The sequence below is a fragment of the Adlercreutzia sp. ZJ304 genome (assembly GCF_011039075.1).
Taxonomy (GTDB): Bacteria; Actinomycetota; Coriobacteriia; order Coriobacteriales; family Eggerthellaceae; genus Adlercreutzia_A.
This window is the reverse complement of record NZ_JAAKEG010000004.1, coordinates 115,343-173,013: the sequence shown is the minus strand read 5'-3', so window position 1 is coordinate 173,013 and position 57,671 is coordinate 115,343. Positions and strand designations below refer to the sequence as shown.

At 43.0% G+C, this 57,671-nt stretch carries 58 protein-coding genes (2 of these 58 running past the window's edge); 40 read left to right on the top strand and 18 right to left on the bottom strand.

From position 1 onward, the window contains the following. Both G7Y46_RS03035 and holA read left to right on the top strand, forming a co-directional pair. Positions 1-1,190, top strand: partial view of a DNA internalization-related competence protein ComEC/Rec2 gene (locus G7Y46_RS03035; protein WP_165252363.1) — the 3' portion only. 1,021 nt of this gene lie to the left of the window's left edge; 1,190 of the gene's 2,211 nt are visible here — the last part of the coding sequence; the start codon falls outside the window, past its left edge; it ends in the stop codon at positions 1,188-1,190. Positions 1,191-1,244: 54 nt separating this feature from the next. Further along, positions 1,245-2,216, top strand: coding sequence for a DNA polymerase III subunit delta (gene holA, locus G7Y46_RS03030; protein WP_165252361.1), 972 nt, complete (start codon positions 1,245-1,247; stop codon positions 2,214-2,216). A gap of 1 nt (position 2,217) precedes the next feature. Here the strand turns inward: holA and rpsT are convergent, their stop codons facing one another. Continuing rightward, a complete protein-coding gene (gene rpsT / locus G7Y46_RS03025) occupies positions 2,218-2,757 on the bottom strand; it encodes a 30S ribosomal protein S20 (protein ID WP_165060247.1) in 540 nt (179 codons plus the stop codon). 322 nt (positions 2,758-3,079) lie between these two features. On the opposite strand from rpsT, the gene lepA reads away from it, so the two are divergent. The 33 genes from lepA to hflX all read left to right on the top strand — a co-directional run bounded on the left by lepA (position 3,080) and on the right by hflX (position 39,242). Beyond that, positions 3,080-4,885 (top strand): translation elongation factor 4, encoded by a 1,806-nt coding sequence (lepA, locus tag G7Y46_RS03020; protein ID WP_165252359.1) that lies wholly within the window; start codon positions 3,080-3,082, stop codon positions 4,883-4,885. A gap of 46 nt (positions 4,886-4,931) precedes the next feature. Then, positions 4,932-5,123 carry a hypothetical protein gene (locus G7Y46_RS03015; protein ID WP_165060242.1) on the top strand — a complete coding sequence of 64 codons (192 nt, stop codon included), beginning with the start codon at positions 4,932-4,934 and terminating at the stop codon, positions 5,121-5,123. Positions 5,124-5,127: 4 nt separating this feature from the next. Further along, positions 5,128-6,108, top strand: coding sequence for a tRNA dihydrouridine synthase DusB (dusB, locus tag G7Y46_RS03010; protein WP_165252357.1), 981 nt, complete (start codon positions 5,128-5,130; stop codon positions 6,106-6,108). 2 nt (positions 6,109-6,110) lie between these two features. Next, the gene (hemW, locus tag G7Y46_RS03005) at positions 6,111-7,226 is read left to right on the top strand and encodes a radical SAM family heme chaperone HemW (RefSeq protein WP_165252355.1); all 1,116 of its coding nucleotides are present in this window, start codon (positions 6,111-6,113) and stop codon (positions 7,224-7,226) included. Positions 7,227-7,300: 74 nt separating this feature from the next. Next, positions 7,301-8,038, top strand: coding sequence for a DeoR family transcriptional regulator (locus G7Y46_RS03000; RefSeq protein ID WP_165060234.1), 738 nt, complete (start codon positions 7,301-7,303; stop codon positions 8,036-8,038). An 8-nt stretch (positions 8,039-8,046) separates the two neighbouring features. Then, on the top strand, positions 8,047-9,186 hold the full coding sequence (gene dnaJ / locus G7Y46_RS02995) for a molecular chaperone DnaJ (protein WP_165252353.1): 1,140 nt from the start codon (positions 8,047-8,049) through the stop codon (positions 9,184-9,186). 1 nt (position 9,187) lies between these two features. Then, positions 9,188-9,976, top strand: coding sequence for an RsmE family RNA methyltransferase (locus G7Y46_RS02990; protein WP_165252351.1), 789 nt, complete (start codon positions 9,188-9,190; stop codon positions 9,974-9,976). Then, positions 9,973-11,196: a MiaB/RimO family radical SAM methylthiotransferase gene (locus G7Y46_RS02985; RefSeq protein WP_165252349.1), complete on the top strand. Its 1,224-nt coding sequence runs from the start codon at positions 9,973-9,975 to the stop codon at positions 11,194-11,196. The genes G7Y46_RS02990 and G7Y46_RS02985 overlap by 4 nt, the downstream gene beginning before the upstream one ends. Before the next feature lie 45 nt (positions 11,197-11,241). After that, positions 11,242-12,195: a PhoH family protein gene (locus G7Y46_RS02980; RefSeq protein ID WP_165252347.1), complete on the top strand. Its 954-nt coding sequence runs from the start codon at positions 11,242-11,244 to the stop codon at positions 12,193-12,195. Positions 12,196-12,197: 2 nt separating this feature from the next. Then, entirely contained in the window at positions 12,198-12,668 is a 471-nt protein-coding gene (gene ybeY, locus G7Y46_RS02975; RefSeq protein WP_165252345.1) for an rRNA maturation RNase YbeY, read from the top strand. Beyond that, positions 12,665-13,111 carry a diacylglycerol kinase family protein gene (locus G7Y46_RS02970; RefSeq protein WP_165252336.1) on the top strand — a complete coding sequence of 149 codons (447 nt, stop codon included), beginning with the start codon at positions 12,665-12,667 and terminating at the stop codon, positions 13,109-13,111. The genes ybeY and G7Y46_RS02970 overlap by 4 nt, the downstream gene beginning before the upstream one ends. A gap of 54 nt (positions 13,112-13,165) precedes the next feature. Continuing rightward, the gene (era, locus tag G7Y46_RS02965; RefSeq protein WP_165252455.1) at positions 13,166-14,074 is read left to right on the top strand and encodes a GTPase Era; all 909 of its coding nucleotides are present in this window, start codon (positions 13,166-13,168) and stop codon (positions 14,072-14,074) included. An 82-nt stretch (positions 14,075-14,156) separates the two neighbouring features. Next, positions 14,157-15,539 (top strand): PASTA domain-containing protein, encoded by a 1,383-nt coding sequence (locus tag G7Y46_RS02960; protein WP_165252333.1) that lies wholly within the window; start codon positions 14,157-14,159, stop codon positions 15,537-15,539. 1 nt (position 15,540) lies between these two features. After that, positions 15,541-16,323, top strand: a complete 783-nt coding sequence (recO, locus tag G7Y46_RS02955; RefSeq protein WP_165252331.1) for a DNA repair protein RecO — start codon at positions 15,541-15,543, stop codon at positions 16,321-16,323. 138 nt (positions 16,324-16,461) lie between these two features. Next, positions 16,462-16,749: a 30S ribosomal protein S15 gene (rpsO, locus tag G7Y46_RS02950; RefSeq protein WP_165060216.1), complete on the top strand. Its 288-nt coding sequence runs from the start codon at positions 16,462-16,464 to the stop codon at positions 16,747-16,749. A gap of 118 nt (positions 16,750-16,867) precedes the next feature. Continuing rightward, a complete protein-coding gene (locus G7Y46_RS02945; RefSeq protein ID WP_165252329.1) occupies positions 16,868-19,054 on the top strand; it encodes a polyribonucleotide nucleotidyltransferase in 2,187 nt (728 codons plus the stop codon). Then, the gene (gene dapB / locus G7Y46_RS02940) at positions 19,047-19,823 is read left to right on the top strand and encodes a 4-hydroxy-tetrahydrodipicolinate reductase (RefSeq protein ID WP_165252327.1); all 777 of its coding nucleotides are present in this window, start codon (positions 19,047-19,049) and stop codon (positions 19,821-19,823) included. Before G7Y46_RS02945 ends, dapB begins: the two co-directional genes overlap by 8 nt. Before the next feature lie 54 nt (positions 19,824-19,877). Further along, the gene (gene dapA, locus G7Y46_RS02935) at positions 19,878-20,777 is read left to right on the top strand and encodes a 4-hydroxy-tetrahydrodipicolinate synthase (protein WP_165252325.1); all 900 of its coding nucleotides are present in this window, start codon (positions 19,878-19,880) and stop codon (positions 20,775-20,777) included. Positions 20,778-20,824: 47 nt separating this feature from the next. Continuing rightward, entirely contained in the window at positions 20,825-22,771 is a 1,947-nt protein-coding gene (locus G7Y46_RS02930) for a ribonuclease J (RefSeq protein ID WP_165060205.1), read from the top strand. Positions 22,772-22,847: 76 nt separating this feature from the next. Beyond that, positions 22,848-25,379 carry a DNA translocase FtsK 4TM domain-containing protein gene (locus G7Y46_RS02925; protein WP_241157026.1) on the top strand — a complete coding sequence of 844 codons (2,532 nt, stop codon included), beginning with the start codon at positions 22,848-22,850 and terminating at the stop codon, positions 25,377-25,379. Positions 25,380-25,411: 32 nt separating this feature from the next. Next, complete coding sequence (locus G7Y46_RS02920; RefSeq protein WP_241157032.1) at positions 25,412-26,545, top strand: helix-turn-helix transcriptional regulator; 1,134 nt, start codon at positions 25,412-25,414, stop codon at positions 26,543-26,545. Positions 26,546-26,615: 70 nt separating this feature from the next. Next, complete coding sequence (locus G7Y46_RS02915) at positions 26,616-27,113, top strand: YajQ family cyclic di-GMP-binding protein (protein ID WP_165252321.1); 498 nt, start codon at positions 26,616-26,618, stop codon at positions 27,111-27,113. Between the two features lie 10 nt (positions 27,114-27,123). Next, positions 27,124-28,449 carry a 30S ribosomal protein S12 methylthiotransferase RimO gene (gene rimO, locus G7Y46_RS02910; RefSeq protein ID WP_165252319.1) on the top strand — a complete coding sequence of 442 codons (1,326 nt, stop codon included), beginning with the start codon at positions 27,124-27,126 and terminating at the stop codon, positions 28,447-28,449. Next, complete coding sequence (pgsA, locus tag G7Y46_RS02905) at positions 28,442-29,608, top strand: CDP-diacylglycerol--glycerol-3-phosphate 3-phosphatidyltransferase (RefSeq protein ID WP_165252317.1); 1,167 nt, start codon at positions 28,442-28,444, stop codon at positions 29,606-29,608. The genes rimO and pgsA overlap by 8 nt, the downstream gene beginning before the upstream one ends. A gap of 289 nt (positions 29,609-29,897) precedes the next feature. Further along, positions 29,898-30,920 carry a recombinase RecA gene (gene recA, locus G7Y46_RS02900; protein WP_165060192.1) on the top strand — a complete coding sequence of 341 codons (1,023 nt, stop codon included), beginning with the start codon at positions 29,898-29,900 and terminating at the stop codon, positions 30,918-30,920. A 16-nt stretch (positions 30,921-30,936) separates the two neighbouring features. Next, positions 30,937-31,431 carry a RecX family transcriptional regulator gene (locus tag G7Y46_RS02895; RefSeq protein WP_165252315.1) on the top strand — a complete coding sequence of 165 codons (495 nt, stop codon included), beginning with the start codon at positions 30,937-30,939 and terminating at the stop codon, positions 31,429-31,431. A gap of 151 nt (positions 31,432-31,582) precedes the next feature. Next, positions 31,583-33,166, top strand: a complete 1,584-nt coding sequence (rny, locus tag G7Y46_RS02890) for a ribonuclease Y (RefSeq protein WP_241157025.1) — start codon at positions 31,583-31,585, stop codon at positions 33,164-33,166. Beyond that, the gene (locus tag G7Y46_RS02885; protein WP_241157024.1) at positions 33,150-34,250 is read left to right on the top strand and encodes an ATP-binding protein; all 1,101 of its coding nucleotides are present in this window, start codon (positions 33,150-33,152) and stop codon (positions 34,248-34,250) included. The genes rny and G7Y46_RS02885 overlap by 17 nt, the downstream gene beginning before the upstream one ends. 143 nt (positions 34,251-34,393) lie before the next feature. Then, positions 34,394-34,693 carry a stage V sporulation protein S gene (locus G7Y46_RS02880; RefSeq protein ID WP_206214055.1) on the top strand — a complete coding sequence of 100 codons (300 nt, stop codon included), beginning with the start codon at positions 34,394-34,396 and terminating at the stop codon, positions 34,691-34,693. Between the two features lie 9 nt (positions 34,694-34,702). Next, the gene (miaB, locus tag G7Y46_RS02875; protein WP_165252313.1) at positions 34,703-36,055 is read left to right on the top strand and encodes a tRNA (N6-isopentenyl adenosine(37)-C2)-methylthiotransferase MiaB; all 1,353 of its coding nucleotides are present in this window, start codon (positions 34,703-34,705) and stop codon (positions 36,053-36,055) included. Between the two features lie 9 nt (positions 36,056-36,064). Then, entirely contained in the window at positions 36,065-37,000 is a 936-nt protein-coding gene (miaA, locus tag G7Y46_RS02870) for a tRNA (adenosine(37)-N6)-dimethylallyltransferase MiaA (RefSeq protein WP_241157023.1), read from the top strand. A 21-nt stretch (positions 37,001-37,021) separates the two neighbouring features. Continuing rightward, a complete protein-coding gene (gene dapF / locus G7Y46_RS02865; protein WP_165252309.1) occupies positions 37,022-37,957 on the top strand; it encodes a diaminopimelate epimerase in 936 nt (311 codons plus the stop codon). Beyond that, on the top strand, positions 37,947-39,242 hold the full coding sequence (gene hflX, locus G7Y46_RS02860; protein ID WP_165252307.1) for a GTPase HflX: 1,296 nt from the start codon (positions 37,947-37,949) through the stop codon (positions 39,240-39,242). Before dapF ends, hflX begins: the two co-directional genes overlap by 11 nt. Here the strand turns inward: hflX and lexA are convergent. Further along, on the bottom strand, positions 39,239-39,868 hold the full coding sequence (gene lexA, locus G7Y46_RS02855; protein WP_165060177.1) for a transcriptional repressor LexA: 630 nt from the start codon (positions 39,866-39,868) through the stop codon (positions 39,239-39,241). The two genes, hflX and lexA, sit on opposite strands and share 4 nt — an antisense overlap. A 126-nt stretch (positions 39,869-39,994) precedes the next feature. Between lexA and nrdR the strand changes: the two genes are divergently transcribed. The 3 genes from nrdR to G7Y46_RS02840 are packed head-to-tail and all read left to right on the top strand — an operon-like array spanning position 39,995 to position 41,322. Continuing rightward, positions 39,995-40,441: a transcriptional regulator NrdR gene (nrdR, locus tag G7Y46_RS02850; protein ID WP_165252305.1), complete on the top strand. Its 447-nt coding sequence runs from the start codon at positions 39,995-39,997 to the stop codon at positions 40,439-40,441. Then, entirely contained in the window at positions 40,442-40,885 is a 444-nt protein-coding gene (dut, locus tag G7Y46_RS02845) for a dUTP diphosphatase (protein ID WP_165252303.1), read from the top strand. It begins immediately after the preceding gene. 17 nt (positions 40,886-40,902) lie between these two features. Beyond that, on the top strand, positions 40,903-41,322 hold the full coding sequence (locus G7Y46_RS02840) for a hypothetical protein (RefSeq protein WP_165252301.1): 420 nt from the start codon (positions 40,903-40,905) through the stop codon (positions 41,320-41,322). A gap of 78 nt (positions 41,323-41,400) precedes the next feature. Here the strand turns inward: G7Y46_RS02840 and G7Y46_RS02835 are convergent, their stop codons facing one another. Next, positions 41,401-41,790, bottom strand: coding sequence for a hypothetical protein (locus tag G7Y46_RS02835; protein ID WP_165252299.1), 390 nt, complete (start codon positions 41,788-41,790; stop codon positions 41,401-41,403). Between the two features lie 119 nt (positions 41,791-41,909). Between G7Y46_RS02835 and G7Y46_RS02830 the strand changes: the two genes are divergently transcribed. After that, positions 41,910-42,473, top strand: a complete 564-nt coding sequence (locus tag G7Y46_RS02830; RefSeq protein ID WP_165252297.1) for a hypothetical protein — start codon at positions 41,910-41,912, stop codon at positions 42,471-42,473. A gap of 4 nt (positions 42,474-42,477) precedes the next feature. Beyond that, positions 42,478-43,410, top strand: a complete 933-nt coding sequence (locus tag G7Y46_RS02825) for a prenyltransferase (protein ID WP_165252295.1) — start codon at positions 42,478-42,480, stop codon at positions 43,408-43,410. Between the two features lie 3 nt (positions 43,411-43,413). On the opposite strand, the gene gluQRS is transcribed toward G7Y46_RS02825, so the two are convergent. The 15 genes from gluQRS to nuoB all read right to left on the bottom strand — a co-directional run. Beyond that, positions 43,414-44,379, bottom strand: coding sequence for a tRNA glutamyl-Q(34) synthetase GluQRS (gene gluQRS / locus G7Y46_RS02820; protein ID WP_165252294.1), 966 nt, complete (start codon positions 44,377-44,379; stop codon positions 43,414-43,416). Continuing rightward, the gene (locus G7Y46_RS02815) at positions 44,379-45,776 is read right to left on the bottom strand and encodes a phenylacetate--CoA ligase (protein WP_165252292.1); all 1,398 of its coding nucleotides are present in this window, start codon (positions 45,774-45,776) and stop codon (positions 44,379-44,381) included. The genes gluQRS and G7Y46_RS02815 overlap by 1 nt, the downstream gene beginning before the upstream one ends. Before the next feature lie 3 nt (positions 45,777-45,779). Further along, positions 45,780-46,223, bottom strand: coding sequence for an ACT domain-containing protein (locus G7Y46_RS02810; protein ID WP_165252290.1), 444 nt, complete (start codon positions 46,221-46,223; stop codon positions 45,780-45,782). Beyond that, positions 46,223-46,804, bottom strand: coding sequence for an indolepyruvate oxidoreductase subunit beta (locus tag G7Y46_RS02805; RefSeq protein WP_165060149.1), 582 nt, complete (start codon positions 46,802-46,804; stop codon positions 46,223-46,225). The genes G7Y46_RS02810 and G7Y46_RS02805 overlap by 1 nt, the downstream gene beginning before the upstream one ends. Before the next feature lie 8 nt (positions 46,805-46,812). Continuing rightward, positions 46,813-48,546 carry a thiamine pyrophosphate-dependent enzyme gene (locus G7Y46_RS02800; RefSeq protein ID WP_165252288.1) on the bottom strand — a complete coding sequence of 578 codons (1,734 nt, stop codon included), beginning with the start codon at positions 48,544-48,546 and terminating at the stop codon, positions 46,813-46,815. Positions 48,547-48,567: 21 nt separating this feature from the next. Next, positions 48,568-49,002, bottom strand: a complete 435-nt coding sequence (locus tag G7Y46_RS02795; RefSeq protein ID WP_165060143.1) for an FHA domain-containing protein — start codon at positions 49,000-49,002, stop codon at positions 48,568-48,570. Between the two features lie 48 nt (positions 49,003-49,050). Continuing rightward, positions 49,051-50,445: a D-alanyl-D-alanine carboxypeptidase gene (locus G7Y46_RS02790; protein ID WP_165060140.1), complete on the bottom strand. Its 1,395-nt coding sequence runs from the start codon at positions 50,443-50,445 to the stop codon at positions 49,051-49,053. After that, entirely contained in the window at positions 50,435-50,857 is a 423-nt protein-coding gene (locus G7Y46_RS02785; RefSeq protein ID WP_165060137.1) for an amino acid-binding protein, read from the bottom strand. The genes G7Y46_RS02790 and G7Y46_RS02785 overlap by 11 nt, the downstream gene beginning before the upstream one ends. Further along, a complete protein-coding gene (locus G7Y46_RS02780) occupies positions 50,858-52,171 on the bottom strand; it encodes a phenylacetate--CoA ligase (protein ID WP_165060135.1) in 1,314 nt (437 codons plus the stop codon). 17 nt (positions 52,172-52,188) lie between these two features. Further along, entirely contained in the window at positions 52,189-54,459 is a 2,271-nt protein-coding gene (locus tag G7Y46_RS02775) for a VanW family protein (protein ID WP_165252286.1), read from the bottom strand. Between the two features lie 5 nt (positions 54,460-54,464). Then, the gene (locus G7Y46_RS02770; RefSeq protein WP_241155932.1) at positions 54,465-55,130 is read right to left on the bottom strand and encodes a CDP-alcohol phosphatidyltransferase family protein; all 666 of its coding nucleotides are present in this window, start codon (positions 55,128-55,130) and stop codon (positions 54,465-54,467) included. Between the two features lie 115 nt (positions 55,131-55,245). After that, positions 55,246-55,614: a 4Fe-4S binding protein gene (locus G7Y46_RS02765; RefSeq protein WP_165060131.1), complete on the bottom strand. Its 369-nt coding sequence runs from the start codon at positions 55,612-55,614 to the stop codon at positions 55,246-55,248. Positions 55,615-55,620: 6 nt separating this feature from the next. Beyond that, positions 55,621-56,709: a nickel-dependent hydrogenase large subunit gene (locus G7Y46_RS02760; RefSeq protein WP_165060129.1), complete on the bottom strand. Its 1,089-nt coding sequence runs from the start codon at positions 56,707-56,709 to the stop codon at positions 55,621-55,623. Further along, positions 56,709-57,254 (bottom strand): NADH-quinone oxidoreductase subunit C, encoded by a 546-nt coding sequence (locus G7Y46_RS02755; protein WP_165060127.1) that lies wholly within the window; start codon positions 57,252-57,254, stop codon positions 56,709-56,711. Before G7Y46_RS02755 ends, G7Y46_RS02760 begins: the two co-directional genes overlap by 1 nt. Before the next feature lie 5 nt (positions 57,255-57,259). Further along, positions 57,260-57,671, bottom strand: partial view of an NADH-quinone oxidoreductase subunit NuoB gene (gene nuoB / locus G7Y46_RS02750; RefSeq protein ID WP_165060124.1) — the 3' portion only. It continues 32 nt past the right edge of the window; the window shows 412 of its 444 coding nt (coding positions 33-444); its start codon lies beyond the right edge, outside the window; the stop codon is at positions 57,260-57,262.

The following is a 57,671-nucleotide window of genomic DNA, read 5'->3' as shown; positions in this document are numbered from 1 at the left end:
TGACACTAGCTTCAAATGTAGCAACTTTGCCGTATTCCATGGCTTTATTTTCGCAACTTCCACTAGTTGCGCCTTTGGCAAACATTGTAGCAACTCCGCTGTTTACTATATCCTGCGTTGGTGCCTTACTGGGCGCAGTAATTTCATGTATGTTTCCAGCGGCGGCTGTAGCTATAGTTCAGCTGGCAGCAATTTCTGTAATGCCATTAAGCGTGGCAGTAGAATTTTTAGCAGACATTCCTTTTGGATGTATTGCCATTAGCGTTTCGCCGTGGGTAATGCTTTTGCTGAGTGTTGCAATGTGTCTTACTCTTTGGTTTCTCTGGCCTAGCTTGCACCTAAATGTTGCTATGGCATTTTTTATTTGTTCGTATGCTGCTGTAGCAATCTTTATATTTCTGTCTCCATTAACAAAAGCCGACGAAATAGTAATGCTTGACGTTGCGCAGGGCGATTCATTCCTTGTGCGTAGCAAAGGTTCATCTATTCTTATAGATACAGGAAATCAAGACAGTTTGCTAAAAGAGGGTTTGGCAAATTTAGGAGTATATAAACTTGATGCGGTAGTTATAACCCATCCAGATGACGATCATTGTTCTTCTTTAGAATCGCTATCTACGTATATGCAAATTGATAGAGTATATTCATCTAAATTTTTGCTCAATTGCGAATGTGAAAATTGCTCCGAATTACGTAATTCAGCTGAACGCGCTAGTGATAGTGAACTGCAAGGACTTAGCGTTGGCGACACTCTTAAAGTTGGCATTTTTTCGCTTCGCGTTATATGGCCCAACGAGTACAAAGACGAAGGAGGAAACTCCGATAGTATTTGTCTGTTATGCGAAGCAGATTGCAATAGCGATGGTATATGCGACTACAAAACTTTGTTCACAGGAGACGCCGAAGCCGAACAGTTAGATGAATTACTTAATTCGGGCAGCGTAGGCGATATTGATGTTTTAAAAGTTGGACACCACGGTTCAAAAATTTCTTTGACTAAAGCTATATCAAATAAATTGCAGCCGGAAATAGCGTTAATAAGTTGTGGTGCCAATAATAGATATGGGCACCCATCCGATGAAGCATTGGAATGCCTAGATACATCGAAATGCATTATGCGCACGGATATAAATGGACAAACTTCCTTAACTTTCAAGGAGGAAGGCATAGAAATTAAATCTAGCTCTTAATAAGTTGCTGACATCTTATATACGGGATGCGCCTCGCTGGTTTAGAATGATGCTATGGCTAACAAACAAGAAAAAGAATTGCTCCCAGCATATCTAGTAGTGGGCGACGATGCGCTTAAGCGCGAAGCCGTTATGAAACGCATGCGTATGCGTCTTGAAAAACTAGGCGATTTGTCGTTTAACTCGGATACGTTCGACGGTGCTCAATGTAGCGGAATCGACATAGTAAGCGCTTGTAACACTGTTCCTTTCGCCAGCCAAAAGCGACTTGTACAGGTTAATGCAGCTGATAAGCTTAGAAAGGCTGGAGTGGATGCTGTATGCGATTATCTTAAAAACGCTAACACTACAACTGTGCTAATGCTTTTAGCGGAAAAACTTGCGAAAAATACTAAGTTATACAAAACTGTTTCGTCTCTTGGTGCAGACGCTGTTATAGATTGCGCTCAGCCTAAAAGTTACAAAATGCAGGCACACGTTCGCGCTATGGCACCTACACATGGCATTACTATGACAGATGATGCTGCCGCCAAACTGATAGAACTTGTTGGTACCGATACTGTACGACTAGATAACGAAATCAAAAAACTAGCCAGTGCTCATCGAGGATCGGATGCGGTCAACGTAAATGAAGTTATTGCCCTCGTAGCCGACACATCTGTGGTGAAGCCTTGGGAATTTGTTGACGCTTTTGCAGCGCGCAACATGGTTAAGTGTCTCAACTACCTCCCTAAAGTAGGGGATAGTAGCCCTATAGCACTTCTGTCTATGTGTACTTCCAAAATACGTGAACTTATGTGCGCACAGTCTTTGCTTGTATCTGGTGGCTCTACTGCACAAATTGCATCAGAATTAGGTGTACCAGAATGGAAAGTGAAAAACCACGCTCAATGGGCTAGGCGTTTTTCCGAATCCGATCTTCGCCGCGCTCTTATCTCGTCGATGCATACTGAACAAAAAATGAAGAGCGGCACCCCTGCAGATGCCGCTCTTAGAGATTGGGTAGTAAATACCTTGGCGAAGTAAACTATTCAGCAGCCTCTTCTGCTGGCGCTTCTTCACTTGCCTCAGCTTCAGCTGCAGCGGCTGCAGCGGCTTCTGCCTCAGCCGCTTCTTTAGCAGCTTTTTCCTTGCGCTTAAGAGCAGCAGCTTCTTCCTTCTTATGCTTTTCTGCACGCTTAGCTTTCTCTTTAGAAGCAGCTTCCATTTCCTTCTTGCGGGCTTCCTTGGCGGCCTTTTTCTTGTTGCCAGTCTTTTCTTGTTTCTTAGGCTCAGCCTTCTTGTATGCCTTACGATCGTCTTCAGTGACAATTGTGTTGGCTAGCTTCATTACGCCGCTTTTGCGATTGGCTGCCTGATTCTTCTTTATGGCACCTTTTGTAACAGCCTTGTCCATCAAACGGCAGCAAGCAAGCGCTTCAGCGTATGCCTCGGCACCATTGCCAGCCTCTACAGCATCTTTAACGCGACGGGTAGCTGTTTTCAGCTCGCTTTTAATAGCGCGATTGCGCATGCGACGCTTTTCGTTAGTAATAATGCGCTTTTTCTGAGACTTAATATTAGCCATTTTCCTCTTCCTTACATATTGATATTACGCCAGTGTGGTGGGTGTAAATTCGAAGATATGACAAAAGGATTAAAGCAGACAACGCAACGCAATAAACCGCATTCACGGATATGCGCATGACCCTCGGGATTTCTAGGTCACATCTACGTCGCCAGCCGGCAATCCTTTAGCAGCCACGTCTGCGGATTCGCTTCCGTATAAAACGAAGCGAGCACCTTACTGGACACAATGCGATAGAATAACCCATTGCAGCGCGTAAGTCACGACTTAATCGGGAATTTCCGCTGTAATTAATTATTAAACTACGTACACGGAAGATGAAATGTCGCAAGATCTTCAACATATAAGAAACTTTTCAATAATTGCCCATATAGATCATGGCAAATCGACCATATCCGATCGCATTCTTGAACAAACCGGTACTGTTGCTGCGCGCGATATGCAAGAGCAGTTACTTGACACGATGGATATAGAACGCGAGCGCGGAATAACAATAAAAAGCCAAGCTGTACGCGTTATGTATACCGCAGACGATGGCGAAGAATATCAACTTAATTTGATTGACACTCCGGGTCATGTTGATTTTACTTACGAGGTATCACGGAGTTTAGCAGCATGTGAAGGAGCAATTCTTGTGGTAGATGCCACACAAGGAGTAGAGGCTCAAACTGTTGCTAATGCCATGCTTGCCATGAATGCCAACTTAGAAATAATTCCGCTTATTAATAAGATAGATCTACCGGCAGCAGAGCCTGAACGTGTTCGTGCTGATATTGAAGATAGTTTGGCAATACCCGCAGATGATGCAGTACTTGCTTCTGGCAAAACCGGGCAAGGCATACACGACTTGCTGGAGTCTATTGTCTACAACATTCCTTCTCCTACAGGCAACCCTAATGCTTCATTGCGCGCACTTATATTCGATAGCTTTTTTGATGCATACCGAGGTGTTGTTGCTCTTATTCGCGTTATAGACGGGCACGTTTCAAAAGGCGATCAAATATATATGATGGCTACTGGTAAAGAAGCTCTTGTAGAGGAAGTGGGTGCAAGACGACCCGCAGAACAGCCCACTGATTCACTTAGTGCGGGTGAAGTTGGCTATCTAGTTACAGGCTTGAAGGATGTTAGTCAAGTAAAAGTTGGCGACACGATAACATCGGTTGAAAGTGGGGTAGACGAACCTTTACCGGGATATCGCGAAGCGAAACCTATGGTTTTCACAGGGCTTTATCCTATAGAAGGCGATCAATACGAGCCGCTTAAAGAAGCGCTTGAAAAGTTAAGCTTGAACGATCCGGCGCTTGTCTGGGAACCCGAAACATCACATGCGCTTGGATTTGGCTTCCGTGTTGGCTTTTTAGGTTTGCTTCATATGGAGGTCATAAAAGAGCGTCTAGAACGTGAATTTAACTTAGACCTTTTGGCTACTGCGCCAAGCGTGGAATATCACGTTTTCCTAAAAGGTGGCGATATGATATCGCTTAATTCGCCACAAGAAATGCCAGACCCCGGCGCTATAGAGCGCATAGAGGAACCCTATCTAAAGGCTAAAGTGCTAATTCCGCCAGATTATGTAGGCGCAGTAATGGATTTAACCGTTGCGCGGCGCGGCACTTTTGTCACTATGAACTATTTGTCTCAAACAACTGTTGAAATGCTTTGGGAAATACCATTGTCGGAATTAATAATGGATTTCTTTGACAAGTTAAAATCTAGCACAAAAGGTTACGCCAGCTTAGATTACGAGTTTATGGGCTACAAACCGTCAAATTTAGTGAAGCTAGATATTCTATTGGCAGGTAAACCAGTTGATGCCCTGTCGTTTATTGTCCATCGCGATAAGGCTTACGATCGCGGACGTGTGTTGTGCGAAAAACTAAAAGAGATTATTCCGCGTCAAATGTTTGAAGTGCCAATTCAAGCCGCTATTGGTGGCAGAGTATTGGCGCGTCAAACCGTTAAGGCGAAGCGCAAAGATGTACTTGCAAAATGTTACGGCGGCGATATTACCCGCAAGCGCAAGTTGCTCGAAAAGCAAAAAGCCGGTAAAAAGCGCATGAAAGCCATCGGTAGTGTAGAGGTTCCGCAAGAAGCGTTTATGGCTATATTGAAAGTTGACGAATAGAAAACATCGCCTTTTATTAGAACATGAAGTTATATATTATTGAAACATGAAAAAGAGACAAGAATACGATTGGCTAAATGATCCTTTTGATGAAGAGGCTCAAAAAGCTGAGCTCCAGAAAGCACACTCATCTCAAAGTCGCAGTTGCATTTTGGTTATATTGGTATTGCTTGTTTTGATAATTGTTTTAGCTCTATTTGGATGCAGCGTATTTGCTGAACTTAATTCATTTGAGTAGTTCTGTGGAAGGTGTATTCGGCAAACGTGTTCTTTTAGCGCCAATGGCTGGTGTTTCTGATATTGCGTTTCGCAGTTTATGCTTGCATGCCGGAGCCGATCTTGCGTTTACTGAAATGGTTTCAGCAAAAGGACTTTCATATGCTAATGAAAAGACTCGTCATTTGCTAGATAGGGCGGAAGGCGAGATGCAAGTTGGCGTGCAAATATTTGGGCACGAACCCAGCATAATGTCTGCGCAAGCAGCTTGGATAGAAGATGTAATGGGTGATGCACTGGCTTGCATAGATATTAATATGGGCTGCCCTGCTCGCAAAATCGTGTCAAAAGGTGACGGCTCTGCGCTTATGAAGACACCAAAACTTGCTGCTGAAATAGTAAAGTCAGTTGCAAGTGTGGTGAAACATCCGGTCACTGTGAAATTTCGCCGCGGATACAGCGAAGAGACAGGCGAGACAGCACCCGCTTTCGCCAAGCATATGGAAGAGGCTGGCGCAGCTGCAGTATGTGTTCATGGCAGGTTTTCAACCCAGATGTATCGCGGTGTTTCTGATATGTCAACCATTGCTAGAGTTAAGTCTTCTGTATCTATTCCGGTTATAGGTAACGGCGATATCAAATGCGCCTCAGATGCTATACGCATGATCGATAAGACAGGCTGCGACGCGATTATGGTGGCGCGTGGCGCGCAGGGTAATCCGTGGATATTCACTCAGATTAAAGCAGCTTTAGATGGTGCTGCGCAACCGAGTATTCCTACGATGGAGCAGCGTATATCAATGGCGCGCCAACATGCACAGCTTTTAAGTCAGCGCGAAGGGCGCAATATTGTACGCATGCGCAAACATGCCATGTGGTATATAACCGGAATGCCTTTCGCTAGCGCCGCAAGAGGGCGTATTAATCAATGTGAATCGTTAGAAGATTTCGAAGAGTTGTTTGATTCTTTATTGCATAGGACACATATCGTTGCGGAAGAGGAATAAGCATGCCACACGATCCTTACAAAGCTCTCTATATCCATATTCCCTTTTGTAAAAGTAGGTGCATCTATTGCGATTTCGCAACAAAAGCCCAAGATAGTTCTTCCCCTGAAATAACAGAGTACTTTGAAGATCTTATATCAAAGATTCGCGAATTTTCCAAAGCAGGTGAACTGTCTTCAATTGAAACTGTTTACATAGGAGGTGGCACACCCACGCATGCAGGAAATGCAAACTTAACAAGTTTGTTGTATGCGCTTGGAATTAGCATGCATCTAACGCCTAGCGTAGAGTGCACCGTAGAGGCAAATCCAGAATCATTGGATGAACGAATGGTGGATGATCTGTGGGCGCTTGGCGTAAATAGGCTTTCGTTGGGTGTACAGAGTTTCGATGATAATTTATTGTCGTTAATTGGACGCGCGCATAATTCTGAGGAAGCAGTACGCGCAATACGTACAGCGCAGCGCAAATTCGAGAACATAAGCGTAGACTTGATGTGCGGACTTCCCGGGCAAACCCTTGATAGTTTTATATCAGATGTGCGCCAAGCGATAGAACTTGGAGTAAAGCACATAAGCATCTATCCACTTAGCGTAGAAGAGCATACTCCACTAAATAATATGATTTGTGCCAACATGTTTCCCGAGCCTGATGAAGACTTACAAGCCGATATGATGGAAGAAGCCAGTCGCATTTTACGTCAAAGTGGATTTTTGCATTACGAAGTTGCCAATTACGCAATACCCGGATACGAAAGCAGACATAATTGTTCATATTGGCAAGGAATTCCTTATTTAGGTATTGGATTTTCCGCCACCACTATGACCCAAAATGCTAGTCGGCGTATGCGAGTACAAGATAATCATGTAGTAGACGATCTGAATGCCTCTCAAATGGTGGCAGAAGATCTTATGCTTGCAATGAGAATGGCTAAAGGTGTATCAGATGATAAATTGAATGAAGCTGCATTGATTCTTCCGCAAGCTATGCAAGCTTTTCAAGACTTAGCTGCAGATGGATTTTTGGAGCATGCCGACAATAGATGGCAACCAACAAAGCGCGGTTGGCTGTGCGGCAATCATCTTTATGGAGCACTTTTAGATTTATCTAATCAATAATTAGCACTCTAGACCTTCGGCTGCTAAAATAAGACACACTGTATACAATAGTTTGAATTTTGGAAGCGAGGAAGATGCTCTCCGATAGGCGACAGCAGGTTTTACGGGCGCTCATAGAAGAATATATAGCTCATGCTATGCCCGTAGGGTCGCGAACCATAGTTGAACATTATGGTTTAGGTGTCAGTTCTGCTACGGTCAGAAACGATCTATCTGCCCTAGAAGACGAAGGCTACATCCAGCAGCCACACACATCTGCAGGACGCATTCCCACTGATGCGGGATATCGCGCTTACGTTGAAGAGCTAATAGCATCGGGTGCGCTTAAAGACGATCATCCACATCGCTCACTTGTAGAGCAATTGCGCAAAAGTGCCGACGTTTTGGATGAACTTATGGAGCGTACTTCTGCCGAACTTGCTCGTTTAACTGATTGTCTATCTTTGGTTTTACCGCCCGATGAAGGAGAAACTCATCTTCGCCAGATTTCACGAATGGGTCTTTCCGCATTGATGCGAAAACCGGAGTTTCAAGATTCGTCTACCTTATTACCCCTGATGGAAATATTAGAAGATGAATCGGTATTGCTTAGCGTATTCAATGACGAAGGGCAGCGCAGCGGCAATATAATGGTGCGCATCGGAAGCGAAAACGCATCTGCTGGGCTCTCTGGCGTTTCGGTTATTACCGGAGTATATGGTAGAGGATCTGCTCAGGGAATTGTAGCCGTTATAGGACCTACACGTATGGATTACACAGGCGTTATTCGTGCAGTAAGAGCAGCACGAGACGCAATGGGAGAGAATGGATAAAACACAATATGCCAACTGCTACGAAAGATCTATATGAAATCTTAGGCGTTTCTCGTGATGCAAATGAAACCGAAATAAAGAAGGCTTACAGGCGACGCGCTCGCGAATTGCATCCCGATGTTAATAAATCTCCAAATGCAGAAGATGAATTCAAAGAATTAAACGAGGCATACGATGTGCTCTCTGATGCATCTAAAAGAGCGCAATATGATCGTTTTGGTACCATTCCCGGGGCTGCCGGGGGAGGTAGTGGATACGTTGATTTTGAAGATATTTTCGGTGGCGGATTCGGTGGAATGGGCGACATATTCTCGTCTTTCTTTAGCGGCTTTGGCGCAAACGCTGCGCGTCAGGTGCGCAAAGATGGTCGAGATATGGGTATCGGATTAAAGATTACTCTGGAAGAAGCAGCCAAAGGTGTAAAAAAAGAGATCGTATACGATAGATTAGCACCATGCGCCGATTGCAATAGCACAGGTCTTGGTCCAGATGGCAAAAGCGTACAATGCCCTGAATGCAAAGGCACCGGACGCGTAGTTACAGTACAACGAACATTTTTGGGAGATATGCAATCGTCTCAGACTTGTTCGAAGTGTAATGGCACAGGCGAGAGCATAGAAGGCGCATGTGAAGAATGTGGCGGACAAGGTCGTATTCCAGATAGACAACGCGTTTCTGTAGAAATACCTGCAGGAATCCACGATGGTCAGCAACTCCGTGTTCCTAATTACGGCGAAGCGGGATTGCAGGGTGCGCCCTCTGGCGATTTGATTGTAACTATTCGCATGCAGCCGCATGAATACTACGAGCGTGATGGCGATAATTTGCATGCCCAAATTGATATTTCTATGGTGCAAGCAGCGCTAGGATCGACAGTTTTAATAGATGGCATTCTTGAAGACGAAGAAGTATCTATCAAAGTTCCGCACGGTACTCAAAATGGAGATGTTTTGCGCATTAAAGGTTTCGGTATGCCAAAGATTAAAAGTGATTCTCGCGGCGATCTTTATGCGCACGTATCTATCAACATACCTAAGAAGCTGTCTAAAAAAGAGCGCGAATTATTAGAAAAACTGGCTGAAGAAATGGGCGAAGAATACAATGAAGTAAAGTCGCCGCTACAAAAACTACGTGAGGCTTTCATTTAGTATGTCACTTCATCATTTTTTCTTAGACGATCAGGCGTTGGTAGATGAAACAGCCCCTGAGTTCGTATTGCGCCTTGCAGTTGACGACTTAAAACATGCGCGCGCATTACGCATAAAATGTCACGAGCATATAGCTGTTATAGATGCTACGCAAGATTATTTCGAATGCGAAGTTGTAAATTTCAATGGGTCTGAAATGATTGTGCGTATATGTCAACATGTACAGACCAATCTTCCAGCATGGAATATTTCTCTTGTGCAGGGCATCGCAAAAGCTGACAAAATGGATGATATAGTTCGCCATACAACTGAACTTGGAGTAGCGCGTATTATTCCAATGCAGTGTTCGCGCACGGTCGTAAAACTTGCAGGCGACAAAGCGAAGAAGAAAACCCAACGATGGCTTACAATTGCTAAAAGTGCTGCTATGCAATCGGGTCGGTCTAGCATTCCTCATATATCTGACCCTATGGCTTTAAGTGCTGTTATAGATACGCTATCTGAAATGGATATTGTGCTTGTATGCTGGGAGGAAGCCGCGCAAGCAATAGGCATTGGGCAGGCTTTAAGCAATAAACCAAACGCTGCTAATATAGCTTTAGTTATTGGTCCAGAAGGCGGACTTGAAAAAAGCGAAGTAGATGCAATTCTTGCATGTAATAGCGAAGCGCATCTCGTAAGTTTAGGCTCAACAATACTGCGTACCGAAACTGCTGGAATTGTTGCCAGCGCTATTGCAATATACGAACTTGGCGGTTTGGGCAATTCAAGTATTCGGAGTAGGCGATGAGGTTTTCCGTTATAAACCTTGGTTGCAAAGTAAACAGAGTTGAATCTGATTCTTATGAGAATTTCCTTACTTCATCCGGCGCACAAAAAGTTTCGCCTGAATATGCCGATTTAATAATAATTAACACATGTACAGTAACAGCCGAGGCAGAGAAGAAGACACGTAAGGTGGTTCGCAGCGCTTTGCGCGGCAATCCCTCTGCTGAATTACTGGTCACTGGATGCGCATCGGCTATTTCGGCAAATGAATTTTTAGAAATGGATACTAGAGTTGAGGTTGTTCCAAAGGAAAAAGTCTTACATCATTTGCACGGCTTAATAGATAGCGCAACCTCACATATATGTTTAGCAGGTTCTACGCATGCTCGCGTTGGAGTAAAAGTTCAAGACGGTTGCAATAATGCTTGTACTTACTGCATAGTCCATGTTGCTCGTGGTGTAGCTAAAAGCCGTCCTAGCGAACAAATTATTTCAGACTGTGTATCGCTTGCGCAGTCGGGCGTCAAAGAAATTGTACTTTCCGGTATTAATCTGGGAACATACGATTTAGATGGTCTTAACTTATCCGAGTTGCTTCGTATACTGCTAGAGGAAACTTCAAACATAACAGATAGCGCGGGCAGAAGTCCTCGTTTTCGCGTGTCTAGTATAGAGCCTCGCGATGTGGATGAATCTCTCATAGAGCTACTGGCAACATCTAAAGGTCGCGTCTGTAGGCATTTGCATCTTCCGCTACAATCGGGCAGCAACAAAGTTTTACACGAAATGGCACGTCCCTATGATGCAAAATTTTTCAGTGAACTTATATGTCAAATAAGAAGTGCTGTTCCCACTATTAGCATTTCAACCGATGTAATTGCAGGTTTTCCCGGAGAAACTGACGAAGATTTTCAGCAAACCATTGCCCTTTCAAAGGCATCGAAGTTTTCAAAAATGCATGTGTTTCCATATTCCATGAGAGCTGGCACACCTGCCGCGCTTAGAAAGGATCAAATTGAATCGGCTGTTAAAGCTGCTAGAGCAACTGAATTAAGAGAGCTTTCTGCAAAATTGCGAGAAGAGGACTATCTTAGTAGGTGCAATACGTCTGAGCGTGCAGTTGTTGAAATTTGTGGGCGCGCATGTACTGAAAGCTATTACGAAGTGGAGGTTTCAAAAACTTATTCACCCGGCAATTTTGTTGAAGTTTTATTAAAACCAGAATTGCGCACAGTTGATTAAGAGCATACAAGTGTATCGCTTTTTGTAGATGATACAATTACAAACATGGCAGAAATTATCCATACAGAATTACAAATACCAGCAGATGTCGATGTGGCATCTATTTCTGGGCATGCAGATGCTTTGCTGCGGCTAATACAAGACTCTATAGATGCGCGCATTACTTTACGTGGCAATGTTATATCAATTGAAGGTGTGTCATCTGAGGTAGATTCCGCTACTGCAATTTTTGATGACATGATAAAGAATGCGCAGAGCTCCATATTGTTAGACGAACAGCATGTTCGCCATCTAATTGAATTGGTGCGCTCTGATGCGTTAAGTCCGTCTGCGCTGCGCAAAGATGTTCTGCTTGCGCACAGAGGACATGCTATACGACCTAAAACTGCTGGTCAAAAGCGCTATGTAGACGCAATAAGAAATAATACGATAACTTTTGGCATTGGTCCGGCTGGCACAGGTAAGACTTATCTTGCAATGGCTATGGCAATAAGCGCACTAAAGCACAAGGAAGTTGGTCGCATAATCCTTTCGCGACCAATAGTTGAAGCGGGCGAAAATTTAGGTTTCTTACCGGGCACACTTACGGAAAAAGTAGACCCTTACATTCGTCCCTTATACGACGCTCTTTTCGATATGACAGATCCCGAACATACAAATTCTTTGCTAGAGCAAGGTGTTATCGAAATAGCACCACTTGCATTTATGCGCGGGCGCACTCTTAACGATAGTTTCATAATTTTGGATGAGGCGCAAAATACCACACCCGAACAAATGAAAATGTTTCTAACGCGACTTGGGTTTGGTTCTAAGATGGTAATAACAGGTGACGAAACCCAGACAGATTTGCCTACGGGCTCATCTGGGCTTCTTCAAGCTAAACGTGTATTAGCCGATGTTGACGATATAGAATTTTGCACTTTTTCAGGTAAAGATGTTGTACGTAATTCTTTAGTTGCAGCAATAGTGGCTGCATACGATAAAGCCTCAGAGGAGTAACGATGGATATACTGGTCGCTTTCGACTATCGCAAAGAAGACCTAGAAGACATGCCTATACAACAATTAGCGCAATATATTATCGCCGAAGAGCAAAAGCCCTTTACTACTGAGGTTTCAATAACATTTGTCGATAACGAAACTATGGCAAAGCTAAATTCGCAATACAGAGGCAAAAGCGGACCTACTGATGTTCTTTCATTTGAGTGCGATTCTGTAGAAGACGATCTATCGGCTACGCTATTGCCGCAAAACCCAGTTTACGAATTGGGAGATGTGGTAATTGCTGTTGATGTTGCCGAGGCGCAATCATCTGAATTTGGACAGACATTCCAGCAAGAGATCGAATTGCTTTTGGTGCACGGGTTACTGCATCTTTGCGGCTACGATCATATTGTTGATGATGAAGCCGAAATAATGGAAGCTCGCGAAGATGAACTTCTTAAACGATGGAGAAACGAGATTTGTAAATGACCGAAAAGCAGTATCGGTCGCTCTGCGACAAAGATGGAAAATTCGTTCGGCACGCAGGGGATAAATCTACATTTCCATTTATATGCGCTCTTAGATGCGCTCGTAAGGGCATAATGTATGCCTTCGCTACGCAAAAAAACTTAAAAGTGCATACATGTTTTGCTATCGCAGCTGTATTGTTGGGTTTCCTTCTTTCGGTTTCAGAAGCAGGATGGCTCGCTATCGTTTTATGTATAGCAATTGTTATGTCGCTAGAAGTGTTAAATACCGCTATCGAATCGGTAGTTGATATGGTGTCGCCCGAGTGGAATGCTCTTGCAATGCGCGCTAAAGATTGCGCAGCCGGAGCTGTATATATAGCGGCTATCGGATCGTTAATTGTTGCAGCTATCGTCTACATTCCCCGCATTATTTACATCGTAGGTGCTTTTATATCTGGATAGGTAATACACATGGATTTAGATGCTTATTTTGCCGAACACCCCGAAATGGGCGGCATGCAAGGAAATGTAGAACAAGACTTTAGGTCTGGTTTTGTTGCCTTTATCGGCAGACCAAATGCCGGTAAATCTACATTATTAAATGCAATTATGGGTAAAAAGATTGCTATTACATCCAATACCGCGCAGACAACAAGACATCGATTTCGTGCCGTACTTACAACCGACAGTTATCAGATGGTAATTGTTGACACTCCCGGAATACACAAACCGCACGATGCGCTGGGCGAGGAGTTGAACATATCTGCTGAAAACGCTCTTTTGGATGTAGATGTGGCATGTATGTTAATCGATTCCAGCAAGTCTATTGGTCGTGGAGATGAGTGGGTAGCAAATCTTTTGAATAAAGTGCACGCTACTAAAATTTGCGTCTTAACAAAAACCGATCTTATTTCACAAGAGAAACTGGAAACACAGTTAGCTTCAGCTGAAAAATTGACAGATTGGGATGGCATCGTTGCACTATCTGCCAAAACAAAATCAGGCGTTGACTCGTTTATTGAACTTGCTAGTAGCTATTTAGTGCAAGGACCTAAATGGTTTCCAGACGATATGGAAACTGACCTTTCTGAAGAAGTTATGGTCGCTGAATTTATACGTGAGAAAATATTGCGCGAATTCCATGATGAAGTGCCTCATTCAATAGGAGTGGCTGTAGAGCAGATGGAATATGTGCGCAAGAAAAATTTAATGCGTATTTTCGCCACAATTTATGTAGAACGCGAAAGCCAAAAAGGAATAATTATTGGACATAAAGGCGCAGCTATACGCGAAATTGGAATACAGGCTAGAGCCGACCTAGAACAGCTTTTATCGTGCCGCGTGTTTTTAGATTTATCTGTAAAATGCAAACGTAACTGGAGACGCGATGCTAACCAAATCAGGCGTTTTGGTTATGGTGAATAGTCTTGCTCGAAATAGGCTTCATCTAATATAGAATATTGCTAGGATATAGGCGCTAATATACATAAAACGGAGCAAAGCCCAAATGATCTGCCCTAATTGTCAAACTCCCAATAGGTCCGCTGCGAAATACTGCGACGAATGCGGATACGAACTGCCTTCAGTTAAACCAACAGCAACTGTACGTGAACCTTTTGCTGCAAATTATGAAGACGATAACTTTGAAAATGCTGACACGATTGATTTGAATAGCGAAAGCCTTACGATAGACGAAGGCTTCATTCCTACTGTAAGTTTTGATGATAACGAAAACGATATCTTCTCTTCAGATGCTATTACGCTTCTTACACTAGACGATTTTGAGGATGATTTTGAGGAATCAAACTCCAATGCACCAACAAAACCAATTGAGTCTAACGATGCACCTTCATCTCCAAACTTATTAAATGAGGTTGCTTCGCGCGATTATCGAATTGACGAAAACCCACCAGTTGCTGCAAAGCGCAAACACCACTTCAGCGGAAAAAAATTCGGAATCATTTTGGCTATATTAGCTTTACTTATTGCGGCAGCTGTCGCTGTAACGTATTTTGCGCAGTTCTGGGGAGGGCGCGTTGTGCCTGATGTTTCCGGTATGTCACAGGTGGATGCAACATATGCAATACAAGAGTCGGGTTTTGGCGTGCAAATAGAAGAAGTTATATCTGATGAGGTTGAGGGAATTGTCTTATCTAGCGACCCTGTAGCCGGTACGCGCGCTCCCGAAAAAACAACAGTTACGCTTAGGATTTCTATTGCCCGCTTTATTCCCGATGTTGTGGGAAAACCGCTAGAGGAAGCCGAATCGCTTATGCGCGAAGCCGGTTTTACAAATTATGAAATTACGTACAAGAAATCTAATGAAAAAACCGATACTGTTTTAAGCGTTAATCCTGATGCATCTACACGGGCTAAGGCGGATGCACGCATAACTATAGAAGTGGCAGAACCTTTCCGCGTGCCAGATGTAAGCGGCAAAACGAAAGACGAGGCGCAAGCTGCACTAGAAGCGGAGGGCTATAGTGTCAGCACTCAACAGTACAACACTGAAGATGCGCCCGAAGGGCAAGTTGTAAAAACCGACCCTGAAGCAGGATCGCCTCTCAATTCCGGATCGAAAGTAGTTGTATATATTGCCCATAATCGATCGAGCGAGCTAATCCAGCTAACTAAGGATTTCTTCAATAATACGCCTGCTATTACTATGAATGGTTCCCTTTATGAAATGAGTAAGGTCAACAACGTTACATTTGAAGGCGGTAATACTTGTAAGTTTTCTATAACGGTGCGTCCCATACAAACCGTTACATGGTTTGGCACGCAAACTGAAACGCGCTACGGTAATTATGAAGTAGTTGATGGCTCTATTGTATGGACCGATTCTAATCAAATATCTTCAATAGAACCGCCGATAAAGCAAGGATCATAATTTGGCACAACCTACTTACAATGTAGAGGCAATTATTCTTAAGAAAACCAAGCTAGGCGAATCGGACATCATTGTTACCATGTTGTCTAGAGATGGGTCGCAACTGCGCGCCGTAGCAAAAGGTGCTCGCAAGCCGGGTGGAGCTTTTGCTGGAAAACTGGAACTATATAACAGTGTTGATTTGCTATGTTCTCGTGGGCGCAGCTTAGATATTATCAAGGAAGCCAGACTAAACGTTTCACATATTAATTTTAGCAACGATATAGAAAAATCTGCCTGTGCGTCGTGTGTCGCTGAATTAGCTGAACATTTAACACAACCAGAATTAAAACATCCCCGTCTCTATGATTTGCTAATGGCTACTTTCGATATTATGAGCAAATGCGACAATGCGCAATTACTTTATATATGCGCAGCATCACTTTTGAAATTGTTTTCATTTGCCGGACTTATGCCACAGTTAGATAGCTGTGCAATATGCGATATCAGTCTTGAGAAAAATGGCGGCAAAGAAGTTTACTTTTCATTATCTGATGGTGGTGGGCTGTGCGCCACATGCGCAAATCTTCAAAACGCTTATCCTGTTAACGGCGAAGTTATTGCATTGGCAGCTTCACTTCTAAAGGCGCGATATAAAAACATCGCAGACACTCCTGCCGACAAGGCATTTGCGATTAGCGTGTTAGAGTTATGCCGCGATTGGAATAAATTTCATGTGGGAACTAGATTAAAATCGCTTGATTTTCTTTTGGATATAGAGAATACGGCGCTTAATCTTGAATAGTAGGCTGCTTTGAAGTATCATTTTAAGGCTGCACTTTGCAGCGAATTCATCGCTTGGCTTTCATGTTGTCCACAGCTTGTTCGCCCAGAGATGAAAGTATAAGAAAAGCCTAACAGGCATATATGAAAGGTGGATAGAATGTCCAACAAGTACAGTATCACTAAAGAAAAAACTGCCGAGCTTATTAAGGAATTTGGCAAGGGCAATGCCGATTCAGGCAGCGCAGAAGTACAAGTTGCTATTCTTACAGAACGCATCAGAAACCTTACCGAGCACTTGAAAGTACATAAGAAAGATAACCACACACGCCGCGGTCTTATGCAGCTAATTGGTAAGAGACGCGGTCTTTTGAAGTACATCAAAAATCGCGATATCGATGAATATCGTACCCTGATTAAGAAACTGGGCATTCGCGACAATATCTAAATGCTTTTCGGGACCCGCAGAAGCGGGTCCCGTCGCAATGGCATAAAGCCACAAAGCGGCATGGGGCCGCAGAAGGTGATGGCAATAAGGCCATCTACGCAGAGAAGGAAAGAAAAGAATGACAAAAATCGTAGAAGAATTCGAGCTCTACGGAAAGAACTATCGTCTGGAAACAGGCGAACTTGCTAAGCAGGCCACGGGCGCTGTTTTATGCACATGTGGAGAAACAAGCGTACTTGTTACTGCTGTTGTATCGAAACAGCAAAAAGATTACGACTTTTTCCCGTTAACAGTCGATTTTATGGAGAAAATGTATGCGGTTGGACGCATACCGGGCGGATATCTAAAGCGTGAAGCCAAGCCTTCCGATAAAGGAACTTTGACCGCACGAATGATAGACAGACCTATTCGTCCGGGTTTTCCCGATGGTTACAAAAATGAGGTACACATAGTTGCGACAACTTTTGTTGTCGATAATGACAATCCGCCTGACACGATATGTGTAGCTGGTGCTAGTGCGGCTTTAATGGTTGGAGGCGCACCGTTTGATGGTCCTGCAGCATGCGTGCGTATAGGGCGCAATAAACACACAGGCGAATTTATTGTGAATCCAACTTATTCCGAAATGGAAGTATCCGATTTAGAACTTACTGTTGCTGGCACCGCTGACTATATATCAATGGTTGAAGCAGGCGCTGAAGAAATATCGGAAGCAGACATGCTTGACGCTATGGCTTTCGCGCAAGAAGCCATAGCTAAATTCTGCGAGAAACAAGCTGCATTTGTAGCTAAAGTTAACCCGGTACCTATGGAATATACAATCCATGAGGCAGATCCCGCAATTGCTGAAAGAATACAGCCTTATTTTGGCGATATGGAATCTTGCTTGAAAGATGCCGACAAGCAATCTCGTATTGAAAAAGTTGAGCTTTTGAAAGCATCCATCACAGAAGAGTGCTTCACAGAAGAAGAACTGATTGAGTGGGGAAGCGATATCGCCGCAGAGCTAAAATCGCTTGAGAAAAAAGCTATGCGCAAGATGATTATTGAGACGGGCGAGCGTGCCGATGGTCGCCATCCTGATGAAATTCGTCCCTTACATATAGTGCCCGGCTATCTGCCTAGAGTACATGGTTCAGGTTTGTTCCAGCGTGGTCAAACACAGGTTATGAGTATATGCACTTTAGGTATGCTAAACGAATGGCAGCGCTTAGACACCATAGATCCTGTAGAGGGTAAGCGCTATATGCATCAGTACAATTTCCCGCCTTATTCCACAGGCGAAGTGGGCAGAATGGGAGCACCTAAGCGCCGCGAGATAGGTCATGGTGCTTTAGCTGAGCGCGCACTTTTACCAGTTATTCCCGATGAAGAAGAATTCCCCTACGCTATTCGCGTGGTTAGTGAAGTTTTGGAATCTAACGGCTCGTCTTCTATGGCATCTACTTGCGGTTCAACTTTGGCACTTATGGACGCAGGTGTACCCATTAAAGCACCTGTGTCAGGTGTAGCTATGGGTCTTATCAAAGAAGGCGACCAAACCGTTATTTTGACGGATATTCAAGGAATTGAAGACTTCCTAGGCGACATGGATTTCAAGGTTTGCGGTACCGAAAAAGGTATTACTGCACTTCAGATGGACAATAAGGCTAAAGGTCTTACCATTGATATTCTTTCGCGCGCACTTCAACAAGCCCACGATGGTCGCCATTTCATCCTCAACGCCATGACAGAGGCTATATCTAAGCCGCGAGAAGAAGTTCGCGACACTGTTCCGCGCATTGAAACCATAACTATCCCAGTGGATAAGATTCGCGATGTTATCGGTAGCGGTGGTAAGGTTGTTCGCAGTATCCAAGAAGAAACTGGTGCATCAATAGATATACAAGAAGATGGCACAATTCATATAGGTGCGATTGATAGAGCTGCCGGTGATACCGCGAAATCTATGATTATCGACATAGTTAAAGAACCCGAAGTTGGCGAAATTTACGATGGTGAAGTTGTAGGGATAAAGGATTTTGGGGCATTTGTAAGATTAACTGCCAGCAAAGATGGACTTTTGCATATATCGCGCGTTGCTAATGGTCGCATTGCTAAGGTTGAAGACGTTCTTCAAATGGGCGACAAAGTGAAGGTGCAAGTGCTTGAGGTAGATTCGAAAACTGGCAAAATTTCGCTTGACCGCCTAGATAAGCCGGATGCTCCAGCATCAGCTAACAACAACAAGCACAACAATAACGATAAACCGCGTCCCGGGCAGGGCAGTCGCACTCCGCGCCGCTCTCATAAGTCCAATGATTAAGGTAGCAGTAGCGGGATGCTTCGGCCGCATGGGAGGTGCGGTGGTTAACGCAGTAAATGCCGCAGACGATATGCAAATTGTTTGCGGCATCGACTTAAAAGCTGACCGCAATACAGATGCTTTTCCTGTATATCACGAAGTAGAAGAGGCGCTGTCGTCTATCGATGTTGATGTAATGGTTGATTTTACACAGCCAACAACTGTTGCCGACAATGTAGCTTGCGCACTTTCGCACGGAGTCGATTGCGTTGTAGGTACTACTGGTCTTTCTAATGCCAAGTTAGAAGAACTTGCCGCCAAAGCCATCGATGGTGCATGCTTGTTCTTTGCGCCCAACTTTACAACTGGGGCAGTTCTTATGATGCAGTTTGCAAAAGCGGCAGCGCCGTATTTTCCAGAGGCCGAAATTGTGGAATTTCACCACTGTAACAAAAAAGATGCACCATCTGGTACTGCCATGTTAACTGCTCGCCTTATATCAGAGGGCAGAGGCGGCATCTCTAGCACAGCCCCGGGAAGCGAAACCGAACTAGACGAGGCAAAAGGTGCCAGAGGCGCACTTGTAAATGGCGTTCCCGTACATTCTGTGCGATCAAACGGCTTTGTGGCTAGTCAAGAGGTCATTTTTGGCTCTCTTGGACAAGTATTATCAATAAAGCATGACTCTTGGGATCGCGAATCATATATGCCCGGCGTTTTGCTAGGAATACGTTCGGTGGGGGCATTAGAAGGACTTGTTGTCGGACTTGAGAACATTATGGAGCTATAGGCTAATCTATAATTTAGGGAATAGCACAAAATGGCTGCGCATAGGAGCATAAATATGTCTCAACTACAACCGCGTTTTGGACGCATGATACCCGCTATGGTAACTCCTTTTGATGAAAGCGGAGAATTAGATTTAGCACGCACAGAGCAGCTTGTGGATAGGCTTATAACAGGCGGCAGCGATGCATTGGTTATAAACGGCACAACAGGTGAAAGCCCTACGGTCTTCTATCCGCAAAAGATGGATTTATTCCGAGTGGCTCTATCGGCAGCTAAAGGTCGTGTGCCTATTATTGCTAATGTGGGCGACAACTGCACTGCCGACACAATCTCTTTTGCAAGCGATGTGGAAAAATTAGGTGTAGACGCTTTTATGTGCGTTGTTCCTTACTACAACAAACCGCCCCAAGAAGGCTTGTATGCGCACTTTAAATCTATTGCCGATGCGCTAGATTTGCCAATAATTCTCTACAATATTCCGGGTCGTTGCGTTATTAATATGACCGCTGAAACTACGCTTTCACTTGCGCATAATTGCGACAATATTGTTGCAATTAAAGAAGCTTCTGGCGATATGGCTCAAATAAAAACAATAATAGATAACATGCCTGCAGATTTTGATGTGTATTCTGGCGACGACTCGGCTACGCTCGACATAATGAAACTTGGCGGTTCGGGCGTTATATCAACTATAGGTAACGTTGCACCTGATCGTATGCGCGAAATATGCTATTTATGCGCTAATGGTGATTGGGATGCTGCGTCTGCGGCAAATAATGCCCTTATGCCTTTGATGGAGGGTCTGTTTGCAACATCCAACCCAATTCTTGTAAAAGAAGCATTAAAACTTGCTGGATTCCCTGTCGGTGGTGTACGTCTTCCGCTTGTAGATGCAACACCTAAACAGTCGAAGCAGCTGCAAGATATTATGCGTGAAGTTGGGGTGCTTGATTAATAATCTAGCGCCCCATTGCGGGTTATATGAACTTAACAAGGAGTAAGATGTCTAGCAATAACGGGTTAAACCCCGATAAGAAAAATAATCAACATACGTATACGTCGCGACAAAATGCAAACAAAAAACGACATGAACCCAATAAAGCAAATGGTCAAAATTCCTCACAACAGCACACGGTAGACCAGAATACAAAGAAAAATACTAGTTCATACAAGCACGTTAGCATAGAACATAAACGTCCACATTTATCGCGTGATGGACAACACGACAGCAACAAAAAGCACCGCTATACCAAAAATAAGCGGCAGTTCAGAAGCAACAAAAATAACACTGATGCACAGTTAAGAATAATACCGCTGGGTGGTCTGGATGCCATAGGTAAAAATATGACAGTGTTTCAATGTAGAAACGACATGATATTAGACGATGCTGGTCTAATGTTTCCAGACGACGATCATCCGGGCATTGATTTGATTCTGCCAGATTATACGTATGTACTTGAAAATGCTGATAAATTGCGCGGAATAATAATTACGCACGGACACGAAGACCATACAGGCTCGCTACCTTATCTTATGAAGGATCTTGACCGCACAATTCCTATTTATGGCACCAAATTAACCCTTGGTCTTATTGAAGGAAAATTTGCTGAACATAAGATAAAAAATGCAAAACTGGTAGAAATAAAACCGGGTCAACAGATAAAACTCGGCTGCATGATGGTTGATTTTTTTGCGGTAAACCATTCAATTCCCGGGGCTGTTGGAGCCTTCATCCAAAGTCCTGCTGGAAATGTCTTGCATATGGGCGACTTTAAGCTAGACCAAACTCCTATAGATGGAATTACTACCGATTTCGCCGCTCTTGCTCGCTTTAGCGAACGCGGCGTAGATCTTATGATGTCAGATTCTACAAATGCGATGAACCCAACTTTCACCCCTTCAGAAGCAGAAGTCGGTAAGGTGCTTTCGCGAATAATTACCCGGGCAAAAGGTCGCGTTATTATAGCTTCTTTCGCAAGCCATATTCACAGAATGCAACAAATTTGCGACGCTGCTGTGGCATCGGGGCGCAAGGTGGTTGTCACCGGGCGTTCCATGATTCAAAACACAGATATTGCGCGAAAACTAGGGTATTTAACAATTAGCGATGATGACCTTATAGATGCCTACGAGATAAACGATATTCCTCCAGAACAAGTTGTTATTATGTGCACCGGCAGTCAAGGAGAGCCTCTTTCTGCACTTGCGCGCATAGCTAATGGTGAACACAAAACGATAGACATTGAAGCTGGGGACACGGTAATAATATCTGCAACACCTGTTCCGGGTAATGAAAAGGCTGTCACACGTGTAGTGAATTCACTAGCAAAAATAGGTGCCGATGTGTATGACAAATCGCGTGCTAGGGTGCATGTTTCTGGACATGCTGGCGCTGAGGAGTTAAAACTTGTTCTTAGCATTGTGAAACCAACAGCGTTTTTGCCTGTACATGGCGAAGCTGCACATTTGCGGGCACACGCAAAATTGGCAAGCGACACAGGAGTTCCCGAAGAAAACATCTTTATTCTTGAGAACGGTGACTCTTTGACGCTTTCTCATAATGGAGTTGAAAAGGGAGAAAGTGTTCAGTCGGGCATTGTGTATGTTGACGGTTTATCTGTTGGAGACACTTCGCAAGACGTCTTAAACGAAAGAAGCGAATTAGGCAATCAGGGTTTCGCCAGCTTAGCATGCGCTATCTCTATGAAAAACCGGACAATTTTAGGTCGCCCGGTTTTAGAAATGCATGGCATAACGGGGGGAGATGATTCGTATCTAACAGACGAAGTGCGAGACACTGTAGAAGGCACTATAAAACGATCTCTTGGCAAAAAAGATTCTTGCTTGAAAGATGTTCGCAAAGCTGCGCGCGATTGCGTTATGTCGCTTCTTTGGGAACGCACAAAACAAAGACCTATGGTAATTGTTAATTTGCTAGAGGTAGAATAGATTTGCTTTAGACTTGTAACCAAAATAACCAACGATCCGCATATACAGTAGAAACGTAATACGAAAGGGATTAGTGTTGGCGCGCAATACTCGATCTAAAAAGCAAGCTCAAAAAACCAGCAACGCTCCGCAGACGCGGCTTCCGCTTGAAGAGAGGAAACCTAAGGCTGGGCTTTTAGACGATTATGCAAAGCGCGATATAGCAGGAGTTATATTTATCGTTATCGCTATAGTGTTTATGCTCATAGCGGCAATGCCAGAAAATGAAGCTGTTGTATCGGGTGCACTTTCTGCTGGTGTTCATTTAGCTTTAGGCGCTGGTTCGTATGTACTTCCGTTTGTTTTAGCAATTGTAGGTATTACATTTTTATATCGCAGCGGCCGAGAGCGCCTATCTTTGCGCGCAGCTGTAGGACTTGCTATTCTTTATATTGCACTTCTTGGTTTTATGGCGCTATTTACCCCCATAACCACACTAGGCTCAGATAATCCCGATTTGCTGTTTTCGCCACATTTGCTTGTGAATTATGGTGGTTATATTGGTGCTGGAATAGCTTGGGCAGGAATTACTTTATTTGGACGAGTTATTACTGGAGTAATACTTATCGGAATAATGGTAATTGGACTTGTAATAGTAGGATTTTCTATATCAAGGCTTATTGAGAAGGTTAGAAGAAAAGCGCGCGAAATATCCTATAAGCACGCAGAAAACTCTTCATCAAATTCTCAGATTGCGCCTGCACGCATACGGCGGCGAGGTGGCGATATTCAACAATCTGCAGAAATAGACGATGAAGTTCTAGAAGTTGATAACTATTCCGCAGGTCTTGCTAATAGCGAAGAGATTTCCGATATTGAAAAGGGATTTGCTAACTCTGCCTTAACGCGGCAGCTTCCTACTGCTGGTAAAAAACGCAAACTAAAATCGCAAAAGGTAGCTGAAATAGATTCTTCGCGCATAAGCGACCCAAACATAACGATGGCTTTGTCCGATCTGGAAAATGCGCAGCCAACTAAAACCGCACCTATGACTAGAAAACTAGGTCGCGCCAAAGAAGATAATGCGCAAATAGCAACAAAAAATACTGCGGGTTCTACTAATTCTGAACCGAATACGCCAATATCGAAAGATGGTTTTATTTTGCCTTCTATGTCCTTGTTGGCTCGATCACCTAAAGGACGCAAAAGCGCTACAAACGCAAAAGAGCTTGGACATACTGCATCATTGCTGCAAAAAACCTTAGAAGATTTTGGTGTACCAGCAAAAGTTGTTGGTTGGGTGGCTGGTCCTACAGTTACTCTTTTCAAAGTTGATTTACCATCGGGTGTACGTGTAAGCAGAATTACTGTTCTTGATACCGACATTGCACTAGCGCTTGCAACGCCTTCAGTTCGTATATTTGCTCCTATTCCGGGTACAAATTATGTTGGCATAGAAGTTCCAAACGAAAAACGCGAAACGGTTTTTCTTGCCGATGTCCTAGACAGCGCCAAGAGCGGTCCTTTACAGATAGCCATAGGAAAAGATGTTGAGGGCAATCCCATAATTTCAGATTTGGCAAAAATGCCACACTTATTGATAGGCGGTACCACAGGCTCTGGCAAATCGGTATCTGTAAATGCCATGATAATGTCAATACTTATGCGTGCCACCCCATCTGAAGTTCGCTTCATAATGATTGATCCTAAACGTGTTGAATTTACTCCCTACAACGGCATTCCGCACCTATATACGCCTGTAGTAACAGAGCCTCGCGAGGCTGCGGGCGCACTGGCATGGGGAGTAGCGGAAATGGAGCGTCGTCTTAAAGTTATGAGCGATGCCGGTGTTCGCAATATTGGGCAATACAATCAAAAGGTGAAATCTGGGGCGCTAGAAGTGCCCGAAGGCGAAACAGCACCTACAACAATGCCTTATATAGTCATCATTATTGATGAACTTGCCGACCTTATGATGGCTGTTGGCAAAGAGGTTGAATTTTCTATATGCCGCATTGCTCAACTGGCGCGTGCTGCGGGTATACATTTAATAGTTGCAACTCAGCGCCCATCCACAAATGTTGTTACAGGATTAATAAAATCTAACATTACTAATCGCATTGCGTTTAACGTGGCTTCTGGGATAGATTCACGAGTAATAATTGATACAACCGGCGCTGAACATTTAGTCGGTTTAGGCGATCTGCTCCTGTCAAAACCGGAATTTGCTAAACCTGTGCGCATACAAGGTTGTTATGTTTCTGAAGCTGAAATAGAAGCAGTTGTTGAAAAGGTGAAAGAACAGGGCGAGCCAGAGTACCACACAGAAATCTTAAAGACTAATATACAAACTATTGGCAGCACTAATCCTAGCGGAGGTACTCCGTCTTCCGATGATCCGCTTATCTGGGATGCAGCAGAAATAGTAGTTTCGTCTAAAATGGGTTCAACATCTAATATACAAAGACGCTTGAAGGTTGGCTATGCACGCGCTGGACGTATAATGGATCAACTAGAAGAAAAAGGCATCGTAGGACCAGCAAACGGCTCAAAACCCCGAGAAGTAATGGTCGATGCATTAGAGTTAGAAACACTTAAAGCTTTTGAGAAGCAAGATTTGCAACCTTAAAGGGTGATAAACAGGAGTAGCATCTGGTGCCAATGCAGGATTCATACGGGCGCATCTTACGCGAAGCACGTGAGAGAGAAGGTTACGATCTCACTACTATGGCGCGTCGCCTGCATATTCGCCCTGATATTTTAAGATCGATAGAAGAGTCTGATTTTGGCAGAATGCCTGCAAGCGGTTATACCCGCAATATGATACGTGCATATGCACGCGCGGTTGGCTTAGATCAAAAGCGTATAAGCGAAATGTATCTCGATGAATTGCATCTTTTTGATACTGGGCGTCCGCGCGCTGGTAGCGCTCGTGCAGATAGTCATTCTGCGCAACGTAATTCTAGGACTCACAGAAATCCTGCAGCGGGTAGGACAGGCAGGGCTTCTTATAATGAAGACACACGAAGAACTAGCCAGTCTCGCAATTTAAACCGAAATACACCTTCACGAACATCTAGTTCACGAAACTCTAGCCGCAGTATTCCTGCGCGATCTGCATCTGGGCGTGCACCTTCACGCGGTTACGGATATGTAGGAGGCGAAAGGCATCAAGCATCGCGGCGCGGCTCTGCTATGCCAGATCCTCGCGGACGTAATACACTTTATGGCGGTAAGCAGGCAAGTAGAGGATTACCTAGCTTTGCAATATGGATAGGCATAGCTATTGTTGCTATTGTGCTCATAATTATTTTGGTAGTTTTATTCAATAGCGGCAGACAGGCTGTTCAAGATGTTCCAGATATTCCCATATCCGGGCTTACTGACACATCTAATCCAGAAGGCACAGTAAGCGCCGATGTTGTAGAAACACCGCCCGAAAAGGCAGTACTAAAACTGTCGATTGAATCTGGAAAATCTTCTTGGATTGAGGTAAAAGAAGGCGGTTCGAAATCAGAGCTATTATCCGAAGTGGTTAGAGGACCGTTTGAAGAGGAATATGATGTCACCGGTACACTTACGGTACGAACGGCAAACCCGAGTCCTGTTACCGTTGAAGTTGATGGCGTAGAACAGAAGCTAACAAAACAGAGCGGAACTGAATACTATGTATATACGCTAGATTTTCAGACCATCTTAGATGAATGGAATGAACAGCATCCCTCTGCCGATAGTTCGTCTTCCTCGGCGAGTTCTTCTGCATCTTCATCGTCTTCTAAGAAGTCTTCAGAATAGGATATATTCATAGTGATGCACAATGCGCGACCGCAGCGCAAGAAGCGGTGTATAACATAGAGGGGTTGAAATGGCAAAAGAAAATAGTTTTGACGTTGTGTCTCTTGTAGATATGCAAGAAGTTGATAACGCATTTCAACAGGCAAAGAAGGAATTATCACAGCGCTACGATCTTAAAGATTCCGGATCTAAAATTGAATTGGACAAGCAAAAACATGAAATGCTTGTAGAGGCTCCGTCAGATTTTGTAGCCAATCAAGTCATAGATATAGTTTCTTCAAAACTTGTAAAGCGCGGAATAGATTTAGGCGCTGTGAAATGGGGGGAAGTTCAAAGCATTTCCGGCGGCAATGTATCGCGCAAAGGTAACATTATTAGCGGTATTGATAAAGACACGCTTACCAAAATTAACAAAGATCTAAAGGCTCTAAAATTAAAAATAAAGACTCAAATTGAAGGCGACAAACTTCGCGTTACATCGGCCTCGCGCGACACTCTGCAAGATGTAATTGCTCACCTAAAGTCTGAAGACTTCGGACAGCCTTTGCAGTTTGTAAATTATCGATAAAGTTTTATATATGAATAACAATGTTTTAAAAGGAAGCGTTTGTATTTATACGCTTGGATGCGCAAAAAACGAAGTTGATTCGCAGCAAATGCGCGATCGTTTAAGGGATGCAGGATACTCTATTGTCGATAATGCAGATTTGGTAAATGTTGTTATAGTTAATACCTGCTCTTTTATTCAGGCTGCAACGGAGGAAAGCATCGATGCAGTACTTGAAGCTTGTTCGCTACCCGGAATTGATGAAGGTAGATGTGCTGTTATAGTTTCAGGCTGTATGCCTGCGCGATATGGAGAGCAACTACAAACAGAATTGCCAGAACCTTTCGCTTTTGTTTCCTGTGCAGAAGAGCAAAATATAGTGCAAGTTGTAGATGCCGCAATGAAAAGCCTTAATAACGCGCATCAATATAGTGCAAATGCCTGTTTAGAGGCACCTTGTGCACACATGCCTTACGCATATGTAAAAATATCTGATGGATGTGATAGGTTCTGCTCGTATTGCACAATTCCATTTATAAGAGGCAGATATAGAAGCTTTCCATTGGAAGATATAGAAAACGATGTTGAGAAAGCAATTCAAAATGGAGCCAAAGAAATTATCCTTATTGCGCAGGATACAGGTCGATGGGGAGAAGATTTAGAAGATGGCTGCAGTCTTGCATGGCTTTTAAGGTCGCTCGCGAATCGCTTTACCGATACATGGTTTAGGGTAATGTATATTCAGCCCGATGGCGTAACAGATGAATTACTAGACACTATAGCCGACTGTAAAAATGTCGCTAAATATTTAGATATTCCTCTTCAGCACGTAGATCCAACCATATTAAAAGCTATGAATAGAACAGGTTCGCTAGATACATTTCTAGCTTTGGCGCAAAAAGCAAGAAATCGCATAGATGAAGTTACTTTGCGAACCACTTTAATAGCCGGTTTTCCCGGCGAAACTGAAGAGCAATTCGAAATGCTTGTCGATTTTGCAGCATCGGGTTGTTTTGACTATGTTGGCGTGTTTCCCTATTCACAAGAAGAGGGCACATGCGCTGCTTCTATGGCTAATCAATTAGACGAAGATGAAAAAATGTATCGAGCCCAAAAAGTGCAAGATGCAGCTGACGCAGCAGGTGCAGCGGCTGTTTCTGCCCGCATTGGTAGCGTGCAAAATGTTTTAATTGAAGGTGTTGAAGAAGACGGGCAACTGTATGGACGCACTATGCAGCAAGCTCCCGAAGTAGACGGAATTACGTTTGTCGATTCTGGTAATGTAGGCGATATCGTTGCGGTCAGCATAGACGATACATTGCTTTACGACATGGAAGGCGCTACGATTAATGTCTGATAATCGCAAAAAAGCAGCTTCTAATATATGGACACTTTCCAACATTATTACTCTCATTAGGATATGTTTGGTCCCCGTATTTGTGGTTGCGCTGCTAAGTCCGTGGCCAGAGTGGTTTGGTATCGCACATCTGGTTGACGATCAGACAAAATCGCTTGTAGCGGCAGCAGTATTTATTCTTATTTCCGCTACAGACTGGATAGATGGTTATTTAGCCAGAAAGCGCAATGAAGTAACCGATTTCGGAAAATTTATGGACCCGCTTGCTGACAAAATTCTTGTAGCAGCAGCATTACTTGCGCTTGTAGAGCTTTCAGTATTGCCGGCTTGGCCTGTGCTCATAATTCTTGCACGCGAATTTATTGTGTCAGGTGTACGCATGATAGCGGCTAGCAAAAACGAGGTAATAGCAGCTAGTTGGTATGGAAAAGCCAAAACTGTCGCCCAAATAATAGCCATTGTTTTATTTTTGATAAAAGACGCTTTGGTAATTCCGAATACAGAGAATATCAATAACCCTCTGTACGTTATTTCATGGGTGACAATGATTATCGCCCTAATTCTTACGATCATTTCTATGCTTGACTATATTTCAAAAGCTAGACATTTATTAGGTTTTAAGCCCGCTAAATTTGATGCCGAAAATAGTGACGAATGCGATATTGACGACGAATATTTGAATGCATTAGCAGCAGATGTTGTTTGTGCGGCATCTAATAAAGGAGTTACCGTTTCTAGTGCCGAAAGCCTAACAGGGGGAATGGTTAGCTGCGCACTTACATCTGTTGCTGGTAGTTCTTCTGTTGTAATGGGTGGTGTGGCTAGCTATGCCCTCAGTGTTAAATCTGATGTACTTGGGGTAGATTCAGATACGCTCAAATCTGATGGTGCCGTAAATGCTCGTACTGCCATTGATATGGCTAAAGGGGCTCAGCGAATATTAAAGTCAGATTTTGCTGTATCAACTACAGGTATTGCAGGTCCTACTGGGGCTGAACCGGGCAAACCCATAGGCACAGTATGGTTTGCTGTTAGTACGCCTTACGCAACAGAAGCTGAGGTTATGCACTTTGAAGGCAATAGAGACAAAATCAGGCGTTTATCTGCAAAAAAGGCATTAGATATTTTGCTTGAAGCCATTAATGGGGATGCGCGTTAGAAATTTGTAAGGTTTATGCAAGGTTTTATAGGATTCAATATTGCATTTTAGCTAATATGAATATGTATTGATGCCATGTTTCTATTTAAATGTGTATGTATTTCTCTGTAAACAAAAATCGCATTTTTGATATATAAATGCAAGGTTTTATATCTATTATTGAACGTGTCAAGTGAAACAAAGTAGCTATAGCAGAATATAGTTTAACCTCTTGACTTGCAAACATACGTTCGTATAATATGTTCGTATTGCAAACATAGCCGATTCATAGAATGCAAGAGGAGAAAAAATGGCGCAGTCGAAAGAAGAGCTGCTAAAGAGTACGACCGATCAGATTGAAAAGAAATTTGGTCGAGGCTCTATCATGAAATTAGGAGAAAGCGGTGCCGATCTTTCTATAGGTGTTATACCTACCGGGGCTCTTCCGCTCGATGTCGCTTTAGGCATAGGCGGTGTACCGCGAGGCAGAATAATTGAAATTTACGGTCCAGAATCTAGCGGCAAAACAACTCTAGCCTTACAAATACTAGCTGAAGCGCAAGCTCTTGGTGGCATAGTTGCTTTTATAGATGCAGAACATGCACTTGATCCTGTATATGCAGCACGCCTTGGTGTAGATATAGATGAAGTTCTTATATCTCAACCCGATACAGGTGAACAAGCACTTGAAATTTGCGATATGTTAGTTCGCTCTAGCGCAGTTGATTGCGTAGTGATTGACTCTGTAGCTGCCCTTGTTCCTCGCGCTGAAATAGAAGGCGAAATGGGAGATACTACAGTTGGTTTGCAGGCACGCCTAATGTCGCAAGCTTTAAGAAAACTGGCAGGTTCTTTATCTAAGTCGAATACTACATGTATATTTATCAATCAGTTGCGCGAAAAAATTGGCGTTATGTTTGGTAATCCAGAAACTACCACAGGAGGTCGCGCTCTAAAGTTCTTCTCAAGTGTACGAATAGATATACGTCGAATAGAATCTATTAAAGTATCCGGAGAAGCAGTAGGCAATAGAGTACGAGCTAAGATTGTCAAAAATAAAGTAGCGCCTCCATTCCGTCAGGCTGAATTTGATCTTATGTATGGAGAAGGCATTTCTCGCGAAGGATGCATTATTGACATGGCAGTTGATTGTGGAGTAGCCAAAAAGAGTGGCGCTTGGTACACATATGGCGAGGAACGTTTAGGACAGGGAAGAGAAGCTGCAAAACAAACCTTACGTGACAACCCAGAGCTTCGAGATGAAATTGAGGCAAAAGTAAGAGAGAGCTACGATGTCCCAGTTATAAATGCAACTTCTTCGAACGCGGAATAATCATCCACATTAAAAAATGCATAATATTAAAACATCAAATATATCTTCTCTTTCTCTTGATGAACAAAAAGAGAAGGCTTATGCAAAAATTCTCCGGAGTGCAAGCGCATGCGAACAGTCCAGTATACGCATGAGAAAGAAACTAGAATATGCAGGGTTTTCACAAGATGTAATTGATTTTGCTATGAAAAAAGCTATCAGAGTAGGTGTAATTGATGATGTGCGATATGCGGAATGTCTTGTTAGGTCTAATGCACTTGCTGGCAAGGGAATGGAATTTGTAAAGAAGGAAATTCAGTCTTTAGGTCTATATATTGAAGACTTGGATGCTTATCAAGAATATATTCAAAATGGAGAAGACGCACAAATTGATGCTGCATTAAATTTGCTAATTCAACATCCCAGCCGTGCAAAGGATAAGCGCTCCGCAGCCACCAGAAAACTATTAAACAAAGGCTACAGCATGTCGATTGCCTCGCGTGCTGTAGCCATTTGGTGTGATAGGTTATAATTACTAATATTGAGCGAACGTATGCTTTTGCATACTTGATATATACAACTTAATAAGGTTGGCGTATTGCTTTTGAAAGCGTGCATTTGCTCATGTCGGCATTTTGCCGACATTTATTTTTGATATCAAACCGCATTGTAAAGATGCAAAAATGATGAAGGGAGCAAATGCTGTGGACGTAGTATTTATAGCTATTGCAGCAATTATCGGCATTGCTCTCGGCTTTCTTATCGCACGATTCGCTACAAAATCAGCTGCTTCTCGTGCAGCAGAAGAAGCGCAAGCATTAAAGAAGAAGGCTGAAGACGATGCTAAAGAGCTTATCGAAAAAGCAAAAAGCCATGCAGAAACCATGCGAAAAGAAGCCGAGATAGAGGCAAAAGATCAGGCGCTGAAATATAAACAAGAGGTAGATGCAGATAATAAGGAGCGCATGAATGAAATACGCTCCGCGGAAAACCGTATAACGCAGCGCGAGGAATACCTTGACAAAAGAAGCAATTCTCTCGATTCGCGCGAAGACCAAATATCTTCACTTCAAGGACAAATAGAAAAGCGCGAACGCATGCTAGAGGAAGCTCAAACTGACATGGAACAACGCTTAGAGCGTGTTGCTGGTATGACACCTCAAGAAGCAAAAGAAGAACTGCTTGATACTATTCGCGATGACGTAACCCGCGAGTCAGCGGCGATAATTAGAGATGCAGAAGCAAGAACAAAAGCTGAAGCTGATAAAAAGGCTAGGATGATTCTTAGCTTGGCAATACAGCGAGTTGCAGCCGATCACACAACTGAATCTACTGTAACTACAATCCATATCCCTTCCGATGATTTGAAAGGACGCATCATCGGGCGCGAGGGCAGAAATATCCGTTCTTTTGAACAACTTACAGGTACCAATCTTATAATTGACGATACTCCCGAATGCGTAACCATTTCTTGTTTCGACCCGGTACGTCGCGAAATTGGTCGTGTAACTATGGAGAATCTAATAGCTGACGGTCGCATTCATCCTGCACGGATAGAAGAAATGTATGATAAAGCTGTCAAACTTGTCAGTCAGCGCATTCATGAAGCTGGAGAACAAGCTGTATTCGACGTAGGAATTCATGACTTAAACCCTGAATTAGTTAACACATTAGGACGTTTGCTTTATCGCACTTCCTATGGACAAAACGTACTTAGCCATTCGCTGGAAGTTTCTTATCTTGCAGGTGTTATGGCATCGGAGTTGGGTTTAGATCCTATTTCTGCAAAACGTGCTGGACTACTTCACGACCTAGGTAAAGCGGTTGATCATGAAGTTGATGGCAGCCATGCCGTACTAGGTGCCGATCTCGCTAAAAGATATGGTGAAAAACCTGAAATTGTTCATGCAATAGAAGCGCATCATGAAGATGTTGAACCAAATACTGTTCTAGATGTGCTCATTCAAGCAGCTGATGCAATTTCTGCTGCTAGACCGGGAGCCAGAAAAGAAACGCTAGATGCTTATATAAAGCGACTTGAGAAGCTTGAAGAAATAGCAAATAGCTACGAGGGCGTTGAAAGAACTTTCGCTATACAAGCTGGACGCGAAGTGCGTGTCATGGTTGAACCTGAAATTGTTGATGAAGCACAAGCAACTGTGCTGGCACATGATATTGCACATCAAATAGAAACTGAAACTCAGTATCCCGGTCAAGTTAAGGTTGTCGTAATACGCGAGAGCCGTGCAGTTGACTACGCAAAATAGTAATACGCCAGAGATAACCTCTTCATTTATTGAAGAGGTTATCGGCGATGCTAACCTCCGGATAGAAAAAGATTTTGGGCAAGGCTTCGTTCGGCTAAAAACCAGTGAAGCTGAAAAGCGTCAAGCAGCTCAAGATATTAGGTCTAGCGAAGACATTGTCATAGAGCTTTTGCGTAATTCACGTGATGCTAATGCTAAAAATATTTTTTTAGCAACACAACGAGAAGCAGATAAGCGCTCTATTGTTGTTATAGACGATGGATGTGGCTTGCCAGAGAACATGAGAAGTCTCGTATTCGAGCCAAGAGTTACTTCAAAATTGGATACCGCTTCTCTCGACAGATGGGGTTTTCACGGACGAGGAATGGCTCTCTATTCCATTCGTGTTAATTCGTCAATCGCTAGGATTGTAGACTCAAAACCCGGTCTTGGGACATCAATACAAGTTGTAGTAGATACTAAGAATATTTCCGAAAAAACAGATCAGTCTACATTCCCTCGCTTTGAAATGCAGAATGGCAAGATGTGTATGCGCGGTCCAAAAAACATACTGCGTACTGCAGCTGAATTTGCATTGGAGCATAAAGATTCTGTAAATGTTTATTGCGGTTCATTTACAGAAATAGCAACTGCAATCAATGAATACGGTATGGCAACTTGTAGCCCAGCTATGAGAGCTTTCAGTTCTAACATTGATGAATGCAAATTAATACAGCGTCTTGCTTTTGCGGTTGATCCAGTTGAATTTTCTGAAATTGCATCTAGTTTGGGCTTAGATATGTCTCCACGTTCTTCTAGACGTATTATGGATGGAGAAATTAAGGCTGCTGTTGTGATGCTAGAGCGCATCAAGCACGAATCGCTATCCGCATGCAAGCCTCAAAAATTTGACACGCCTAAGAAAATGCCAAAAAAATCGGCTGTAAAATTTACCCAAAATGACATAGATTCATTTACAAATACAGTAACTGATGCATTTAGAGAGCTTGCTTCTGGTTATTTTCTAGACGATTCAGTAAATCCCAATGTGCATGTTATAAATGGCAGTCTTAAAGTAGAAATTCCGCTTATAAATGCTGATTGACAACGTATCTGTTTGCTTTAAGTTATCGCTAAAGGTAGAATTACGAATTGCTGGTTTATGCGCATTCGAATCAGCTATAAATACACCATAAATGTTAATGTAACGGACAAGGGATGCATGTGGCTAACGACCAGAAAGCTGAAATCAGCTGCCTGAAGGTTTCTTCAAAATCGTCTCCCGCATCAGTAGCTGGAGCGATTGCTGGAATGATTAAAGACGGTTCACCAGTAGAAATTCAGTCAGTAGGTGCAGGTGCAGTAAATCAAGCAGTTAAAGCTATAGCTATATCGCGTGGTTTCCTATCTCCTGTAGGCATAGAAATTGTTTGTATTCCTTCGTTTGCAGATATTGTCATAGATGGCGAGTATAGAACTGCCATACGATTTACAGTTGAGCCCAAAGACGCTTCAAAAACAACGCAGGCTCTTAACGTTTCTGTTTAAGTTTTCCAAATGCCATTAAATCTAGATGGATTTACATACTGCGTATTAGCCTTTGGCTGCCAGATGAACGAACATGATGCCGAGCGCGTAGCTGGCATGCTGGAACATTACGGCGCAAAGCGCGCTGAAGCTCTTGAAGATAGCGATATTCTTGTATATTTAACATGTTGTGTTAGGTTGTCTGCCGAAACTAGACTATTTGGACATGTAGCATCATGCAAAAATGTTCCTGTACGCAAGAACTCTCCATTAGAAAATAGAATTATTGTGATAGGGGGCTGTATTGCCCAACGCGATGGAGAATCTTTATTGGAATCTTTTGCTCATGTTAATGTAGTTTTTGGAACACAAGCACTTCATTTACTCCCAGAAATGTTGGCTGATGCAATATATAAGAACAAACGTTTAGCCGACACATCAGATCATCCAGATATTTTTTCTGCCGATCTGCCCACCAGCAGAAATACACCTTGGTCGGCATGGCTTCCCATAATGACCGGATGCAATAATTTTTGTTCGTATTGCATAGTGCCGTATGTTCGAGGGCGTGAAAGATCGCGCTCTATAGAAGATATCGTTTCCGAAGCGCGGCAATATGTTGACTCCGGAGTTAAAGAAATTACTCTGCTAGGACAAAATGTAAACTCTTTTGGACGCGATTCTTATGGAACTCCTCAATTTGCCCGGATACTAAAAGAGGTTGACGCTACGGGAATTGAGCGTCTTCGTTTTGTAACAAGCCACCCCAAAGATTTAAGCGATGAAGTTATTAGCACATTTGGAGAATTGCGTTCGGTCATGCCAGCGCTACACCTGCCTTTTCAGTCAGGTTCTAATCGCGTTCTAAAATTAATGAATCGCTCTTATACTCGCGAACATTATTTGGGACTAATTGAAAAGTTACGGCATGTGTGTCCAGATATTGCTCTTTCTACTGACATAATAGTTGGATTTCCAAGTGAAACTGAAGACGATTTTGAGCAAACACGAAGCCTTGTTGAACAGGTAGGTTTCGCACAGGCATTTACTTTTATTTTTTCACCGCGCAGCGGCACTCCTGCAGCCAAAATGGATGGAATCCCCGCCAGTGATGTCATACAACGCAGATTTGATACGCTTGTTCATACTGTGCAAAATGGCGCTTACAAATACAACCAAAAAGAGCTAGGCAAAGTTGTACCCGTACTTGTTGAAGGTGCATCAAAAAGGGGAGAGGGAATACTTGCAGGCAAAAGCCCCAAGAATCAGACGGTGCATGCATATGTCCCCGATGGTACAACAACACAAGAGCTTGCGGGCACATTCCTTAATATTCGTATAACTGAAGCTAAGACATGGTATCTTTTTGGCGAGGTTATCTAGGTGGAATCTTTGCTTGATAAAGTTATCTGCATTGTAGGTCCTACTGCAACTGGAAAATCAGATTTAGCGCAGAATATAGCACTTGAACTGGATGGGGAAATTATCAGCGCTGATTCTATGCAAGTTTATAAAGGTATGGACATTGGAACTGGCAAGATTCCAATTGACCAGCGTAAGGTTATGCACCACGGTTTAGATTTGGTGTATCCCAATGAGCCTTATTCTGCAGCTTTATTTCAAGAATATGCACGGCGTACTTTCAAAGAAGTACGCAGCAGGAAACATACTTCTATTTTAGCTGGTGGAACAGGCTTTTATGTTCGCGCCGCTATAGATAACTACGATTTTCCTAAAGGAGAACAAGTAGATAACCCGATACGAAAAGAACTTGTAGAGTATTTAGATAAAAACGGTACCGATGCACTTTGGAACCGATTAAAAAGTGTAGACCCAAAAAGCGCCGAATGTATCCACAAAAACAATTCTAAGCGTGTGATGCGCGCACTTGAATTGTATGCAGATGGAAAAAGCTATGCAAACCAACTAGAAAAACTATCGAAAATTGAACAGCTTGTACCCGCACTAATGATAGGGCTTTCCGTAAGTCCTGATACATTGGCTAAGCGAATAGACACAAGAGTAGACAAAATGCGCGAATTGGGTCTTGAGCGAGAAGTAGAACGTTTACTTGAAGAGGGCTTTGAGGAATGGATTACAGCTCCTCAGGCTATTGGTTATAAAGAGATTGTTAGTGCGAAGCGGGGCGAATGCACGATAGACGATGCATTTCAAAGCATTAAGCAAGCCACCAGACGTTATGCAAAAAGACAACGTACATGGTTTCGTAAAGATAGGCGCATAGTGTGGATAGATGCTGAAACCGGTAATATGACCCACATGCTTGAACAAGTTTTGCAAGTTATAGAAAACCCCACAAACAAATAACCTATACACAAGGAGCAAAAAATGAAAATAAAATTTTCAAAGATGAACGGGCTTGGCAACGATTTTATTATGATTGACGACATGTCACATAATATCGAATTGGACGAAAAGCAGGTCAAATGGCTTTGCGATAGACATTTCGGCATTGGCGCAGACGGAGTTATTCTTGTAAGACCTTCTAAACGCTTCGAATGTAGCGCCTATATGCACTACATAAACTCAGATGGCACCCTTGCTCAGATGTGTGGAAATGGAGTTCGATGCTTCACGAAATTTTTAGTTGACAACAATATAGTTGATGCAAATTCTTGCGAATTAATAGCAGATACTATGGCAGGTCCCAAACCGATAAGTTTCAAAAGATCGCCTAATGGCAAAATGGAAATGGCTACAGTACAAATGGGTCAGCCTATATTAGATCCAAAAGCCATTCCGGTAGATGCCAGCACCGATAGCATCTCTACTACGGGAGAGCCATTTATTGGATATATGAATCTTGCTTCACCTTGGGGTGATTTTTCGTTTGCCTGCGTTTCTATGGGTAATCCGCATGCGATATGCTTTATTGATGATTGGACAGCTTTGCCTGATGATGCCTTCGTTGACCCGACAAATAAGTCATTATCTAATTTTGATGTAGATAAAATCGGTAAATATTTTGAATCGCATGCTGTATTTCCCGAAAAATCTAATATTGAATTTGCTGAAATTTCATCTGATGTAATTAATATGCGCGTATACGAGCGCGGCTGCGCAGAGACGCTAGCTTGCGGAACAGGTGCATGTGCTGTAAATGTGGCAGCCGTACTAACAAAAAATGCCCCCCGCGAAAACGATATTCGCTTGCTTGGCGGAGTTTTGCATATAAATTGGCAAAACGATGGAATTGTTGCAATGACAGGACCAGCAGAAGAATCGTATGTTGGAGAGGTTGATTTGGAGATTTATGGCAAATGAGCCTATGTATACAATAGAGCAATCTAGTCGCGAGCGAGCCATATTAGTTGGCATAGAACAGGCTGGATCTAAATGGTCGATGGAATCTTCTCTGCAAGAATTATCGCGCTTAGCTGATACTGCAGGTGCTGATACGGTAGGTATCACTTCGCAAAAACTTACTTCGCCTAACCCGCGTACTTTTGTTGGTAGCGGAAAAGCAACTCAGCTAGTTAATATGGCTGGCGAACTAGATGCGGATATAATTATTTTTGATGATGAACTTACACCATCTCAACAATCAAATCTCGAAAAACTTGTTGGCAGAAATGTAAAAGTTATTGATCGTACTGCGCTTATCTTAGACATTTTTGCTCTGCATGCAAAAACACGTGAAGGCAGACTTCAGGTTCAACTTGCGCAAAATGAGTATTTATACCCACGCCTGCGAGGCATGTGGGCTCATTTAGCATCAAATAGAATGGGCGGCGGTGTTGGATCTCGGTTTGGTGAAGGGGAGAGCCAGCTAGAAGTTGATAGGCGCATGGTACGAAAGCGCATCACTTCTATCAGGCGTGAACTAGAACATCTTTCGCGTATAAGAGGCGTTCAGCGCGAAAGCCGCTACAACAGCGGAATATTCAAGATAGCCCTTGTTGGATATACAAATGCTGGTAAATCTAGTTTACTCAATCGATTAACTGATTCTAATGTATATGCCGATGACAAGCTTTTTGCCACGCTAGATTCAACCACTAGAAAACTTATACTTCCAGAGGGCCGCGAGGTTACTTTAAGCGACACAGTAGGATTCATCCAGAAATTACCTACTACTCTTGTAGAAGCATTTAAATCTACACTAGACGAAATAACCAATTCCGATCTTATCTTGCATGTTGTAGATGCATCTTCTAACTCTTATGAACAGCAGGTAGATGCTGTAAACGACGTACTCGGACAAATAGGTGCTGAAAGTATACCTAAACTAACTGTTTTTAATAAATGTGATCTTTTGGATAGCACAGCACAACAAGCGCTAGCATTCAGAAACTCTATGTCTATCCAAGTTTCTGCTGTAATGGAAACCGGTATAGATGAATTAATAACACGGATAGTATCCGCAGCTGCTGCAACTGATTCAAATATGCACGTTCTAATCCCATACTCAAGAGGCGAACTAGTTTCTTTGGCACATAAAAGATGCCGGATATCGAACGAATCGCATACCGAATTAGGAACTAGTTTAATTCTAAGAGTACCTATTGGCTTAGAAAGAGAATTCAAACCGTTTCTTATTACGAGTTAAATACGACGAAATACCGCCACTACCTTACCCGCAATAAGACAGTCATCTACGAGAATAGGCTTCATAGAAGAATTTTCCGGTTGTAAGCGAATGCGATTGTCTTCTTTATAAAAGCGCTTTACCGTGGCGCTATCTCCAATAACAGCAACGACTATTTCTCCGTTATTAGCTGTAGGCTGCTCTCTTACAACTACATAATCGCCATCGTTTATGCCGGCTTCAATCATTGAATCGCCATGCACAGACAATGCAAAAGATGGAGAATCTCCAACGATATCGGTGGGAAGCGCAATATTGTCAGTGATGTTTTCCTCTGCAAGTATTGGAGTTCCAGCTGCAACATCACCTACAAGGGGAACACTTACTACTTTCCCAAACTCTGGATGCAACTCATTATTTTCATCTTCAAGTTGATAAGTAAGAGAAATAGAACGAGACTTCAAAGGATCGCGCTTTATATAACCTTTTTCTTCAAGTGCTTTCAGATGAACATGCACGGTAGAAGGGGAGGAAAGCCCTAAATCTTGACATACCTCACGCACAGTAGGTCCAAAACCTTTTTCACGTATATGTTTCTCAATATTATTGAGAACTGCTTGCTGTCTTTTTGTAATTTTTGTAGACATGAAGACTCCTTGCATCAAGATTGCCAATCGGAACCTTTGTTCGTAATTATAACTGCGAACATGGGTTCTAGCAAGAAAATTCTTGAATTAATGTATGATGTATACTATCAAAAGGAAAGGATATAAATGCGTTGTCCATCATGTGGATATGAAGAATCAAAAGTTATAGATTCGCGCTCGGCAGATGATGGCAGCGCGATACGCCGTCGTCGTGAATGCCTTAAGTGCCAAAACCGTTTCACGACATATGAACGTTTAGGAGAACGTCCTGTAATTGTTTTGAAATCGGATGGCTCCCAAGAAGCGTTTGATAGGCAAAAACTCTTTCGCGGTCTTTTAATCGCTTGCGCAAAACGCTCGGTTAGTCCAGAGCATATTGACCAGCTAATTGATGACATAGAAAATTCACTTCGAAATTCCGGTGTCTCGGAAGTGCGCTCAAAAGAACTGGGAGAAATGGTCTTAGACAGGCTTGCTAATGTAGATGATGTTGCATACATTAGATTCGCAAGCGTGTATAAAGACTTCAAAGATGCAGAAGAGTTCAGCGAAGCGTTAAAAGGTTTGAAATAAATGAAGCAACTTGATATTCGGATTAAGCTACTTCGCAACAATATTGAGGCTCCCACATACGCTCATATTGGGGATGCAGGGTTAGATCTTAGATCTGCTATAGATGTAGTATTGCAGCCCTTTGAGCGCGCTATTGTTCCTTGTGGGTTTTCCATTGCTATTCCTGAAGGATATGCGGGATTGGTACTTCCTAGAAGTGGACTCGCCACAAAGCATGGTATTACGGTGCCCAATAGCCCGGGACTTATTGATAGTGGCTATCGCGGCGAGATGATGGTGTCGCTACAGAACTTAGACGCTAATGCGGCTTACACAATTGATGTGGGCATGCGAATAGCTCAACTGGTGATAATTGAAACACCAAATGTTAACTTAATTCATGTTGACGAGCTGGAAGATACTGAACGTGGTTTTGGCGGGTTTGGAAGCAGCGGACTAAACTAAGCATAGCAGGTGAAAATATGCAGCAGGAATACAGCAACACACCAGATGATGAATCAAGAGCTTTTGCAAACCACCAATTAGCATCAGCTCAAACACTGGTAACAATTACAATTATTGCATCTCCTGTATCGTTAGTTATCGGCGGTTTACCACTAGGTATCGTGGCGTTAATTTGTGGCATAGTGGCTCTTAGCAAAATACGTGCTGCTATAGAAAAATTATCTGAACCTAGTGCCATTGCAAATAATTTGAAACGTCAAGCGATAATTGGCATCTCGGTAAGTATTGTTTCAATTGTGTTGAACGCAATTTCTATAATTATCATATTGCCAGCGTTTATTGAATTTCTGCAAAGCGGTGATATTACTAAGCTTACAGAGGCAATGAATTTCTCAAGCGCATCAACTTCTTCTGGCTCTAATTCTGTGTGGGACTAGTCTTTCCTATTTGTATAAATGGCTGATAATAAATGTTATGTAAACTTAATTAATATCCTGCTTAATGCCTCTGATAAGCTAATCTTTCGCCTTGAACGGATGGCGCGATCGCATTGCCCCACGCGACGGCTTTATTCGCAACTCTTCAAAATTTAAGCCAAGTTTACGCAATTCAAGATGCAACAACTCTCTGTGTGTATCTAATTCTGAACGCACCATAGAATCTTGACTGCAAACTTCACAGACTATGTACGGTTTATCTTTATCCGGTCCCTTTCGGGGCGCTGGGTCTTCACGTATATAAACAGCATTGGTGTTTTCCAGAATTAAACATGCAGCATTTTCATTCCATATAGTATTAACCGCTTGCTTATAGCAATCGTTATTACGCGCAATACGCATGAATTTACCGGCATCGCCATCTAAATTACTTATTACTTTTGACAGCTCCCCTGCAAGTTTTTTCATTTAAGATTCCTAAACATATCAGTAGCATTTTCTTTGATTATAACTACCATAATTTGTTTTATGGACAGTCTTCGCACAATCGCGTATCTTTTTAGTAAGCAATTCTATAGGAGCATTTTATGGTAAACAGAATTTCTAGACTCATCTTATGCGTAACTTGTTTTGCCATGTTCGCATTTCTATTGGTAGGTTGTTCATATCAAACCGATGAAGAGGCAATAGAACAATCCATCTCAAACCGCTTAGACGGCTATAAAAATATAGATAGTTCTGAAACAGCAAATTTTGCTTCCCGAATGGATATTGACTCCCTTGCGCAATACGGTGTTTCTGAGCACGATTTCATGGCGGCATACTTTGATGATTTCGATTATTTAGTTCAAAATGTAGCTGTTGATGGCGACAATGCGGTTGCAACAGTTGTACTTACATGTAAAAGTTTCACCGAATATGAAAAAGCTTTACAAGAAGCAACGGATGCTATGAAAGCTGATGCATCAATAGCTAAAATGTCTACAGATGAACTTGACAAAGCATTCGGTAAAACAATTTTAGATACACTTAAAGATGTAGAAGTAAGGCAAACCGAACCCATCGAAATATCTTTTGAAAAAGTAGATAATGTATGGGAACCCGTTTCTAACGCTTCTGAAGATATTGCAGCAGCGCTAATGTCGAATTGATGATATGGCTCTAAGTAACGATAAAAGACATCTGCATCCAAAAGATGCATTATTGCTGGCGGCACCACACACTTGGGCAGCTTCTATTATGCCCGCACTTCTAAGCATTGCGTTTGCATACTCAATGCAAGGTTTTCTGTCAGTTTCACTAACAATTGCCCTATTGATTGCTGTTGTATTAATGCAATCATCAGTTAATACATTCAATGATTACTTTGATTTTGTAAAAGGTGCAGATTCAAAAAACGACAATGTTGAAGAAAGCGATGCTGTATTGGTATACAACAATATCAACCCTAAAAGTGCACTCGCTTTAGCAATAGCCTTTCTTATAGTCGCATTTCTTTTAGGTATATATTGCATCGTATCATCTGGATGGATTCCACTTGTCATTGCTATTGTGGGCGCTTTTATTGTCGTTGTTTATTCGGGTGGAAAAACACCCATATCTTACCTGCCAATTGGAGAAGCAATAAGCGGTATTACAATGGGTGGTTTAATTCCCCTTGCTTCGTTTTATGTGCTTACCGATAGTCTTAATTGGATGATACTGGTTTGGTCTATTCCGCTTATTATCAACATCGGTCTTATTATGATGACAAATAATACCTGCGACATAGAAAAAGATATATCAGCTGGAAGAAAAACCCTTCCCGTAATGCTTGGACGCTTACGTGCGCGCACTCTTTATAAAACCCTAATCGCAATATCTGTTATATCAACAGTACTAATTGTGGGTATTTGGTTTCCTTCGGGAACTATTGTTTTACCATTCATGCTGTTGGCTCTTTATCCAATAGTTTCAAAAATGTTCATTAGTCCATTAGGACCTAAGGTTCGCGTAGGAGCTATGGCAGCTGTATGCAACATGAATATTGTGCTAGGCGCTTTTTATGCTGTTGCAGTATTTGCTTCAAATGTTCAGCTAATCCTTTAAGCATTAGCTGTAAATAATATTGGGGCATTCTTTGAAATGCTTACCCAATTCATGCTCGTTATAACAGCTTAGCAGTTGTTCAGGCGTAGTTGGTTCGTCATATTCTGTAATGCCTGCAATATACGCGATATGACCTAAAACTGCTTCAGTCGATTTGTAAGTATCAATCATACAATCTAGCGAAGCATCTTTATCGCGCTTTGATAAGCGTCTTCCATCTTCATTAACAAGTAATGGCACATGTCCATATGTAGGTTTTTCATAGCCAAGTAAACTTTGTAGATATATTTGTCTTTTTGTAGATGTTAAAAGATCGTAGCCACGAACAACACAATTTATACCAAACTGCGCATCGTCAACTATAACAGCCAATTGATACGCAAATAAATTATCGCTTCTACGCAGTATAAAATCATCGTATCCAGCTTGTAGGGTTCCTGCTTGTTCGCCCTGAAATATATCGACAAAGCAAATACGCGAATCTACTACCCTGCATCTAAGTGATGGCTTTCTATCATGCGCAGATGCCTCTAATATTCGTTTTTTGCGTTCAGTTTCGCTAAGATGCCTGCAAGTACCTTTATATCCGCTCTCTTCTCCTGAATGTGGAGCCGATTGTATATTTGCCTCTGCTCTTGTACAGAAACATTCATAGGTATTATCAGAAGCTGTCAGCTCATTTAGAGTATCGCGATAAAACTGTTTGCGAGAACTTTGATATACGGGAGCCCCATCCCAATACAAGCCTAAAGATTCTAGATCGCGCATTATTGCGTCGGCATATTCTGCGCGCGATCTAGACTCGTCAATATCTTCAATACGCAATAAAACATCTCCCCCACGGCTTTTAGCAGCAAGCCATGCCATTAAGTAAGCAAAAATATTGCCTGCATGCATCCTGCCTGTAGGGGAAGGTGCGAACCGACCAACTACACGTTTACCCGTAAATGAGACACCACAACTATTCATCAAGCATTGCGCAAATCGTCTATATGTTTAGCTTTACCCATCGTGCGTTCAATTCCGCCCGGCTCTACCAGTCGAACATTAACACCGACCAAAAGCGTACCTTTTAGTTTTTCGGCAATTCGACGGCGCATAGCATCCATTTTTTCAAAGGAATCAGTCATTTTGTCAGGGCGTACTTCTGTCTCTACAGTAAGTGAATCCATACCATTAACAGTTTCAACAATAATGTGGTAATGCGGTGTTACCTCTTCTATTCCGGCAAGTACATCCTCTATTTGGCTTGGGAAGACATTCGTTCCGCGAATAATTAGCATATCATCACAGCGTGAACGAACCTTGTCCATTCGCGCATGAGTTCTACCGCATTCACACTCCTCGCAAGTAACACGTGTCAAATCGTGCGTTCTGTAGCGAAGCACAGGAATCCCCCGTTTATCTAAGGGTGTCAAAACAAGTTCGCCTTCTTCGCCCTCAGATACAGGTTCGCCAGTTTGCGGGTCCACAACCTCCCATAAGAAATGATCTTCGGCAATATGCTGCTGGAATCTGTTCGCTAAACATTCACCAGAAACACCGGGACCCATAACTTCCGTTAAACCATAATTATCGGTGCATACAATATGCATCCGGCTTTCAATTTCTGCTTTTAGAGCAGGAGGGCATGGTTCCCCTCCAAAAAGACCAATTCGAAGAGAAGATTTTTCCCAGTCAAACCCCATCTTCTCCCCTACTTCGCAAATATGCATAGCATACGAAGGTGTGGCAATTAAAACCGTGGTGCCATAGTCGTTTATCATGTTGATATGGCGCTCGGTATTGCCAGAGCCAGCCGGAATCATTGCGCATCCCAGTTTTTGTAAACCGTAATGCAGACCAAATCCTCCCGTAAACATGCCGTACCCGAAAGCCATCTGCGCAATATCGCCGGGAACAACTCCCGCCATTTGCACAAGTCGGGCTATGCAATCACTCCAAACTTGCATGTCTTCACGAGTGTATCCGACCACTATCGGCTTACCTGTAGTGCCAGAAGATGCATGGATTTCAATAATCTCATCAATATTAACCGCGAATAACCCATAAGGATACGTATCGCGCAGGGCAGTTTTGTCGGTAAAAGGAAGCTTACGAACATCGTCAAGAGTTTTTATGTCGGCAGGAGATACCCCACTTTTATCCATTAAATCGCGATAGTATGCAACATTTTGATAGGTATATGCCACCTGATCTTGCAACTTTTTAAGTTGGAGTTCTCGTAATTGCTTGCGCGGCATGCATTCTATACTGCGATCAAAAATAGGAAACGAAGCAAAATCTTTTTGCTTAATTGCTTCAAATAAAGCTTGCTTTTGCGATACACCTTTACTGCTTAATTCGTTTGTACTGCTTGTTGGCATCGCTCAATCCTCGTTTCCTGCATGTATGGCATTTGCTTTTTCTATATCGGCTTGCGTAATAATTCTAAGACCTGCGTCTTTCAGTATTTCTTTCGTCTCTTCTATATTATCTGTAGCCAGAATAATATAAGTAGAAATCATGGAATAGCTATACAAAACGTTTTCATTGCGCTCTGCCAAAAGACTTATAACGCGCGCTAATTCACCCGGTCTATCTTCAAGTTTTAAGCAGAGAACTTGTGTTTCGATATAGGCAAACCCTTCGCGTTTAAGCGCATCGCAGGCGATATCTGGTCTATCTAAAATAAAGCGCGTTATGCCAAATTCTCCTGTATCAGATACTGCAAATCCACGAACATTAGCACCAGCTGCCTCAAAAACATTAAGCACTCGCGCCAAATGCCCCGGCTTACTTTGAGCAAAAACACTTATTTGCGAAACTGTCATTACATCACCTTCTCTGCAATAGATGCCCTACCTGCTCTAAAAGCCGCTATATTAGCTTCGATGGTTTTTGGTGGCACAAAATCTTGCACTGTTTTCTCCCAAGCAGACACATCGAAATCTAATAGCGCAGAAAGCGCACCGAGCATAACCATATTCGATGTTTTAGCATTGCCAACCTCTAGCGCTATGTCGTGCGCAGGTACAAGCAACGCATTAGCTTTTGAAAGTTCTTCTTGTATATTGTGCGGCATAGAAGCTTTTCCCGTTAACACCGATGCGGGTTTAATGATTTCTTTATTTGAAATAATTCTTCCGCCATTCTTCAGCATTGGAAGATTACGCAAAGCTTCAATAAGTTCAAAAGATACAACGATATCAGCCGAGCCAGAATCGCACACCATCGATTCAACATGCTCACCAAAAGCAACATCGGTAGTTACAGCACCCCCGCGCTGTGCCATGCCGTGTATTTCTGAAACTTTAACATTCTGATCACAACACAACGCAGTCTGCGCTAGAACATGCGCAGCCAATATTGTTCCTTGACCACCAACACCACAAAGTAGCACTTTAGTAGACATTATTACCTCTATTCTGACTGCACAATGGCATCAAAACGGCAGTATTGCGCACACTGACCGCATCCTATGCATAATTCGGTATCAATATAAGCAAGCCCGCTTTCAGCCTGTTTACCAATAGCGGGACAACCCAATGTAAGACAAACGCCGCATCCAGTGCAGTTAGTTACTACATACGGTTTATTCTTGATACGCGACAACAGCACACAAGGGCTTCTAAATATTATTACATCCAACCTATCTGTATTAGAAGTAGCCTCTTTTAATGCACTTCTGACAGCCATCATATCGTTAGGATCTACAAGATTTACGTTATCAATCCCCAGCGCAGATATAATACCTTCTATGTCTAATTCGCGACTAGGTCTATCCTGTAGAGTCTTCCCATTAAACGGATTACCTTGCCGACCAGTCATCGCAGTTGTTCTGTTGTCAAGAATACACACAGTACCTGCACCCTTATTGTATGCAGTAGAAATAAGAGAACTAAGCCCTGAATGCGCAAATGTGGAATCGCCTACTACCGCAACAACAGGTCTGTGCTCAGAGGTGCCTAGCGCCAACTCAAACCCGTGCGCCATGGAAACAGAAGCCCCCATGTCTACGCATGTATCCATACATGCTAAAGGAGGTAGCGCGCCAAGTGTATAGCATCCTATATCGCCTGTAACTATAGCCTTCAGGCGCTTTAATTCCCGAAACACTAGCCTATGCGGACATCCCGGGCACAATGCCGGAGGTCTTGCCGGAAGACCATCAATATTAGAATAATCTATAGATGCTAATCCATTAAAGGCGTTTTTTATTAAACCGGGCGTAAGTTCGCCTGCCAAAGAAATTGAATAGGGCGGTTTGCTAACCTTGACGCCTAATGCTTTTACGGCATCTGTTAAGTAAGTAGACGCTTCTTCTATTACATAAAGTGCGTCAACTTTATCTGCAAATTCCTTAATAGTTTTTTCTGGAAGCGGCCATGTTACGCCTAATTTTAGAATAGATGCTTGTGGCAGCGCTTCCAATACATGTTGGTAAACCGCACCTGAACAAATTATTCCAAGAGCTTGCACGCCATCGATTCGTTTATTGAAACTGCATTCGTCTGCCCACTTACGCAGCGCATCTATTCTCTCTAGTTGCACTTTGCGACGTGGCTTTGCAAATGCAGGCATCATAACCCACTTGCTAGGGTCGCTTTCGTATCCCTTAATATCATTTTCAGAAATACGCTCACCCGTTTCCACTGTTGTGCGTGTATGAGATATGCGAACAGTAGAACGAATAAAGAAAGGTACATCAAAGCGCTCAGAAAGAGAGTAGGCTTCTTTTGTGAAATCAAGTGCTTCCTGAGAATCCGACGGATCTAGCATAGGAATATGAGCCGCCTGTGCATAGTAATGAGAATCTTGCTCATTTTGCGATGAATACATCCCGGGATCGTCTGCCGCAAGTACAACCATACCGCCACCAACACCGGTATATGCAGCTGTAAAAAGAGGGTCAGCAGCAACATTTACACCGACATGCTTCATAGTTACTAATGTACGCGCCCCTGCAGCCGATGCTCCCAATGCAACTTCTACAGCCACTTTTTCATTAGTGCACCATTCAGCGTACACATTTGGTTTTCGCGCAAATGCCTCCATAGTCTCAGTAGATGGAGTACCCGGGTAAGCTGCACCTATTGTTGCCCCCGCCTCCCAAGCGCCTTGTGCGATAGCTTCATTTCCAGAAAGAAGTTCCATATACTCTCCAATACCGCCGTACTAATTTTCAAAAACAAAAGCGAATGACCCGATTTGTATCACATCGCCATCTTGCAGTGTTTTTGCTTCAACATTCATATTGTTAACCCACACGCCGTTAAATGATCCATTGTCGCGTATAACATAGCAATCATCTTCACGAGTTATGGTGGCATGTGCACGCGAAACAGTCATATCATTCAAGAATATAGTGCATTTCGGATCTCGACCAATAGATGTAAGACTTTGAGAAAGTGTATACGACACACCTACTTGCAATCCGCGAATAGTACGCAGAGATGCTCGCCCGGTGCGTTCATTATTGTTGGCTTCAAGCGGCTGAGAGGGCACCGGCTGAAAGCGGCTGGTTTTACCAATAAGGTTAAATCCGCATACACGGCAAGTGTTATCCCTCGGGGTAATTTGCGATTGGCAAACCGGGCATTTGTCGCTCATTATAAATTCCTATCAAGCGGTAAAAGTATTTATAACAGTCTAAACCTTTTAAAGAATTATCGGAGTATCGTTAAGGATAATCGACTTGGCACTTGTACTTGCCCCGGTGAATAAACTTAAAAATCTCTCCCAACCTATGTGCAGCGTATCTAAAACACCCGGAGGTTCAACTTTTTCACAAGAAACAATGTCTTGTTCGGCTATTAGTTCGTTATGTTGCCAAAAATAGGCTTTTCCTATAACTTCGCCTACTTCAACCGAACCGCCAACATCAAAAAACTCAAAACTTTGACTGACGTTACCTTTTAATTCAAAAATGCGAACCGTAGCATCGGGGTTTGCAAATGTAGCGTTTACTGTTTTGTCTAGCCATCCAGAAAGAGCAACTTTTGCAACTACGGGAACTTCAGTCGCACTTCCTATATTGGCACTTACAATCTCTTCGCTGTTAGCCAATTTATAGTCGGTTTTATACTTGTAATACCAGTTGAAAAGAGTAGTTGTATCGGTAAAGCGCTGCGATTCGGAAGGTGAATTTAACACTATTGCATAAATGTATCCATCTCCCCTATTGCACGCTCCTGCAAAACAAGCACCCGCAAGTTCTGTATATCCCGTTTTGACACCACATGCGCCCTCGTAATTACCAAGCAGTAAGTCGGTGGTTAGAACTTCTACAGTTGTGGTAGCGCCACCTCTTTCAACAGGAATTTGCGCCGAACTCATATCTACTATCGAACGGAATAGTTCATTTTGCATAGCGTAAGCAACCATTTTCGCCACATCGGCAGCAGTAGAATGAAGATCGCCTGCATATTTATCAAAATCAAGCCCGTGTGGGTTTTCAAAAACGGTATCTGTGCACCCTATGCTTTGAGCCATTTCGTTCATTTTCTTTACAAATGCCGCATTGCCATCTTCATCGCTCTTAGCTCCCAAGATGCTTTTGCCAAGGCTTTCAGATATAGCCAAAGCCGCATCGTTTCCCGATGGAATCATTAGTGCTTTAAGGGCATTCTCTAAACTAAGCACATCTCCTACAAGAAGCCTAGCGCTAGATTCTCCAACACTACCCGCATCTTGCGTAACCGTTACTTTTGTATCTAGTGGAGCAATATCTAGCGCAACAATTGCGGTCATAACCTTAGTAATAGAAGCAATGTTGGCGCGATCATAAGCGCCTCGCGCAAATAAAACCTTACCATCTGGGTCAACTAATATCGCATGTTCAGCTTCAATTGAAGGGCATAGAGATGCGCTTAACGATCTTTCAGCAACTGATGAACTGCAAATCCAATCGCTACTTTTTACTTCCGCTAAAGCTTCAGTTGTAGGTATAGATATAGAAAATATAAGGGCGAAACATAGCATGAATGCGCACGCTATAGAGCGCACGCATTCTGTACAGGATTTATGAACGACAGAGCTTATTTTAGATGGCATATATCTCGCCATGCTCCACGATGTCAAAATTCGCGTCTCTTAATTTCTGTTCAACATCTTCGCCGTTTATCTTGAGTACATCTATTGCACTTTCATCTTTAACAGCGAAACAATAGGCGTATTCAATATTCATATCAGAGTCATCACAGAAGCGCAAAAGACGCGCCAATCCACCCGGTTCGTTAGGAATCCGAACGGCTACTACAGGAGTTACCGAAGCCTTAAAACCTGCATCTGTTAGAAGTTTGGCGGCTACATCTGGTGTGTCACAAAAAACGCGCGCTACGCCAAAATCTTGAGTGTCAGCCAAATATAGAGCATGCATATTGATATTGGCATCAGCAATGGTTGAAACAGCTTTCGATAAATGCCCCTTCTCGTTCTGAAGGAAAATGCTTAACTGAGATACCATCTACGCCTCCTGACCTCTAAGGTCGATAACTCGCTTCGCCTTCCCCATTGATCGCTCAATAGTCTTAGGCTCAACGATTTTTACATTCACGTTCACTTGCAAATTACTCTTAAGTTCAGCTTGCAATCTTGCTTTCAAATCTTCTAGCTTACGCACTTCGTCTATTTGGAAATCAGGTTCAGTTTCCACCTGAAGCTCTATAGAGTCAAGTGGTCCTTTGTTTGTAAGAATAATCTGATACTGCGTAGCAATTTCAGGGAACGCAGTTATAACTTGCTCGATCTGGCTTGGGAATACATTCACACCACGAATAATAAGCATATCGTCAGTGCGACCACGCAAGCGATCAATTTTGCGATGCGTGCGACCACAAGCACACGGTTCGCTAATAATGCGAGTAACATCGCGTGTTCTGTAGCGAATCATGGGGCTGCATTCGCGTGTAAGTGTGGTTATAACCAGCTCTCCCCATTCACCATCGGGAAGAACTTCACCGGTATCAGGATCTACAATTTCGCAATAGAACTGGTCTTCTGCAATATGCAGACCTCCGCGCTCTTTGCATTCCATTGCCACGCCCGGTCCCATTATTTCGGATAAGCCGTACACGTCGCAATATTGAATACCAAGCTTGTCAGATATTTCTTGACGCATGTTCTCAGAGCAAGGCTCCGCACCAAATATGCCACCCGAAATCTTAAATTCAGTGGCAGGATTGTAGCCCATCTCTATTGCCGTATCGGCTATTAAGAGTGCATACGACGGAGTGCACGCCAAAATGTCGGTTTCGCAGTCGCGCATCATCTGAACTTGACGTTTTGTGTTGCCAGAAGAAGTGGGGATAACTGTACAACCCATAGCCTCGCCACCATCATGTGCTCCAAGACCGCCTGTAAATAAGCCATATCCATACGACACTTGTATAGTAGACTTCTCGGAGCCGCCAACCATAGCAATACCGCGAGCAAAGCAATTTCCCCAATTGTCTAAGTCGCGTCTTGAGTGACCCACTACTGTTGCCTGCCCAGTTGTTCCAGAAGATGCATGGATGCGTGCAATATCTTTATTTTCTAGCGCAAACATACCGAATGGATACGCATCACGCATGTCTTGCTTCACTACAAAAGGAAACTTCTGAATATCTTCAAGAGTTTGAATATCATCAGGAGAAACACCTGCATCGTCGAAGCGCTGCCTGTAAAGGTCAACATTGTCATACGCATGACGCACGCTCCATCTCAGATTTTCAAGTTGCTGCTCGCGCAATTTTTCGCGCGGCATAGTCTCAATTTCGGGTTGAAAATACTCGCCCATGCATGTCCTCCTAAATACTACGTGCTAGTTTGTGACTCTTGATCAAGATCGACTGGGGTATTTGGACCAGTCACTATAACCTTGTTCACTGGTGAGTATACGGAATCAAAGCGGTCTTTGCGCACTACGTTCCCATTTTCATCGGTTACTGTACGTGTTACGTATATGCTTACGCCATTAGTGCCCATAGTTTCTGTTTTCTTATAGCCTTCTGGTTTAGTATCATCAACCTTCACTTTGGTTTTGAACTTTTCACCCTCCACCCAATCGGCGGTATACGACTTTACAGAATAACCCGGAGAAACCCCATAAAGCGCAACAGATACAGTAGTATCTGTATAGCTGGTTCGAAGCAATACATCAGAACCTGAATCGTTTGTCCATCTTAGGTCTTTCACCGGATACGCTATGGCAGCATCGCGACCATCGGGATAACTGTTCATTCTAAGCGAGTGATTATGGCGCTCATTTACCGGAAAACCAGATTCGTATACAGCATTGAATACCGTTGTTGATACCTGACAGACCCCTCCACCGGGCGCAGCAACTATTTCGCCGTTTACAATGTTGTTCGCATCTTTATAGCCTTTTTCCGGAGTACATTCCCCTACCAACGCCGAAAAAGACCAAGTGCCACCATTTCGCCCTATGACAGAGTTTTGCAGATAGTCTGCTGCCAGACGAATATTCGAGTTACGATTCTGCGTAGATTTCGTATTCGTATAGCTTGTTGTATAAAGCGATATACGCGTGATAACCCCATTGGCATATGCTTCATCAAATGTAAACGGTCCTTCAACAATAGCTGTATCTATAGGAATATCAAATCTAGTGCCGCGTTGTTCGTATGCACCATTTTCACGAAACGCTCCAAATAGGTTGCTGTCAAGAGTTTTTACCGCGCTGTCTACCGACGGTATAACAACAGGTGCATCAGGAATAACACTTACGCTGTCGCCTGATACCTGAAAACTTACGGCTATATCGTTTCCGGTTTCTCCCTCTGTTAGTGAAGAAGCTATGGATTTCGATGCATCATCTAAGTTGAAATATGGCGAAAGGAAATAAGCATCGCCACGCGCTACTACATCGGTAGAAACCCAATCGCCCATCATATCCGCCGATGTTTCTAACGTATTGCCATCATATGCAAACGTAGCACCATCTTTTATAGCGGAATTTACAGCGTCGCAGGTGCTTTGAGCAGCCTGCTCATCAATTCGCATAGGGGTAAAAACGAGTTTTGCAACCATAGTTTGACGCTCGGCAGCATCAGCTAAAAACTTTTCGGTAATTTCTTCGCGAAATTCCGCTTCGTTTATCATATTTCCGTCATTGCCCGGAGTGGTTTTTGCCACACCGTCTTCTACTTCTATATTCCAATCAACCCTGATCTGACCTAATGAAGAATCAATATCTTCAACCAGTTTTCTTAAATTTTCGTCGCTGAAATTTAAGTATACGGGAATGTCCCACCCGAATATGGCAGCCGATAGTCTATCTATTATGTTGAAACTGCGTCCAACATTTAGCGCTTGTTGGACAAGTTCATCTGTTGGGACGCTAGCCCCTAGCGATTCAGCATTTGCTCTCCACATTTGCTTTGAAGACTTAGAATCTTCAAGCGATATTTGCTCAGCTAATGCTTCCTCTTCTAGTAAGAGTTCATCAATATTGGCTGATTGCTCTGTTTCCTCACTATCAAAGATAAATACGGTGGTTGCCTGCAGATTGTCAGCGTATTTTGCATTGACAGTATCTTGCGCCTCTTGTGTCGTCATTCCAGAGACATCAACTTCGCCTATTTGAACGCCATGTCTAATATGTCCAGCTGAAACGATGCTATCTACTCCAAAACCAACAACTCCAATCAGAACAAGAATAACTGCAATACACGCTATGCGACTTTTTTTCCATAGCGCAGAAAATATATTTCCTGTCCTGTTTGAACCAGATTTTTTGGTATTAGCGGCATGCTTTCTTTTAGTGGTAGATGTTAAATGTCTAGGTGCAGATGATTGCGATCTATAAGAAGACGTTGAAGAATAATGCGAACCATATCTAGAAGATGAAGTAGATCTTCTAGGTGATTCATAAGATGAACGCGGCATAGCACCAGATTGGCGTGCGGTTGATTGACTTGCCCGCATCCGTGTTGATGCCGAATTTCTAGTTCGCGATGAAGATGAAGCTGCAGGACGACTAGTATTTCGACTTACACTTTGACGCGAAGCGCTAGTTCTTGTTGTGCGATTTTGCTGTCTTGTACGACGATATCTATCATCCACAAGAATCAACTTGCCTTTACATTATCTGCATGAAGCGCATTGTTCAATTTCTTCCACGCCACAATACAGTAATAAACTGTGACCCCAATTTGCAATGCAAGCCCAATGTAGACACACCATATTCCCCAAGAAACAGGTTCAATGCCAAATCCCGGAAGCCATGAAACGCTAAATAGACCTAGCCCCGGAACAAGAGGCGTATTTAGCAGCAATCCAGCTAGTCCGAAGAATAAAAATGTTGTAGCAAATTTACCCGGATAAATAACTGCAACACTTATACCAAATTTTGACAATAACACAGAACCGCCAATGAGCAGAAATAGTTCTCTGGCAAAAATGAGAACCATAATCCATAGGGGTAAATTTCCTATAGCAAAAGCACCCACTACACCGCTTATCATAAGAATAGTGTCAACAGCAGGATCTAATAACTTGCCCAATTTCGAAACAGAGTGAGTGCGCCTTGCAACTTGCCCATCTACAAAATCGGTAGCAGCTGCAAAAGCAAAAATAATAGTAGCTGCAATATTGTATCCAGCAAAAAGTACAAAAAAGTAAACCGGCACAAGACATAGTCTCGCAAACGAGATTACATTAGGTACAGTAAAAATCTTATTACTTACCTGTTCCTCCGTTGCGACAACGCCCTGTTCGACCATTCTTGTTTTCATACCCCAATTCGTAGCTTAAACAATCTGATATGAGCCAATTCAGGTCATTCTAGCAGCTAAAAGAAGAATATTGAAGATAAGCGATTTTATCTTGCCAAACATCACACTGAATACATTATGCTTGTTCCTGTTTAGCAGCCTTTTTGTCGGGAACATCTAAGTCAATGCTATATTTCGCATCCCCAGCAGGCGTACACTGTGGTTGCATGCTTAAACATTTCGTAGGACACGCCCGAACACAGCTTCCGCATTGCACGCAAGAAAATGGATCAATTACCCAACGTCGTATTTTCTTGTCAACCACAATGCAATTACAGGGGCATACGCGCTGACACATGCCACACAATATGCATTCCTCAACATTGTTGAGGACATGACCCTTCTGACAAGCGTAAGGCTCTTTTGTCTGAACTGGATAAAGCAGAGTTTCGGGCTTTTTGAATAATGATCCGAAAGTCATACCACCTAATTTGAAACTTCCCACGACACTCTACCTTTCCGTGCAGCTAATACATGGATCGATTGTCAGTATTATCATGTTAACGTCTGCCAAATCGCACCCTTTAAGAGCAACGGTCATGCCGGCTAAATTCTGAGATGTTGGCGTTCTCATCCTCATACGTTCAAGATATTTCGAGCCATTTCCTCTAGCATAGTAATAGCATTCGCCACGGGGCTGCTCTAAAACATTTGATGCCTGCGCACCCGCTTCCGGATTGCCTTTTACTTTAACCGCAATATCGCCCTCAGGAATTTTTGCACTTAGCTCTTTTATGATGTCGATAGACTGAAGTACCTCTAAACAACGCACCTTAACGCGCGCATAGCAATCTCCCTGCGCATCTAAGATTGGCTGGAAATCGGACAAATCGCCATAGGCGCCTCTGCCAAACAAACGCGCATCATAGTTAACGTTTGAAGCGCGCGCAAATGGACCAACAATACTAAGATTTACAGCCTCTTCCTTGGAAATAAAGCCAACTCCAACTGTTCTATTCTTGATTGAATAATCAGTTAGAAGAGTTTTCATAATTTTGCTGTACTCATCTTTTATTCCGTCTAGCACTTCACAGATCCACTGAAGCGTGGCAGAGTCCATGTCGCGGACAACGCCCCCAACCGACACTACAGACAATATTACGCGTCCGCCTGTCGTCTTTTCAAATATATCTAAAACACGTTCGCGAAGTCGCCAACAATGCATAAACATACTTTCAAAGCCAAATGCATCAGCTGCTAAACCCAACCAAAGCAAATGAGAATGTATCCTAGAAAGTTCATGCCAAATTACACGTAAATATTGTGCCCGTTTAGGCACTTCTACATTCATTAGGCTTTCTACAGTTTCGGCATATCCAAGCGAATGACCCATAGCGCATATACCGCATATACGCTCTGCTACATAAATGAATTGATTGTAATCGCGTGTCTCAACTAGCTTTTCAAGCCCACGGTGAACAAAACCAATTTGAGGAATACAATCAACAACGGTTTCATCTTCTACTACAAGATCTAAATGTAGCGGCTCTGGTAGCACTGGGTGCTGAGGACCAAAAGGTATAACGGTTGCCTTTCCCATTATTCAGCCTCCTTTTGCGCAGCTTTGGCACGCTTTGCTTCCATAGCAGCACGAACTTTTGCAGCCTTTTCAGGATCCATAGCGGCTAGTTTCGCCTCCATGTCAGCATCGGATGCGTTTTGAGCGTCTTTCTCTTTCTTGGCAGCTGCCACAGCTTTTGCCTTTGCTTCTTTTTCGCGACGCGCAAGCTGCTCGGGAGAAATTATCGTCATCGGCTTATCGCAAGATAATCTATAAAATTTTCCATGAAAATCTATCGGCATACCCGTAAACGATATACCGAACAAATCGTGTATTTCGTTTTCGCAAACAAAAGACTCTAGAAAAATATCGCCAATAGATTCAAGTTGCCCATCGCGAGGCATATCCTTAACAACAAGATTTTGCAAATTGCCATCTAGCATGTACGAATAGATTACATCGACTCCGTTATCTAAATTCACAGCTAATATTTGAACATAGCGCCAGCCGCTATCTTTACGGCGTTGCGCCTCTGCATGCACATCCTGCGCAGCAAGTTCTTCAAAACTCTGCTTGAATTCCATCTGCCCTACCTCGCCTTCTCGGTTGCTTTAAGACTGGCAGCTTTTTCATCCAAAACGGCTACGCCTTTAACGATTGCATCTATAAGCGTTTCGGGGCGAACAGCGCATCCGGGAGCATAAACATCTACAGGAATTGCCTGATCCACACCGCCAATTACGTTGTAGCAGTCTTTGAAAATGCCTCCTGTGCAGGCACAGATTCCGCAAGCCACTACCACTTTTGGCTCTATCATCTGGTCGTATATCTCACGAACAACACTTATGTTTTGCTCGTTTACCGACCCGGTAACAAGGAATATATCGGCATGTTTCGGGTTTCCTGTGTTTATAACGCCAAAGCGCTCACCATCAAACCCGGGGCAGAGGGTCGCCAGTACCTCTATATCACAGCCATTACAGCTTGATCCGTCATAATGA

Excerpts from the sequence above, each read along its gene's own strand:
- G7Y46_RS02810 (WP_165252290.1), bottom strand. The coding sequence starts at position 46,223 with ATGACAGTTTCGCAAATAAGTGTTTTTGCTCAAAGTAAGCCGGGGCAT.
- G7Y46_RS02990 (WP_165252351.1), top strand. The coding sequence starts at position 9,188 with ATGTCACTTCATCATTTTTTCTTAGACGATCAGGCGTTGGTAGATGAA.
- G7Y46_RS02795 (WP_165060143.1), bottom strand. The coding sequence starts at position 49,002 with ATGAGCGACAAATGCCCGGTTTGCCAATCGCAAATTACCCCGAGGGAT.
- dnaJ (WP_165252353.1), top strand. The coding sequence starts at position 8,047 with ATGCCAACTGCTACGAAAGATCTATATGAAATCTTAGGCGTTTCTCGT.
- G7Y46_RS02835 (WP_165252299.1), bottom strand. The coding sequence starts at position 41,790 with ATGAAAAAACTTGCAGGGGAGCTGTCAAAAGTAATAAGTAATTTAGAT.
- hflX (WP_165252307.1), top strand. The coding sequence starts at position 37,947 with ATGGCAAATGAGCCTATGTATACAATAGAGCAATCTAGTCGCGAGCGA.
- holA (WP_165252361.1), top strand. The coding sequence starts at position 1,245 with ATGGCTAACAAACAAGAAAAAGAATTGCTCCCAGCATATCTAGTAGTG.
- recA (WP_165060192.1), top strand. The coding sequence starts at position 29,898 with ATGGCGCAGTCGAAAGAAGAGCTGCTAAAGAGTACGACCGATCAGATT.
- G7Y46_RS02790 (WP_165060140.1), bottom strand. The coding sequence starts at position 50,445 with ATGCCATCTAAAATAAGCTCTGTCGTTCATAAATCCTGTACAGAATGC.
- G7Y46_RS03015 (WP_165060242.1), top strand. The coding sequence starts at position 4,932 with ATGAAAAAGAGACAAGAATACGATTGGCTAAATGATCCTTTTGATGAA.
- pgsA (WP_165252317.1), top strand. The coding sequence starts at position 28,442 with ATGTCTGATAATCGCAAAAAAGCAGCTTCTAATATATGGACACTTTCC.
- G7Y46_RS02915 (WP_165252321.1), top strand. The coding sequence starts at position 26,616 with ATGGCAAAAGAAAATAGTTTTGACGTTGTGTCTCTTGTAGATATGCAA.
- G7Y46_RS02985 (WP_165252349.1), top strand. The coding sequence starts at position 9,973 with ATGAGGTTTTCCGTTATAAACCTTGGTTGCAAAGTAAACAGAGTTGAA.
- lexA (WP_165060177.1), bottom strand. The coding sequence starts at position 39,868 with ATGTCTACAAAAATTACAAAAAGACAGCAAGCAGTTCTCAATAATATT.
- dapF (WP_165252309.1), top strand. The coding sequence starts at position 37,022 with ATGAAAATAAAATTTTCAAAGATGAACGGGCTTGGCAACGATTTTATT.
- G7Y46_RS02980 (WP_165252347.1), top strand. The coding sequence starts at position 11,242 with ATGGCAGAAATTATCCATACAGAATTACAAATACCAGCAGATGTCGAT.
- G7Y46_RS02840 (WP_165252301.1), top strand. The coding sequence starts at position 40,903 with ATGCAGCAGGAATACAGCAACACACCAGATGATGAATCAAGAGCTTTT.
- G7Y46_RS02760 (WP_165060129.1), bottom strand. The coding sequence starts at position 56,709 with ATGGGAAAGGCAACCGTTATACCTTTTGGTCCTCAGCACCCAGTGCTA.
- G7Y46_RS02920 (WP_241157032.1), top strand. The coding sequence starts at position 25,412 with ATGCAGGATTCATACGGGCGCATCTTACGCGAAGCACGTGAGAGAGAA.
- G7Y46_RS02945 (WP_165252329.1), top strand. The coding sequence starts at position 16,868 with ATGACAAAAATCGTAGAAGAATTCGAGCTCTACGGAAAGAACTATCGT.
- G7Y46_RS02800 (WP_165252288.1), bottom strand. The coding sequence starts at position 48,546 with ATGGAACTTCTTTCTGGAAATGAAGCTATCGCACAAGGCGCTTGGGAG.
- lepA (WP_165252359.1), top strand. The coding sequence starts at position 3,080 with ATGTCGCAAGATCTTCAACATATAAGAAACTTTTCAATAATTGCCCAT.
- miaB (WP_165252313.1), top strand. The coding sequence starts at position 34,703 with ATGCCATTAAATCTAGATGGATTTACATACTGCGTATTAGCCTTTGGC.
- G7Y46_RS02770 (WP_241155932.1), bottom strand. The coding sequence starts at position 55,130 with ATGAAAACAAGAATGGTCGAACAGGGCGTTGTCGCAACGGAGGAACAG.
- G7Y46_RS02960 (WP_165252333.1), top strand. The coding sequence starts at position 14,157 with ATGATCTGCCCTAATTGTCAAACTCCCAATAGGTCCGCTGCGAAATAC.
- G7Y46_RS02830 (WP_165252297.1), top strand. The coding sequence starts at position 41,910 with ATGGTAAACAGAATTTCTAGACTCATCTTATGCGTAACTTGTTTTGCC.
- G7Y46_RS02895 (WP_165252315.1), top strand. The coding sequence starts at position 30,937 with ATGCATAATATTAAAACATCAAATATATCTTCTCTTTCTCTTGATGAA.
- G7Y46_RS02930 (WP_165060205.1), top strand. The coding sequence starts at position 20,825 with ATGTCTAGCAATAACGGGTTAAACCCCGATAAGAAAAATAATCAACAT.
- G7Y46_RS02780 (WP_165060135.1), bottom strand. The coding sequence starts at position 52,171 with ATGGGCGAGTATTTTCAACCCGAAATTGAGACTATGCCGCGCGAAAAA.
- rny (WP_241157025.1), top strand. The coding sequence starts at position 31,583 with ATGATGAAGGGAGCAAATGCTGTGGACGTAGTATTTATAGCTATTGCA.
- rpsT (WP_165060247.1), bottom strand. The coding sequence starts at position 2,757 with ATGGCTAATATTAAGTCTCAGAAAAAGCGCATTATTACTAACGAAAAG.
- G7Y46_RS02805 (WP_165060149.1), bottom strand. The coding sequence starts at position 46,804 with ATGTCTACTAAAGTGCTACTTTGTGGTGTTGGTGGTCAAGGAACAATA.
- G7Y46_RS02785 (WP_165060137.1), bottom strand. The coding sequence starts at position 50,857 with ATGGTATCTCAGTTAAGCATTTTCCTTCAGAACGAGAAGGGGCATTTA.
- dut (WP_165252303.1), top strand. The coding sequence starts at position 40,442 with ATGAAGCAACTTGATATTCGGATTAAGCTACTTCGCAACAATATTGAG.
- nrdR (WP_165252305.1), top strand. The coding sequence starts at position 39,995 with ATGCGTTGTCCATCATGTGGATATGAAGAATCAAAAGTTATAGATTCG.
- ybeY (WP_165252345.1), top strand. The coding sequence starts at position 12,198 with ATGGATATACTGGTCGCTTTCGACTATCGCAAAGAAGACCTAGAAGAC.
- dapA (WP_165252325.1), top strand. The coding sequence starts at position 19,878 with ATGTCTCAACTACAACCGCGTTTTGGACGCATGATACCCGCTATGGTA.
- G7Y46_RS03000 (WP_165060234.1), top strand. The coding sequence starts at position 7,301 with ATGCTCTCCGATAGGCGACAGCAGGTTTTACGGGCGCTCATAGAAGAA.
- era (WP_165252455.1), top strand. The coding sequence starts at position 13,166 with ATGCAAGGAAATGTAGAACAAGACTTTAGGTCTGGTTTTGTTGCCTTT.
- dapB (WP_165252327.1), top strand. The coding sequence starts at position 19,047 with ATGATTAAGGTAGCAGTAGCGGGATGCTTCGGCCGCATGGGAGGTGCG.
- G7Y46_RS02970 (WP_165252336.1), top strand. The coding sequence starts at position 12,665 with ATGACCGAAAAGCAGTATCGGTCGCTCTGCGACAAAGATGGAAAATTC.
- rpsO (WP_165060216.1), top strand. The coding sequence starts at position 16,462 with ATGTCCAACAAGTACAGTATCACTAAAGAAAAAACTGCCGAGCTTATT.
- G7Y46_RS02825 (WP_165252295.1), top strand. The coding sequence starts at position 42,478 with ATGGCTCTAAGTAACGATAAAAGACATCTGCATCCAAAAGATGCATTA.
- G7Y46_RS02755 (WP_165060127.1), bottom strand. The coding sequence starts at position 57,254 with ATGGAATTCAAGCAGAGTTTTGAAGAACTTGCTGCGCAGGATGTGCAT.
- gluQRS (WP_165252294.1), bottom strand. The coding sequence starts at position 44,379 with ATGAATAGTTGTGGTGTCTCATTTACGGGTAAACGTGTAGTTGGTCGG.
- G7Y46_RS02815 (WP_165252292.1), bottom strand. The coding sequence starts at position 45,776 with ATGCCAACAAGCAGTACAAACGAATTAAGCAGTAAAGGTGTATCGCAA.
- hemW (WP_165252355.1), top strand. The coding sequence starts at position 6,111 with ATGCCACACGATCCTTACAAAGCTCTCTATATCCATATTCCCTTTTGT.
- rimO (WP_165252319.1), top strand. The coding sequence starts at position 27,124 with ATGAATAACAATGTTTTAAAAGGAAGCGTTTGTATTTATACGCTTGGA.